This window comes from Emticicia aquatica (assembly GCF_923079645.1).
Taxonomy (GTDB): Bacteria; Bacteroidota; Bacteroidia; order Cytophagales; family Spirosomataceae; genus Emticicia; species Emticicia aquatica.
Window position 1 is genome coordinate 922,744 of record NZ_CAKLPY010000001.1, and the last position, 57,671, is coordinate 980,414.

49 protein-coding genes (2 of these 49 only partly in view) are annotated in these 57,671 nt (G+C 34.0%); 22 read left to right on the forward strand and 27 right to left on the reverse strand.

Features of this window, described 5'->3' with window-relative positions; translation table 11 throughout:
- Window positions 1-145, forward strand: partial view of a dTDP-4-dehydrorhamnose 3,5-epimerase gene (gene rfbC / locus MJQ71_RS04005; protein WP_238804684.1) — the end only. The gene continues 392 nt to the left of window position 1, outside the view; 145 of the gene's 537 nt are visible here — the last part of the coding sequence; its start codon lies off the left edge, out of view; its stop codon occupies window positions 143-145.
- 217 nt (window positions 146-362) lie between these two features.
- Window positions 363-1,136 (forward strand): tyrosine-protein phosphatase, encoded by a 774-nt coding sequence (locus MJQ71_RS04010; RefSeq protein WP_238804687.1) that lies wholly within the window; start codon window positions 363-365, stop codon window positions 1,134-1,136.
- 56 nt (window positions 1,137-1,192) lie between these two features.
- On the opposite strand, the gene MJQ71_RS04015 is transcribed toward MJQ71_RS04010, so the two are convergent.
- Window positions 1,193-1,954 carry a UDP-2,3-diacylglucosamine diphosphatase gene (locus MJQ71_RS04015; RefSeq protein WP_238804689.1) on the reverse strand — a complete coding sequence of 254 codons (762 nt, stop codon included), beginning with the start codon at window positions 1,952-1,954 and terminating at the stop codon, window positions 1,193-1,195.
- Between the two features lie 224 nt (window positions 1,955-2,178).
- Between MJQ71_RS04015 and MJQ71_RS04020 the strand changes: the two genes are divergently transcribed.
- The 3 genes from MJQ71_RS04020 (at window position 2,179) to MJQ71_RS04030 (ending at window position 5,161) form a co-directional block, all read left to right on the forward strand.
- Window positions 2,179-2,547, forward strand: coding sequence for a response regulator (locus MJQ71_RS04020; RefSeq protein WP_238804691.1), 369 nt, complete (start codon window positions 2,179-2,181; stop codon window positions 2,545-2,547).
- Window positions 2,548-2,641: 94 nt separating this feature from the next.
- Window positions 2,642-3,406 (forward strand): MBL fold metallo-hydrolase, encoded by a 765-nt coding sequence (locus tag MJQ71_RS04025; protein ID WP_238804693.1) that lies wholly within the window; start codon window positions 2,642-2,644, stop codon window positions 3,404-3,406.
- A 42-nt stretch (window positions 3,407-3,448) separates the two neighbouring features.
- Window positions 3,449-5,161, forward strand: a complete 1,713-nt coding sequence (locus MJQ71_RS04030) for a VRR-NUC domain-containing protein (RefSeq protein WP_238804695.1) — start codon at window positions 3,449-3,451, stop codon at window positions 5,159-5,161.
- Window positions 5,162-5,215: 54 nt separating this feature from the next.
- Here the strand turns inward: MJQ71_RS04030 and MJQ71_RS04035 are convergent, their stop codons facing one another.
- The 7 genes from MJQ71_RS04035 to MJQ71_RS04065 form a co-directional block, all read right to left on the reverse strand.
- Window positions 5,216-6,451: a hypothetical protein gene (locus tag MJQ71_RS04035; protein ID WP_238804697.1), complete on the reverse strand. Its 1,236-nt coding sequence runs from the start codon at window positions 6,449-6,451 to the stop codon at window positions 5,216-5,218.
- A gap of 31 nt (window positions 6,452-6,482) precedes the next feature.
- On the reverse strand, window positions 6,483-7,814 hold the full coding sequence (locus tag MJQ71_RS04040; protein WP_238804700.1) for an ATP-binding protein: 1,332 nt from the start codon (window positions 7,812-7,814) through the stop codon (window positions 6,483-6,485).
- A gap of 129 nt (window positions 7,815-7,943) precedes the next feature.
- Window positions 7,944-8,705 carry an SDR family NAD(P)-dependent oxidoreductase gene (locus MJQ71_RS04045; RefSeq protein WP_238804702.1) on the reverse strand — a complete coding sequence of 254 codons (762 nt, stop codon included), beginning with the start codon at window positions 8,703-8,705 and terminating at the stop codon, window positions 7,944-7,946.
- A 74-nt stretch (window positions 8,706-8,779) separates the two neighbouring features.
- Window positions 8,780-10,966 carry an FUSC family protein gene (locus tag MJQ71_RS04050; RefSeq protein ID WP_238804703.1) on the reverse strand — a complete coding sequence of 729 codons (2,187 nt, stop codon included), beginning with the start codon at window positions 10,964-10,966 and terminating at the stop codon, window positions 8,780-8,782.
- A gap of 9 nt (window positions 10,967-10,975) precedes the next feature.
- Window positions 10,976-11,605: a PAQR family membrane homeostasis protein TrhA gene (gene trhA, locus MJQ71_RS04055; RefSeq protein ID WP_238804705.1), complete on the reverse strand. Its 630-nt coding sequence runs from the start codon at window positions 11,603-11,605 to the stop codon at window positions 10,976-10,978.
- Window positions 11,606-11,623: 18 nt separating this feature from the next.
- Window positions 11,624-12,781: a hypothetical protein gene (locus tag MJQ71_RS04060; RefSeq protein WP_238804707.1), complete on the reverse strand. Its 1,158-nt coding sequence runs from the start codon at window positions 12,779-12,781 to the stop codon at window positions 11,624-11,626.
- Window positions 12,778-13,746, reverse strand: a complete 969-nt coding sequence (locus MJQ71_RS04065) for a DUF2157 domain-containing protein (RefSeq protein ID WP_238804709.1) — start codon at window positions 13,744-13,746, stop codon at window positions 12,778-12,780. Before MJQ71_RS04065 ends, MJQ71_RS04060 begins: the two co-directional genes overlap by 4 nt.
- A gap of 272 nt (window positions 13,747-14,018) precedes the next feature.
- On the opposite strand from MJQ71_RS04065, the gene MJQ71_RS04070 reads away from it, so the two are divergent.
- Window positions 14,019-15,320: an erythromycin esterase family protein gene (locus MJQ71_RS04070; RefSeq protein ID WP_238804711.1), complete on the forward strand. Its 1,302-nt coding sequence runs from the start codon at window positions 14,019-14,021 to the stop codon at window positions 15,318-15,320.
- Between the two features lie 26 nt (window positions 15,321-15,346).
- On the opposite strand, the gene MJQ71_RS04075 is transcribed toward MJQ71_RS04070, so the two are convergent.
- Window positions 15,347-16,333 (reverse strand): phosphotransferase, encoded by a 987-nt coding sequence (locus MJQ71_RS04075; protein WP_238804713.1) that lies wholly within the window; start codon window positions 16,331-16,333, stop codon window positions 15,347-15,349.
- Window positions 16,334-16,402: 69 nt separating this feature from the next.
- Window positions 16,403-18,382, reverse strand: a complete 1,980-nt coding sequence (locus MJQ71_RS04080; RefSeq protein WP_238804715.1) for an alpha-1,4-glucan--maltose-1-phosphate maltosyltransferase — start codon at window positions 18,380-18,382, stop codon at window positions 16,403-16,405.
- A 215-nt stretch (window positions 18,383-18,597) separates the two neighbouring features.
- On the opposite strand from MJQ71_RS04080, the gene MJQ71_RS04085 reads away from it, so the two are divergent.
- The 3 genes from MJQ71_RS04085 to MJQ71_RS04095 all read left to right on the forward strand — a co-directional run bounded on the left by MJQ71_RS04085 (window position 18,598) and on the right by MJQ71_RS04095 (window position 21,501).
- The gene (locus MJQ71_RS04085) at window positions 18,598-19,149 is read left to right on the forward strand and encodes an SPOR domain-containing protein (protein ID WP_238804716.1); all 552 of its coding nucleotides are present in this window, start codon (window positions 18,598-18,600) and stop codon (window positions 19,147-19,149) included.
- Window positions 19,150-19,290: 141 nt separating this feature from the next.
- Entirely contained in the window at window positions 19,291-20,037 is a 747-nt protein-coding gene (locus MJQ71_RS04090; protein ID WP_238804717.1) for an SPOR domain-containing protein, read from the forward strand.
- 210 nt (window positions 20,038-20,247) lie between these two features.
- A complete protein-coding gene (locus MJQ71_RS04095; RefSeq protein ID WP_238804718.1) occupies window positions 20,248-21,501 on the forward strand; it encodes a T9SS type A sorting domain-containing protein in 1,254 nt (417 codons plus the stop codon).
- Between the two features lie 2 nt (window positions 21,502-21,503).
- Here the strand turns inward: MJQ71_RS04095 and MJQ71_RS04100 are convergent, their stop codons facing one another.
- The 3 genes from MJQ71_RS04100 to MJQ71_RS04110 all read right to left on the reverse strand — a co-directional run bounded on the left by MJQ71_RS04100 (window position 21,504) and on the right by MJQ71_RS04110 (window position 26,507).
- On the reverse strand, window positions 21,504-22,604 hold the full coding sequence (locus MJQ71_RS04100; protein WP_238804719.1) for an acyltransferase family protein: 1,101 nt from the start codon (window positions 22,602-22,604) through the stop codon (window positions 21,504-21,506).
- A 57-nt stretch (window positions 22,605-22,661) separates the two neighbouring features.
- Window positions 22,662-24,206 carry a hypothetical protein gene (locus MJQ71_RS04105; protein ID WP_238804720.1) on the reverse strand — a complete coding sequence of 515 codons (1,545 nt, stop codon included), beginning with the start codon at window positions 24,204-24,206 and terminating at the stop codon, window positions 22,662-22,664.
- A 204-nt stretch (window positions 24,207-24,410) separates the two neighbouring features.
- The gene (locus tag MJQ71_RS04110) at window positions 24,411-26,507 is read right to left on the reverse strand and encodes an OmpA family protein (RefSeq protein WP_238804721.1); all 2,097 of its coding nucleotides are present in this window, start codon (window positions 26,505-26,507) and stop codon (window positions 24,411-24,413) included.
- A 355-nt stretch (window positions 26,508-26,862) separates the two neighbouring features.
- Here MJQ71_RS04110 and MJQ71_RS04115 point away from each other — a divergent pair, with 355 nt between their 5' ends.
- Entirely contained in the window at window positions 26,863-27,183 is a 321-nt protein-coding gene (locus MJQ71_RS04115) for a c-type cytochrome (RefSeq protein WP_238804723.1), read from the forward strand.
- Window positions 27,184-27,244: 61 nt separating this feature from the next.
- Here the strand turns inward: MJQ71_RS04115 and MJQ71_RS04120 are convergent, their stop codons facing one another.
- The 6 genes from MJQ71_RS04120 to MJQ71_RS04145 all read right to left on the reverse strand — a co-directional run bounded on the left by MJQ71_RS04120 (window position 27,245) and on the right by MJQ71_RS04145 (window position 33,241).
- Window positions 27,245-27,571 carry an FtsB family cell division protein gene (locus MJQ71_RS04120; protein WP_238804725.1) on the reverse strand — a complete coding sequence of 109 codons (327 nt, stop codon included), beginning with the start codon at window positions 27,569-27,571 and terminating at the stop codon, window positions 27,245-27,247.
- Window positions 27,572-27,696: 125 nt separating this feature from the next.
- A complete protein-coding gene (gene eno / locus MJQ71_RS04125; protein WP_238804727.1) occupies window positions 27,697-28,974 on the reverse strand; it encodes a phosphopyruvate hydratase in 1,278 nt (425 codons plus the stop codon).
- A 134-nt stretch (window positions 28,975-29,108) separates the two neighbouring features.
- Window positions 29,109-29,993 carry a YicC/YloC family endoribonuclease gene (locus tag MJQ71_RS04130; RefSeq protein ID WP_238804729.1) on the reverse strand — a complete coding sequence of 295 codons (885 nt, stop codon included), beginning with the start codon at window positions 29,991-29,993 and terminating at the stop codon, window positions 29,109-29,111.
- Window positions 29,994-30,256: 263 nt separating this feature from the next.
- Window positions 30,257-31,594: an ABC transporter permease gene (locus tag MJQ71_RS04135; RefSeq protein ID WP_238804731.1), complete on the reverse strand. Its 1,338-nt coding sequence runs from the start codon at window positions 31,592-31,594 to the stop codon at window positions 30,257-30,259.
- 71 nt (window positions 31,595-31,665) lie between these two features.
- Window positions 31,666-32,580 carry an ABC transporter ATP-binding protein gene (locus MJQ71_RS04140; protein WP_238804733.1) on the reverse strand — a complete coding sequence of 305 codons (915 nt, stop codon included), beginning with the start codon at window positions 32,578-32,580 and terminating at the stop codon, window positions 31,666-31,668.
- 232 nt (window positions 32,581-32,812) lie between these two features.
- Window positions 32,813-33,241 (reverse strand): hypothetical protein, encoded by a 429-nt coding sequence (locus MJQ71_RS04145; RefSeq protein WP_238804735.1) that lies wholly within the window; start codon window positions 33,239-33,241, stop codon window positions 32,813-32,815.
- A 295-nt stretch (window positions 33,242-33,536) separates the two neighbouring features.
- Here MJQ71_RS04145 and MJQ71_RS04150 point away from each other — a divergent pair, with 295 nt between their 5' ends.
- Complete coding sequence (locus MJQ71_RS04150) at window positions 33,537-36,119, forward strand: transglycosylase domain-containing protein (protein ID WP_238804737.1); 2,583 nt, start codon at window positions 33,537-33,539, stop codon at window positions 36,117-36,119.
- 195 nt (window positions 36,120-36,314) lie between these two features.
- Window positions 36,315-36,665, forward strand: a complete 351-nt coding sequence (locus MJQ71_RS04155; protein WP_238804738.1) for a LytR/AlgR family response regulator transcription factor — start codon at window positions 36,315-36,317, stop codon at window positions 36,663-36,665.
- Between the two features lie 5 nt (window positions 36,666-36,670).
- On the opposite strand, the gene MJQ71_RS04160 is transcribed toward MJQ71_RS04155, so the two are convergent.
- Complete coding sequence (locus MJQ71_RS04160) at window positions 36,671-37,102, reverse strand: YybH family protein (protein WP_238804740.1); 432 nt, start codon at window positions 37,100-37,102, stop codon at window positions 36,671-36,673.
- 89 nt (window positions 37,103-37,191) lie between these two features.
- On the opposite strand from MJQ71_RS04160, the gene MJQ71_RS04165 reads away from it, so the two are divergent.
- From MJQ71_RS04165 to MJQ71_RS04175, 3 genes are all read left to right on the forward strand, one after another.
- Complete coding sequence (locus MJQ71_RS04165; RefSeq protein ID WP_238804742.1) at window positions 37,192-38,061, forward strand: diacylglycerol/lipid kinase family protein; 870 nt, start codon at window positions 37,192-37,194, stop codon at window positions 38,059-38,061.
- Window positions 38,058-38,396, forward strand: a complete 339-nt coding sequence (locus MJQ71_RS04170) for a translation initiation factor (protein WP_238804745.1) — start codon at window positions 38,058-38,060, stop codon at window positions 38,394-38,396. Before MJQ71_RS04165 ends, MJQ71_RS04170 begins: the two co-directional genes overlap by 4 nt.
- A 68-nt stretch (window positions 38,397-38,464) precedes the next feature.
- Window positions 38,465-39,118: an alpha/beta hydrolase gene (locus tag MJQ71_RS04175; protein ID WP_238804747.1), complete on the forward strand. Its 654-nt coding sequence runs from the start codon at window positions 38,465-38,467 to the stop codon at window positions 39,116-39,118.
- Here MJQ71_RS04175 and MJQ71_RS04180 read toward each other — a convergent pair.
- From MJQ71_RS04180 to MJQ71_RS04210, 7 genes are all read right to left on the reverse strand, one after another.
- Window positions 39,115-39,594: an MOSC domain-containing protein gene (locus MJQ71_RS04180; RefSeq protein WP_238804748.1), complete on the reverse strand. Its 480-nt coding sequence runs from the start codon at window positions 39,592-39,594 to the stop codon at window positions 39,115-39,117. The two genes, MJQ71_RS04175 and MJQ71_RS04180, sit on opposite strands and share 4 nt — an antisense overlap.
- Window positions 39,595-39,602: 8 nt before the next feature.
- Window positions 39,603-40,262 (reverse strand): endonuclease III, encoded by a 660-nt coding sequence (gene nth / locus MJQ71_RS04185; RefSeq protein WP_238804751.1) that lies wholly within the window; start codon window positions 40,260-40,262, stop codon window positions 39,603-39,605.
- A 6-nt stretch (window positions 40,263-40,268) separates the two neighbouring features.
- Window positions 40,269-41,369, reverse strand: a complete 1,101-nt coding sequence (locus MJQ71_RS04190) for a vWA domain-containing protein (protein ID WP_238804753.1) — start codon at window positions 41,367-41,369, stop codon at window positions 40,269-40,271.
- A 146-nt stretch (window positions 41,370-41,515) separates the two neighbouring features.
- Complete coding sequence (gene nirD / locus MJQ71_RS04195; protein ID WP_238804756.1) at window positions 41,516-41,860, reverse strand: nitrite reductase small subunit NirD; 345 nt, start codon at window positions 41,858-41,860, stop codon at window positions 41,516-41,518.
- A gap of 50 nt (window positions 41,861-41,910) precedes the next feature.
- Window positions 41,911-44,445 carry a nitrite reductase large subunit NirB gene (gene nirB, locus MJQ71_RS04200; RefSeq protein ID WP_238804758.1) on the reverse strand — a complete coding sequence of 845 codons (2,535 nt, stop codon included), beginning with the start codon at window positions 44,443-44,445 and terminating at the stop codon, window positions 41,911-41,913.
- Window positions 44,446-44,685: 240 nt separating this feature from the next.
- Window positions 44,686-45,339, reverse strand: a complete 654-nt coding sequence (locus MJQ71_RS04205; RefSeq protein ID WP_238804760.1) for a response regulator — start codon at window positions 45,337-45,339, stop codon at window positions 44,686-44,688.
- A 60-nt stretch (window positions 45,340-45,399) separates the two neighbouring features.
- A complete protein-coding gene (locus tag MJQ71_RS04210) occupies window positions 45,400-46,869 on the reverse strand; it encodes an ATP-binding protein (protein ID WP_238804762.1) in 1,470 nt (489 codons plus the stop codon).
- A gap of 308 nt (window positions 46,870-47,177) precedes the next feature.
- Here MJQ71_RS04210 and cobA point away from each other — a divergent pair, with 308 nt between their 5' ends.
- From cobA to MJQ71_RS04245, 7 genes are all read left to right on the forward strand, one after another.
- Complete coding sequence (cobA, locus tag MJQ71_RS04215; RefSeq protein ID WP_238804764.1) at window positions 47,178-47,930, forward strand: uroporphyrinogen-III C-methyltransferase; 753 nt, start codon at window positions 47,178-47,180, stop codon at window positions 47,928-47,930.
- Between the two features lie 658 nt (window positions 47,931-48,588).
- Window positions 48,589-50,142 (forward strand): alginate export family protein, encoded by a 1,554-nt coding sequence (locus MJQ71_RS04220; RefSeq protein ID WP_238804766.1) that lies wholly within the window; start codon window positions 48,589-48,591, stop codon window positions 50,140-50,142.
- A 69-nt stretch (window positions 50,143-50,211) separates the two neighbouring features.
- The gene (locus MJQ71_RS04225) at window positions 50,212-51,414 is read left to right on the forward strand and encodes a CmpA/NrtA family ABC transporter substrate-binding protein (RefSeq protein ID WP_238804768.1); all 1,203 of its coding nucleotides are present in this window, start codon (window positions 50,212-50,214) and stop codon (window positions 51,412-51,414) included.
- Window positions 51,415-51,480: 66 nt separating this feature from the next.
- A complete protein-coding gene (gene ntrB, locus MJQ71_RS04230; RefSeq protein ID WP_238804770.1) occupies window positions 51,481-52,269 on the forward strand; it encodes a nitrate ABC transporter permease in 789 nt (262 codons plus the stop codon).
- Complete coding sequence (locus MJQ71_RS04235; protein WP_238804772.1) at window positions 52,256-53,107, forward strand: ABC transporter ATP-binding protein; 852 nt, start codon at window positions 52,256-52,258, stop codon at window positions 53,105-53,107. The genes ntrB and MJQ71_RS04235 overlap by 14 nt, the downstream gene beginning before the upstream one ends.
- 47 nt (window positions 53,108-53,154) lie before the next feature.
- Window positions 53,155-56,676, forward strand: a complete 3,522-nt coding sequence (locus MJQ71_RS04240; protein ID WP_238804774.1) for a nitrate reductase — start codon at window positions 53,155-53,157, stop codon at window positions 56,674-56,676.
- Window positions 56,677-56,701: 25 nt separating this feature from the next.
- On the forward strand, window positions 56,702-57,671 hold the 5' portion of the coding sequence (locus MJQ71_RS04245; protein WP_238804776.1) for a rubredoxin domain-containing protein. 503 nt of this gene lie beyond the right edge of the window; only the first 970 of its 1,473 coding nucleotides appear in the window; the start codon lies at window positions 56,702-56,704; its stop codon lies beyond the right edge, outside the window.

Sequence of the window (57,671 nt, forward strand, 5' to 3'; positions counted from 1 at the left end):
ATGTACCAATAATTATAATAAAGCAGCTGAAGGTGGTATCATTTGGAACGATGAAGAGTTAAAAATTGATTGGGGAATTGAAAATCCAAATGTTTCAGAAAAAGATTTAGAATTACCTACTTTCCGTAGTTTATTTGGAAAATAATTCCTTTTCTGGATTGTCATAAATTGTACCAATTTAGATTCTTGTAAGAATTATATTTTTAATCATATTGATAGCAAGCGTTTACTACCGCTTGCTATTTTTTTGTTTAATACTAGGCTGTTTGGCATGGTCTTGGAATAGTAGGCTTTCAAGAAACACTAATTTTTGGTGTTAAATGACTGAATCCTACTATATGACAGTAAACCTAATTTTTTCAATGTTTGACTCAATATTTAAAAAGCGTGTTTCGGAAAGTCCCAAGGTTTTTCCAAATCATTGTTTGTCGGTTGATGTTCATGCACATTTACTTCCACAACTTGATGATGGTCCTGCTGATATCGAAAAAAGCGTTGAGATTATCAAAGAAATGTACGTCATGGGCTATCGCAAAATTATACTTACTCCGCATGTGATGAGTGGGTATTATAATAATGCACCTGAAGATATTTTACAATCGTTGCATGTACTACGAAGTGTTTTAAAAAGACGAAATATTGCCATTGAATTGGAAGCTGCTGCCGAATATTATTTGGAGGAAGAATTATTTAATCTCATTGAAAAAAGAGAAATTCTTACTTTTGGCGGAGAAAAAAAATACTTACTTTTTGAAGCATCTTTTATCACTAGACCTTCATATCTATTAGAATCAGCCATAAGAATCAAACAAGCGGGTTATACCCCAGTTTTGGCTCATCCCGAACGTTATGTAAACCTAAACGATTTAGAAGTTATTAATCGTTTGGCATTCAATGGTGTACTTTTTCAAGTAAATATTGGTTCATTAACGGGCTATTATTCAAAACCAGCCCAAGATTTAGCAGAATTGCTGATTAATAAACAATTAGTAGCATTTTTAGGAACTGATTGTCATAGTTTTGCTCAATTGCATAGTATAAAATCTGCTTTTAAGCTGAATATTTTTAAAGATATTGAAAAACTCAATTTGCTTAATAATTCTCTTTTAGAGAAGAAAAAAAGCATTTTTGCATAAAATAACTAACCAAATTTGGTTTAAAAAAGGTGTAATCGAATAGGATTACACCTTTTTTAGGTATAAGATAGTAGTTCTAATTTTTGGCCATCAAAAACAGCGTAACTATTGTACCAAATCCAGTCTCCAAGATTGATGTATCTTGCCGTTGGTGAAATATCCATATCGACCATTGTATGGCGATGCCCAAAAATATAAAAATCGTGGTGAGTTTTGGCTTCCACTTTTTTGGAATATTGCACCAAATGTTCTTTTTTTTCACCCAAGAATTTTTCAGCAGTACGTTTTTTATACCAACTGTGTTTTGTCCATATTTGCCCAATAAGTAAACCTAAATTGGGGTGCATAATGCGGCCAAAAAGAAATCTTGGTAGTTTACCTTCAAAAATTACTTTCAAAAATTTATAACCAAAATCGTCTGCTCCGAGGCCGTCTCCATGTCCAACGTAGAAAGTTTTATCATTAAAAGTAAAAACTCTTGGTCTGCGAATAGTTTTGATATTCATTTCTTTTTCAAAATAATCGGTCATCCACATATCTCGATTACCTAAAAAGACAATTATTTCAATTCCTGCATCTGATAATTCAGCTAATTTTCCGAAAAATCTAACAAATCCTTTGGGTACTACGTTTTTATATTCGTACCAGAAATCAAATAAATCGCCGACTAAAAAAATAATTTCGGCATCGTGACGAATAGATTCTAGCCAATTAATAATTCGGCGTTCACGGATAAGACTTTGGTCATGGTCGGGAGCACCCAAGTGAAAATCCGAAGCAAAATAAATTTTTTTTCCTGCGGGAATAATTCGATTCATTGAAAAAGGAACAAAACTGAAAAAATAAAATTATAATACGAATGACGTAAAATTTTACGAATATTTTAAAATAAAGTACAAATTTTGTTAAAATAATAACTGTTTTGATACTTATTATGCGTATATTTGAAATAATACAAAATTTTGATTTTGTTGAAAACCTTCTTTCCTTATATTTACGTCAAAATCTTTAAGACCATTTTATTAAACAATATTATTCTCTAATGAAACGAGTATTAATTGCCGAAGATAGCTCTGTAATTCAGAACTTAGCCAAGAAGATTTTGGAATTCCAAAATTTTGAAATTACTGCCGTTAAAAATGGCGAACAAGTGATGCAATTGCTCGACAAAGAAGATTTTGATATCTTGTTGCTTGACATTAATATGCCGATTATGGATGGTATGGAATGTGTGAAGGCAATTCGTGAATTGAAAGACAAAGCAAAAGCAAAATTGCCAGTGGTTGCCATTACTGGAAATGCAAAAAATTATTCTGATACTGATTTCAAAGAAGCGGGCTTCAATGATGCTTTAATGAAACCATTAAATTTTGATAAATTAGTCGAAGTTGTAAAAGGATTAACAGAGTAAGAATTCTCAATGGTTGAATGAGTGAATGATTGAATAGGTAACGATTTTTGAATCATTCTATCATAATATCATTCACTCATACAATCATAACAAAATGCAAGTAACTTTTCTTGGAACAGGTACTTCGGGCGGAATTCCAGTACTGACATGTGGATGTGAAATTTGTAATTCATTAGATTATAGAGATAAACGCCTAAGAGTGTCGGTTTGGATTGAAGTTGATAATATGAGTTTTGTTATTGATACTGGTCCTGATTTTAGGCAGCAAGCTCTCAGAGAACGAATTCCTAGAATTGATGGCGTTCTATACACGCACGAACACAAAGACCATACTGCCGGTCTTGACGATATTCGTCCCTACAATTATCTTCATGGTATTCAGCATTTAGACCTTTACGCACATCCACGAGTTTTAAGCCAACTCAAACGTGAATTTGCCTACGCTTTTGAAGAACAAAAATACCCAGGCGTGCCATTGCTAAATTTGCATAAGATTGATAATCAAGCATTTAATATTGAAAATGTGTTATTCACACCAATCGAAGTGCTACATCATCAACTACCAGTATTTGGGTTCAGAATCAAAGATTTTACTTATATTACGGATGTGAATTTTATTGCTGAATCAGAATTAGAAAAAGTTTATGGTACGAAAATCTTGGTTTTAGGAGCTTTGCAACGCAATAAACATATTTCACATTTTACGCTTGATGAGGCCATTGAAGTTGCTCAAAAAGTAAATGCCGAAATGACATATTTGACACATATTAGCCACAAAATGGGGCTGCACAGTGATGTAGAAAAAGAACTTCCGCCTAATATAAGATTGGCTTATGACGGTCTAAAAATTAAGTTGTAAATTAGTCAAGATAATCTACTTAACTTATCTTCCATTAAATAAGTGGCTCAAAACGACCTTCCTCCAAAATATTATCTCGAATATTTTAATTATGTATTGGATTTTGTTCAAGAAAAATACCGCCATATTTTGAATGAAAAAGAGTGGCGTTTCTTGAGAAAATACTATTGTTTGAGTGAAGATGCTCAATGCCTTTTTATTCGTTTTTCAAATAGAAGAGGACTTTTTTTTAGAGTTAATAAGTTGTCATACAGTGAGTTATCAGATATTCCAGCATTGCTTAATGAATTATTGGAACGAGAGTTTATTGAGGCCATCAACGAAGAAAAACACCAAACTTTTGGAAAAGAAATTTTGAATGTTTTGAATGGAAAAGAAATCGTTGACTTGTTTTCAGGGTTACAAAAAAAAGAAAAAGTTCCATACAAAAAACTCAAAAAAGAAGGATTGGTAGAAGCAATTCTACAAGATTTTAGCTTGAATGAAATTGTTGAAAAACTCAATGACTTTGAACCTATTATCAAGGTTTGTTTTGAGTTTGAGGTGACATTTATGAAGTTTTTGTTTTTCGGGAATCGTTACCTTGACATGACAGAATTTGTGATGCGAGATATGGGTTTAGTACAATTTGAAAATCATGATGATGATAAACTTGTAGCCCGATTTAATACCCGAAAAGATGCAGAAGACAAATGGCTAATTACCGACCAGAATGATTTGTTTCTTCAATTAAAAGATTCCTCTCCGCCGCTCGAAATTTATGATTGGTTCATGAACTTTGCTGATTCGGTTGATGAATTAAGCGAAGTCGCAAAACCTGCTTATGAACGATTAATTATTAAAATTGCTACTTTTCTAGAAAAAAACAGGCAATTAGATGAAGCATTATTGGTGTTTCGTCTAACCGAGCAAGTTCCTTCTCGTGAACGACAAGTGAGAACTTTGCAAAAACTTAATTACATTGATGAGGCTTTTTCGCTTTGTCAACAAATGATTGAATTTCCTAAAAATGCCGATGAAAAATTCTTTGCTATTGATTTCTTAAATAGACTAAGCACTAAAAAGAAAACTAAAAAAAGTACAACATCGTGGCTTCATCAAGCAGAGTCAATTACAATTTCAATCAGTTTTCGTCACCAAGTTGAAATGGGAGTAGTTGATTATTATCACAATGAGGGTAAGTTAGCTGTTTTTGCTGAAAATCATCTTTGGCGAGCTATTTTTGGCTTAGTTTTTTGGGACATTGTTTTTGACCCAAGTTTGGTGGCATTTCATCATCCATTTCAACGTCGTCCTTCAGATTTGTATTTGCCTGATTTTTATGAAAAACGTAAAGATTTGATTATTAGTCATTTAGATGGATTTGCTGATGTTCAAGATTTGCTTATTTACATGGGAGAGCGTTATGAATCCAAATTTGGTATTGCTAATCCATTCGTGGTTTGGTTGGAGGAGATTTGGATGATTGTCAGAAAAGCCGTTGAAGTGGTAGAATTTGAAGCGATGAAAAAAATCCTGCACGAAATGTCGAAAAACTTGGTCGAAAACCTGCGTGGCTTTCCAGACCTTTTTATGTGGGATGATGTAGCTGGTGAATATTGTTTTGTAGAAGTAAAATCTCCAACCGATAATTTGTCTAATCAACAATTATCATGGCTTCAATATTTTGAAGAAATTGGTGTAAATGCAAAGGTTTTGCGGGTTTATTGGCGAGAAGATGATAGTTTAGAAGAAGAAATAGAGGTAACTTCTTGATAAAAATGCAATTTTCTACTCGTTTATTCTAAATAAACGAGTAGAAAAGCTAATTTATCTTGAACGAAAAGCAAAAAACCAAGTTGTTAAAATAGAACCAATTGAGAAAATATCCCAAACGGAATTGAAAAGCTCGATATTTGGGTTTAGATTAACATAGTCAGAAAGCATGATAAGTACAGCGAAAATCCCGCAGACGGGAAGACCAAATCCGATGATTTTTATCCACCAAAGTTTATAATTGCTTTCAGAAGAAGTTAATCCTGCAATAGGAAGTGAGGCAAAAACACCAAATAAACCAATAATTGTTGTAATATCAGGCAAATTGAATAAAAGTCCAACTGTCACTCCAAGAATAGAAATTCCAATTAAAGTTCCTATTATCGTTGCACCAATTCGTTGAAGATTTGTAAGAAGGAATTTGCCATTTTTATAAAATATCAAGATAAAATTAGATAGTGGAGTAATAAGCCAAGATGTTAGAACTATAATCATTACAATTGTGCTGAATGGGGGAGGGAGCGTCCGTTGTGCAAAATACACTCCTAAAATCACCGCCCATTGTACTAAAGATTGCTGTTTGCCAATCCAAAATGAATAATTGAGAAACAAACGATAAATTGGATTTCTCGCTTTTATGGTCTCTTTCATACCTTCTTTGGCATAATCATTATTTGGGTCAATACGTAATGCTTCTTTGAAATGCTCTTCGGCGTCGTTATTTTGATTTTTTTCTAATTTTGACCACCCAACATTTGTATGTGTATAAGAGTTGTACGGATTGGCGTTTAGTGCATCAATGATGCTATCATTCAATTCGTCTTTTCTATCAAGTTTAGTTAAGCAGAGGGTTCGATGATTGAGGCAAAGCGTATTCTCAGGCTCTATTTCTAATCCTTTTTCAGCATATTCGAGGGCTTTTTCCCATTCTTTCTTATCAATGTAGATAGCTGTAAGAAATGCCCAAAAATCAGCATCATAAGGTTCTAAATGAATAGCTTCCCAAATTGCTTCTTCAGCTTCTTTTTCTTTGTCAAACTTATCCAAAATTATGGCATGGTAATAATGAGTCAAGCCAATATTTGGAGTCAATTGTACAAGTTTTTGCCAATAAATATCTGCTTTTTCTGTATCACCAATTTCAATCAAACAAGGTACAATAATATATAAAGCATCTATATTATCAGGGTCAGTTTCTAATAATTTTGTTAGTTCCTCAATGGCTTGTTCTTTTCTATTGATTTGATAGAGGTGTCTGGCTCGTTGAAGTTGCGTGTCAGAATTTTGCATAAAAAATATAGCTGATTAAGGTAAATAATAGTTATTTCAATTTCAAATACTTCAAAATATCATCATAAAGACCACTTTCGTTTGAGTAAAGAGCGTAGTTTTTGGCCGTTGCAAACCATTCTTTTGTGGTAGCTTTATGCTTACTGATGGCATTTTTTAAATCTGAATTTGTAATCGGAATGACTCGCCCTTGTTTGAGTGATTCGGGTAATTTTAATTCAACAGCAATATCGATGGTTGCTTTTAAATCAGCTCCTGAATAATCTTGTGTTTGTTTCGCAATTGATTGAATATCAACATTTTCGACTGGTTTTTCGGCCAATTGTATTTTTAAAATTTCTTCTCGAGCTTTTTGGTCGGGCGGTTGAACAAAAATAATTCTGTCGAATCGTCCTGGCCTACGGAATGCAGCATCCAAATACCAAGGGCAATTGGTTGCTCCCAAAATCAAAACACCTTCATTAGAATATTTTACGCCATCCATTTCGTCTAAAAACTGGTTGATGATAAATCTACCAGCTGCTTGCCTCATATCGCTTCGGCTCGCACCAAGAGCATCAACTTCATCAAAAAACAATACACATGGAGCATTCAATCGAGCTTCTTGGAAAATATTATGCAAGTTTTTTTCTGAACTTCCAATCCACATATCAAGTACATCATTCAAACCAACTGAAATAAAATTAGCATTAATTTCGCCCGCAGTTGCTCTTGCCAACAACGTTTTTCCACAACCTGGAGGTCCATAAAGTAAAATCCCACCACCTATTTTTTTGCCAAATGCCTTATAAATATCTGGATTTGTCATCGGATGAATTACTTTTAGAGCAATCTCTTCTTTTACTGCGTCCATTCCGCCAACATCCTTGAAAGCAATTTTAGGCTTTTCAAGGTCAGTATCAATAAACATTTGTTCAATTTCATCTACCCAATCATTGCTCAAAGCCAAACCTGATTCACGAATTTTCTTATTAAGAATATCTTCAAAATCAGCATCGTATAGATTTGGATTTTCGTCCACAGCATTATCAAAAACTTGTTTTGCTTCTTTTAATTCATTGGTTTCTAATAAAACTTTAGCAAGAATGAGTGCTGCGTGAGCTTGATTGGGTTGATTGTCGAGTATTTCTTCGAGCAAAAATCTGGCAGTTGAGTAGTTTTTCAGGTGAAAAAAAGTATCTGCGAGGGAAATTTTTAACGCTATATTATCAGGTGAAAGTCGAATCGTTTCTTTGTATTCAGGTAAAGCTTCTTCGTAGCGAGCTAAATTAAATAATGAATCCGCAAGGAGTTTTCGTAGTGGTAAATTGTCAGGAGAAAATTTTAATGCCTCTCTAAAAGCATCAATTTGTTGTTGATTCATTTTTTCGTTTTTGGATTTTTTTCAAAGATAAAAAAACGATTCATTAATGATTAGTTTTTTTGAATAAAATAAAGGCGTTCAAAATAAATCATTTATTTTGAACGCCTTTGCAAGAATAACTAAGTGATTCTATAAATTTATTCCGCCAGATACTTCGATTCTTTGGCCGTTTACCCATCGACTTTGGTCAGAACATAAAAATGCAACAACACTTCCAATATCTTCGGCTTTGCCAACCCTTCCCAACGCCGTTACAGAAGCTAAATAACCTTTTAGTTGAGCGTTATTTTTGATTCCTGCATTGTTAAAATCTGTTTCAATTGGGCCTGGAGCAACCACATTGGCTCGAATTCCTCTTGGCCCCAACTCTTTGGCAATGTAACGAGTTAATGTTTCAACTGCACTTTTCATTGAGGCATAAATACTGTATCCAGGGTTTGCAAAACGCGTTGTCCCTGACGAAATATTGACTATCCCTCCACCATCATTCAGTAATGACAGCAGTTTTTGAGTTAGAAAATATACTCCCTTAAAATGTACATTAGTAAAATTATCAAAGTCAGCTTCGGTTGCATTGGCAAAGGAAATTGTAGCTCCCATTCCTGCATTATTGACTAAATAATCAATTTTTCTACCTTCAAATGAGTTTAAAAGTGTTTCTGAAAGAGAGCTAACAAAATCATCAATACTACTAAAAATAGATAAATTTAGTTGAATTGCAACGGCTTTTCGCCCCATTGTTACGATTTGAGCTACCACATCTTCGGCGTCAGAACTATTGTTGTTATAAGTAAGAATAATGTCTTTTCCTTGTTCGGCTAAACGTAAAACCATGTCTTTTCCTAATCCACGACTTCCGCCTGTAACTAATGCAATTTTTGTTATATCCATTGAATGTTTTGTTGAAAAATTTTCTTGGTTGAAATCTTTATCAAGAGAACTACAATAAGTGTCTCTTAGTTTTTTTATAATTTGATTCGTTCAGAAATTTTACAAATATCATACGCTACTTTTTGGATATTCATAAATTGTTCGGGAATAATAATCATATTTTCTTCGCTTTGTTCTTGGTTATTTTTATGCTTCAAAATCTGAATATTTTCTTTTGATATAAATGCACTTTTTTCAATAATTTTAATGCCTTCTTTGAGTAAATTTTCAGTATTCTGTGCTATATCTTGTAAGTTTTCAAAATCTGAAAGTTCTTCAAAATGCTCTCGCGAATACAAAGCAAGTGTAGCAACATAAGAGGATAAAAGGTGATTCAAGACCGAAAATTTGTGTACTTCGTTGATACTTATTTGTTTATGTTTTGGTTCGGAAAACATCCTTTGAAAACTAGAAGCCAAGTTGGCACTTCTCACAAATACTTCTTTCCTAACTATTTTATAGGGAATTCGTTGATAATTTTCACCAAAATACATCTGAGAAACTTGATGATAATAAGCCAAATTTGCCTCCAACATTTCAATTAGCGTTTTTTTAAGTTTTTCATGCTCCCAATTTGGCAACAAAACATAACTACCAATAAATGCAAGAACGCCACCAATTGCGGTGTCGTACACTCGTTCGATTAGCAATGCTCGACTTCCCATCCCCAAAAACTCGAAAAGTATCAGGATAAAAGGGGTCATAAAAACAACGCTTATAAGATACGTTTTTCGTTGAAAACTATATGTTCCGAGCATACAAACCAATAAAATAGCAAATAACAAGCGATTATCGGTCACATAGTTGAGGATAATCATACCGATGAAAGCACCTCCAATTGTGCCAATGAGCCTATCCAGATTGCGTTCTTTGGTGAGGCTGTAAGCGGGTTTCATAATGACCATGATTGTCAAAAGAATCCAGTTACTATGCAGAAGTTGAGTCGATTGAGCAATGATAAAACCAATCAGCATCATGCCAGAAACACGAAGAGCGTGTCTGAAATTTTCGGATTTTAAGTTTAAATTTTCTAAAAAAGTATCTAAATCATATACTTGACTGTTGGTGAAAGCGGTCGTTTTTAAGTCATTTCTTGATAATTTTGCTTGTTCTTTTTCCTTAAAATAGCCATTTATTTTTTTGATTCGGAGAAGAATATTTTCAATATTAAACTCAATATTTTTTAATGCTTGTAAACCAATCACCGAAAAAGTTTCTTTGTTTGAAGGTTCATCATTTTGTTTGGAAAGCGTATCAATACTAAATTTAAGCGTTTGTAGTTTGCGATTTAGAAGAAGGTTGATTTCGGGTTTACTGCCATCTTTGAGTGAAATACTAATGTATTCCATTTGTTCTGCCAAAAGATTAAGGATGTTTTCAAAATCAATCAAAATGCCAGTATGGTCAAATTGTTTATGCAGTTTTTGATAATTAAAAAACGTGGACATGATTTGTTCATACAAATCAACCATATCGACAAAAATAACCAGTAATAATCGTCCTTCCTGCGAATTTTCTTGTACAATTTTTTGATTTTTAAAAAGCTGTTCACGCACCGCATCTAGCTTTTCATTGACAGTTATTTGGGCTTCTATGAGTTTTTTATAATTTTCATCATAATCCATGTTTTCTTTATAAAAGCCCGCTTTTATTCGCATAAAACCTGCAATTTCCATCACTGATTCTGCTAAAGAAAGCCTTGCTAGTCGATACGGCATAATCTGATAAATAGATAAACTCAGCAAAGAATACCAAAAACCACCGAGAAAAATATAAAGTGAATAAAACAAAATCTCATTCACAGGGCGAATATCATCAATGCCAATTATCATCACCAATAAAGCAGCTACCCCCATCGAGGTGGCTCTTGTACCATAGACATAAAACATTGAAAAAATGAAACTTAGCACAACAATCAATGCTCCTAAAAGGTAAATCGAGCCGCTACAAAGACTTGTTAGTAAAGATATAATTGTTACTAAAACCATTGTTAAAAACATGGCATTGCGTCTATGAGTAATTGGCCCTGGCGTATCAGCAATACTCGTACAAACGGCTCCTAAAGACAAAGAAATGCCAATTTTAAGTAAACCAAATTGGGCAAGTACCAAACTTGGGAAAACGACGCCAAAAGTTATCCGTAAGCCATCGCCGAAGTATTGGCTAAGAACGAAATTTTTGATTTCGCTAGGAATCTTTTTTGGAGAAAAATGTAGGTTCATGCGAAATAATTAAATGGCTACCAAAATGCCAAAATAATGAAAAATTGCAGCAAAAAACACAAACAAATGCCAAATAAAATGATTGTATGGGATTTTTTGGTTTTGATAGAAAATAACACCAATCAGATAACTTAAGCCTCCAGCAATAAGAAAATAGATAGATTTATTAGGTAGTTGCGTCCAAAAATCAGAATCGATGAAGAAAACTAAACAGCCAATAAATATATAAATTAAGGTAGATAATAAGCGAAATTTTCCAGTATAAAAAATCTTTTTTAAAACACCCAAAGCTATGAGAGACCATTGTATAATAAAAAACCAAAAGGCCGTATTTGAAGGTGTAAATAAGATAATAAATGGTGCGTATGTGCCACCAATTAAGAAAAAAATGCTGATATGGTCGAAAATTCGTAGCGTTTTTTTTACTAATGGGTTAGCAAATGCATGGTATAATGTTGAAAAAGTAAACATTAAAAGTAATGAAAAACAGTAAAATGCCACCGAAAAAGTAAGAATAGAATCAGATTTTTGCACAACTAATGCAATCAATATAGGTGAGGCAATAATTGTAAATAAAATACCTAAACCGTGAGAAATAGCGTTAGCCAATTCTGTTTTTATTTCCGAAGGTGTGTTCATTTGATTGTTTTTATATTTTTAATACTTGCTTCCTGCACCGCCACCACCAAAATCGCCTTTGCCAAATTGTGTTTTTTCAGAATGATTGGGTTGTTGAATTACTTGATTAATGATAAATGCTTCTAAATTTTGAAACTTGTTTGTATCATTTGGCTCGTAAGTTAGACCAAATTTGGGAAGTTTTAGTATTCTAATTGTTAAAACTGAAAACAAAATAAGTAATGTTCCGCCTATTGACAATGCCCATTCGAGTGGTAAAACTGAAAAATATTGTCGATATGTGAAAATAGAAAAAGCAAATGCTAATATTCCAACGATCAAGAGTTTTCTGTCATGTTTTTGTAAGCCACGTACAATATAAAATAGAGGAATTGCCACCGAAAAAAAATAAAATAAGGGTGCAAAGTCAATTTGTACAGAAACTGATAAACCATTTAACGTCGCATTTCCTTCTCGAACTACCAAATAGTTACCACCTAAATAGAACGTCATTAAAGTCAAAATTTCTATAATGTCTTGACAGTCAGTATAATAAGATGAGTTTGTTCGCTTTCTCCAAATATGTATTAAAACATAACTTCCTATCGAAACAAGCATTATTATAAAGGGGATAATTACTTTGCCAATCGGAAATTTGGTTATGACTGAAAACCATAATGCAACCCAAGTTAAATAAATGGCAATGGCCACTAGTGGGTCGGCATAACGAAGTAAAGATGGTAATAATATGACAAGACTAAAGGCTAGATAAGCCCAAAAAGGCAAATTAAATTCGGTTATTGCTACAAAAAAAGTAATCAACGCACAAAGCATTGCATAAAGTAAGGCATTATCTACTCCAGAGCGATAAAAATTATTTTTTTTGATGAAAAATTCAAGAAAATAAAAGAAAATACCAGAATAAATGAGGCAAATTATTGCAAAATTTTGAGTCGATTCTGAAAAAAAACTTGCAAAAAAAATAGAAACAAAACCTATCCCTGCCGAAGCGACAATGTTTGTAAATAAAAATAATCCAACTTTTATAAAAATATTTGAACGATGAAATTCAACTGGAAAAAGCGTTTGAGCAATCTCAAATTGTTCGTCATTCAACATTTTTTGTTTGTGCCAGTTTTTGATAAATACTTGATTATCAATATTTTCTACCCAAATTTCGTTGTATGCTTTTTTCATTTTTTTAGTCCGATGATTTTTTTGATTTTGATTAAAAATAAAACAACACCAGCTCCTGTCAACATAAAATACAGCATAAACAAGAATGGGTCTAATTGCTCAGGAAGTATTTTGAAAGCAGCATATGTAAATGCAATGTATCCGTAAATAACGCCCATTAGTAGAAAAATATAGGAGTGCATTTGACGAGCGTAAATGATGCTCGCAAAAGTTAAAACTCCGACCGAAATGAAGTAAATGATTTTTAAATCGAATGAAAATAGCCCTGATAAAGCAGCCACAAATGCTAAATTACCACCTAAAAGAAAATAAGTAAAAGAGAAATGTTTTTTCAAATTTCGTTGTTCAGCAATCCAACCAAAAAAAAGGAGAAAAACACCTAATAATAGAGCCGTTACAACTAGGTTTTGACTATTAAAATCGTTTGCTTCCCATAGTTTTACAGGGGTAATGCTGACTCCAACGCCCGATGCTAAGGCCGTAATAGCCATTGAAAGAACGCCTCGGTGGTCGAATCGGTATGCACAGACGAAAAACAAGATAGCTGGTAAAAACGCAGATAAACCATAGCGGTTGCCAAAAATAGAATATTGATATTGAAGATAACCTTCGAGCGTCAGAAACGTAAGGCAACCACCAACCAAAGCAAAATCTTCAAGGTTACTTGTTTCTGCGGCTTCCTGCCAATGAAAGGTCTTTCGGTGTAAAAAAGCATAATAAAAACAACCGAAGCAGACTAACGCAATCAGGCCAATAATAGCATTATGGCCAATTGTGTCAATATTTTTGTAAACCAATACCCCTAAACCAGTACTCAAAAACGTGATTCCCAAGTAAAGTAACGAGCGTAATTCCCAGTGAATGGAAAATAGTTTTGTGGTTTCAGTTGAATCGATCTGAGTAGCTTGTTTTTCTGAAATAATACCTTTTTCGGTCAATAAGCCAAGTAAATTTTGGTAGGTCATAAGTAGTTAAGGTTTTTTTTTCACCCTTGATAAAGATTAATAAATGTACTAAATGTTTGTTCAAACGCAAAATCTTGCCAACTCTAGCAAGCACTTTCGATAGCAACATTCAAAAACTTTTGAGAGTCATACAACCTTTTTTGATAATTTGGCATTAGATTGATAATTACATTTATTGTTGAAAATGTTTTATAAAATCATTGATTAAGACAATTTGAATGCTGCTTTTTTATTAAAAATTTAGTTTTACTTTTATAATAACACACGAAAACATGAAAAATATAACTCTTTTAGTACTCGCAATTTTATTTTTAAATGGCTGTTCAAAAAAAATCGATGAAAACCCAACACCAATTTCGGGTGAAACTTTATTGACACAAAATGCAGCCGAACTCAATAAACTCATCGTTCCGATGCAGCATGAACCCTTAAATTTGAGTGATGCCGAATTAGCTTATTTTGATGATTTGAAATCAGCTCAAATTATTGGATTAGGAGAAGCTACGCATGGTTCAAAGGAGTTTTTTCAGATGAAACACCGACTTTTTAAATATTTTGTTGAGCATTTTAATCATAAAGTTTTTGCCTTTGAAATGGATTTTTCAGAATCATTAATCTTTGATGAATACTTGCAAACTGGCAATGGTGATATTGAAAAGTTGATGAAAGAAAAAATGTATTTTTGGACTTGGAATACCTCTGAAGTGAAAGATTTATTGGTCTGGATGAAAGATTATAACATCGGTAAATCCTCAAAAGAAAGGCTTCATATTTATGGTGTTGATTGCCAGACTTTCAGATATAATGTACCCGAACTGATAAAAAGAGTTTCAGTAATTGATGCAAAAATGGGACAAGAAATTTCAAATTTATTAACTGACTTAAATGTAGATAAATTTGAAGGAAAGAAGGCTAATATATTGTTAGTCAACGAATTAATTAAAAATAATAAGGCTAGTTTGACTCTTAAAAGTTCTTCAACCGAATACGATTTTATTGAGCATATTGCCGATATTATTGTACAAACTGAAACAGATTTAACCAGTAATAACCAAGAAAACAGAGATTTGTTTATGGCTGAAAATACCATTTGGTTAAAAAAACATACAGCATATCCGATGTCAGTTTGGGCTCATAATGCACACATTAAAAACACTGAAAGTTCGAACGCATCAGATAGAATGATGGGCTATCATATCAACAATAAACTACAAGGTGGCTATAGCACGATTGGGTTTTCGTTTGCTGAAGGAAGTGTAACGGCAGTAGATTCTGAAAGTAACAAATTAGGGTATTATAATTTTGGTATAAATTCTTTTACGGGATATTCAAACGAACTTTTATCAAAAGCAAAGACACCTAACTTTTTTTATAAAACAGCTATTGTTTATCGAAATGCTGGTTTGCATACATATTTTGACAATACACCTTTTTATCAAATTGGTGCGGTATTTTACGCAAAACCGATGACACCTGATGTCAAAGTTTACGTTCCATTATTGGAAGTTAATTATAATTATGTGATTCACATTAATAAAACCACAAATTCGGATAATTACTGGCTCAGAAAATGAAGCTAAAACTTATCAATGCTTTTAAATTAACCTAGTTTATTCAATTCAAAATATCTTTTTACGAGCAAATTAATAAATCTTTTTAAGTAAGTTTCGTTAAGAAATGTATTCGACCAATTGTCAAATCTTTGACATTGAATGCCGAGATAAAAGAAATACAAACTAACACCAAGCATCGGAATAATTCGTTTTTCTTCATCGGTTATTTTGGTTATTGATTCGTATCCATTAAGAAAATTCTTGATTTTAGATTGACAAACAGCCTCGTCTTTTTCAGTACTATTTAGCTGCAAAATATAGTAGGCAATGTCCATGCAAAGCAGACCATTTCCGCAAAAATCAAAGTCGAAAATTGTAATTTTATTATCTTTTGTAATGTTGAGATTATCAAACCAAATATCTAAATGAACAGCTCCTTTTCTTACTAAATTAACATCAATTTTCGAAAACTCATCAATTAAATATTGTTGAGTTTTTTTCATGAAATCCATTTCTTCTGAATCATTTGGCAAGAAATTTTCAATGTAATTTAGAGAGTCAATGAGTAGAATTTGTGGAGAATATTGAACTCTTTCAAGATTGAATTGCAAAGTAATTTGGTGAATTTGGGCCATTAATTGACCTACTTTAAAGTGTGTTTCTTCTGAAAAATTAAGAAGTTTTTCACCTTTTGCAAACGAAAACATCAGCCCTAATCTTTCACCTTCAGGGGCGTTTATACTTTGAATATAGTTTTTGTTTTTGTCGAAAATTGGGTGAGAAATCGAAATTTCCTGAGCTTTTAAGGTATTTAAAAGCCTAATTTCTTCTAAAATCTCAACTTCTGTTCGCCAATTTAGGCTATAAACCCTAAATATAAATTTTTCTACACCACTTTGAACTAAATATGTATGGTTGATTCCTGTTTTTAGCAAATTACATTGTGTATTTCCGCTAAAACAATATTTTTCCTTCAGAAATGAAGCAAGATGAACCGTAGAAAGGTTTGAACTGATTACAGGAAAATGAGACATTTTATAAAACAATTCTCCGAATTAGGGTTAATAAATTTAACAATTCGAAGAATTGTTCTACAAAAAAAACTAAATATCTTCAATTCTGAATAAATGGAACGGCAAGATATTAGGGTCGAGTTCAACAAAATTGGTATCACCTTTCCAAATATATGTTGCTCCCGAAATTAAGTCGTGTACACGATAATTTTCCCATTCATTTTTGCCAATTTTCCAAAGTGGAATCTTTACAAAACCGCCTTGTCGATTATAACCATCCAAACTTGTGATACACAAGATACGATTTCCATTACTTGCAGTTTTCAAATAAGCCAACAATTGGTCATTGTCAATTTGGCAAAAATCAATATTATTGGTGCTATGGAAAGCGGTATTTTCCTTACGAATTTTGTTTACTTGCGTAATAATGTATGTTAATTTATTGCGGTGTTCCCAATTCCACCATTTGATTTCGTATTTTTCAGAGAAAGCATATTCTTCTTTGCCAGGATATGGTGCATGGTAGAGGTATTCGTATGTTGGCCCAAAAATTCCGTAATTTCCCACAAGTGTTGCGGCCATAAAATAACGAATCAAAAACAACGGTTCATGCCCAGTTTGGAGCATATAAGGGTCAATGTCATGCGTATTTGGCCAAAAATTTGGTCGAAAATAATCTTTCATTTCTCCCTTTGTCAATTCGGTCATGTACTGCGTTATTTCAGCTTTTGTGGTACGCCAAACGTAATAAGTATAAGATTGCGTATAGCCTAATTTAGCCAATTGTTGCATTACTTTTGGCTTAGTAAATGCTTCAGCCAAGAAAATCATATCAGGATAATCCTTTTTGATTTCGGCAATTACCCATTCCCAAAACACAAAAGATTTGGTATGCGGATTATCAACACGAATGATTTTTACACCCCATTCAGCCCAAGTTGTCATTACTGATTTTAATTCTTGCCAGAGGTTTTTCCAATCTTCAGTTTCAAAATTTACTGGGTAAATATCTTGGTATTTTTTTGGCGGATTTTCCGCATATTTTATTGTACCGTCTGGTAAAATTTTGAACCAATCGGGATGTTCTTTAACCCAAGGATGGTCAGGAGAACACTGGATTGCTAAATCCATGGCAATTTCGATGTCATATTCTTTACAGGCTTCAATCAAATGTTTGAAATCTGCTAAATTGCCTAATTCAGAATGTATAGCTGTGTGCCCGCCTTCTTCCGAACCAATGCCGTAAGGAACGCCAGCATCTCCTTCTTCAGCATTTACTGTATTATTTTTGCCTTTTCTGTGAGTTTTTCCAATTGGATGAACAGGAGGGAGGTAAAGCACATCAAAACCCATTTCGGCGATTCGAGGCAATAATACTTCCACATCTTTAAAAGTACCATGTTTACCAATTTCTCGTGAAGCCGAGCGTGGAAACATAGAATACCATGCAGAAAAACCCGCTTTTTGACGGTCAACATAAAGTTTTAACTCTTGGTAACGAAAAGCCGATTGGCGTTCGGGATATTTAGTAAGCCATTCGAGCATTTGGTCACTCATCGCAATTTGGATGGCTTCTTCGTAGCGGCTGTCATTTGGAAAATAACCAGCTTTCATGGCTTTTGCTGCTTCTTGAATGGCTTTTTTATCATCGCCTTTTGCGAGTTTTGCCATATTATTCAAGAAAATTTCCCCTTGCATAATTTCTACTACAAGTCTTTGTCCATCACGAACTTTTAGTTCAACTTCATGTTGCCAACTTGCAATATGGTCAACCCAAGCTTCTACTGTATAAGTGTAAAAACCTTGTTTTTCGGCAAGAAAACGACCAACCCAACGGTCATTACCCATATCTGACATGATTACTTCACTCCAATTTTTATCAGATTCATGCTTAAAAAGTAACCGAGCTGCTAGATTGTCGTGACCATCAATAATGACGTCTGCTTCAACGGTAATAATTTCATTCACAATTGCTTTTGTAGCGAAGCGACCACCATCAATTTCGGGGCTAACACGCTCAACAATTGCACGACTTTGACCAGAAGTAGGAAAAGGGAAATGATTTTTCATAAATTAAAGTAAAAGTACTAATGAGGTCAGAAATGCCATTTTTAGGTATAAATAACTATATAAATGGTCATTTATAGGCAAAACAAACTTCAATAGTTTCAATGATTCATCAATTAGGTTAAAGAAATATTCCTCAAATTTCTTTTTTTTTCTTCTAAGAAACAAGTTTAGCACGAAGTTTGCAAACACTCAATCATATTCAAATAAAAAAAAACATGAAAAAAGTATTGTTATCTGCAACTCTTACTGCTATTAGTTTAAGTTTTACTTTTGCTAATACTAACAAAGGTAATGTTGTTTCAACGGCAACACCTAAAGAAAAATCCGATAAAATTATCATTATTTCAAAATCCAACAATGAGCAATCTAACAATGTACAAACAAGTAAATCTCGTGTAATGATTGAGGAGATTGAAAACGATGATTTAGGTTTGGGCGGCACTTCAAGTACAAGAGAAATTGAAGTGGTGAGTACAAAATTTAATGATGACAATTTTGTTTACGTGCGAGAGAAAAAAGATTTGATTGGGTACGCTTTGCAATTTGGCTCTTTTTCAGACCTAAAAACTGCCAAAGAATATGCCCTTAAAATTGCACAAAAAGGAGATGCCGAGAAAAAACAACTATTTATTTATACCGTAAATAATTCCGAAAAGGTTTTATACAAAGTATATTTTGGTTTGTTGAAATCAGATGAGTCGGCTCGTGAAAAGCAAAGAACTTTTCTTGCTTTAGGTTATTCACCTTTTGTCAAAGAATTTAGATAAAATATTTGTTTTTTTAATCTAAGAAAACTTACATATTGGTTTATGTGAGTTTTTTTTGTTAATAGAATCTTTTGGCACGCTATTTGAGGAAAGTTATTTAGAATGAAAGAAATTATAAATAACTCATAAAGTAACAATCCTATGAAAGCACATTTTACTCATTTATTTGGAGCCATTTTGACAATTTTGGCTCTTGAAAGTCAGGCACAAGATATTACAGCGAGTTTATCAGATGACCTTGGAATTGGTGAAGTTTCGGCAATGAAAGATTCAAAAACAGCTATATCGTTTAATAAAAAAGTAAAATTAACAAATACGGAAAACGGAAAATCTGTTGTAGTCAGAATCAATGACCGTGTAAAAAGCACAGAAAATAATTCACTCGCAAGCATTACAAAAAGTACGATGGATGAAATTGGAGTTAAGTCCAATAAGACCAAAGTTAAAGTACAAGAGATTCAAGGCGATGATGAAATTGAGCGTTTTTGGGCAACCGCAGATGCTTCAACATCTAAATCAATAACTGCCGCTCCAACAGCATTCAAAAAGATAGTTAAGGAAAAAGAAGTTGAAGTAGAAACAAGTAAATTGGAAGGCTTTGATATTAATCATGTTTATGACCTCAATGGTAAAATAAAAGATTTATCAGGGTTTGGTTTACAAATTGCAGCATTTAGCCAACTGAAAGCTGCTAAAGATTTTGCAACCAAATTGACTAAAAATGGGGAAGCTGAAATTGAGAAAATATTTATTCAGGTAAGTAAATCGGCTGATAAACCAATGGTCTATCGTGTGGTTTACGGATTATTTGAAGATGAAGCCAATGCAAAGGATTCTCAAAAGAAAATGGAGAATCTTGGTTATAATTCATTTGTGAAAGGGTTCTAATCTAAATTTGTCAGGAAAGACGAATTTCACAATGTTTTCTTTTATTGGTTAATTAATTTTAACGGATAATTGAAGACCAATTGAAAAGTCATAAATTGGCGGATTTATGACTTGCTCCCCTCGAAAGAGGGGAGTTTTTTGGTTTATGGTGCAATCTTTTTCTGCCCAACTTCGTCTAATATGTATTTACTATTCAAGTAATATTCACAGATGCGTTTCATTGTAATTATTAGTTTTTATTTAATATTTCAAAATGTGGCATTTTCGCAAGAATCTTTGCCAGGAACTCCTGTTATTTGTCATTTTTCAGAAGAAAATAGTTTTACTCAAATTCTACCCGAAGATTTTACGACAGGAAATGCTCGTTTGACAGCAACATCAAATATTGAAGTTACCTACATTGATTTTCCTGAACAAGCTAAAATAGCCTTTGAAAAAGCAGTTTCAAATTGGGAAAAATATTTAATTTCTTCCCAAACAATTCGTCTTAAAGCTACTTGGTCAACAAATCTTACTTCGACTACATTGGCGTCAACTGGTGCAACTCGAATCTATAAGAATTTCACAAATGCTCCTTATTCAAACGTTTGGTATCCTGTTCCATTAGCTGAAGCTTTGTCTGGGAAAGAACTCAATGCTGGTGAATATGACATAGATTTGTCAATCAATAGTAAAATTAATTGGTATTATGGGGTTGATGCAAAGGCCCAAACTGGTAAATACGACTTGGTTACGGTTTTGATGCACGAAATTGCTCATGGATTAGGATTTTCTTCGTCGATGAGCATTGTCAATAATGATACACAAGGGCAATATGGGCAGTCAGGAAGTGCCTTTGTATTTGATGTTTTTATGCAAGATTCAGGAAAAGTAAAATTAACAAATACTGGTATTTACGGTAATCCCTCATTAGACCTGAAAAAAACTTTAACTAGCAATGCTCTCTACTTTGGAGCCAAAAATCCTAAATTAGCTAATGCTTTACCACGTCTTTATGCACCATCGCCATTTAAAGATGGGTCAAGTTTTTCACATTTTGATGAAAGTACTTATCCAGCAGGCACCGCAAATTCGCTGATGTCACCAAGTATTAGAGCGGCAGAGGTAAACCAAAACCCTGGTGATTTATTACTTAATTGTCTCAATGAAATGGGTTGGCAAATCAATGGATTGAAGGGATATGTTGTAACTGATACAGAAATCATTACAGAAGAAAACTATGATATAAAAGTGTTTCCTAATCCTTTTGAAGGACTTCTCAATATCACAATTCCCGACCAAAATCAACCGAGAGTAGTAAAAGTAGAATTGCTAAATAATTTGGGTCAAATAGTGCAAACAGCTGAAAATCAAGATATTACAGTTGGAACAACAATACTTAATGTAAATGATTTACCAGGTGGAATTTATTTCTTACGGATTTTAGACAATAGTAAAGTGACAGTAAAGAAATTAGTAAAATAAGTTTAATAACTAAATTTATCTTTCCATTTATTGATTGGTTTTTCAATCAAATACCACGAAATACTTGCGACAGCAATCGTAATTAGGTAGAGAAAAATAATTTTTAAAGTCATATTTCCGTCAATCGTAGGTAATTTATTGAGCAATTTAATGACGGGGTTAGAAGGTGAATTATGATAATGATTATAGATAAATTTGTGGTAAATATAAATTCCGTAGCTAATTCGTCCGAGATAAACACTGATATTGTTTTCTAACAAAGTCTTCGTAACGCCACCAAATCCATAAACGGCATTTCCGACCAAAAAAAGTGAGAATAAAGACTCAAAAAGTCGTAGAAAAACTACTGTGATAATATTATGCCCTTCGGGAAATTGTTTTCCCCAAATCACAATTCCAATGTATAATATTAAGCTCAATGCTAGCAAAAATTTATTTGTAATGAATGTTTTTACTTGCTCGTTTTTATTGAAATAGAAATATGCAAGCAAACCTCCCATTCCGAAAGCATCTAAGCAAGTGGGCATTAATACATACGGAGTCATCCATTCTGTACCATTCAAATAGAAAAATAATCGTAATGCAACTGAAAAAATGATAAAACCAATTAATATTTTGGTCAAATAGCGTTTCGGTACAAAGAAAATAATGAAAGGGAAAAACAAGTAAAATTGCTCTTCTACTGCTAATGACCATAGATGGTCGCTCGAACCAAGCCAAGTTTGTTTAATTGCAATATAAATATTGGTAGAATAGGTTAGATACCACCAAATTTTTTCTCGGACAGGCTCAACATTCAAGATAAATAAAACCAGAATAGTCAGGTAATAAATTGGGAAAATTCTGACTGTTCGACGAATAAAAAACTGTTTTAGTGAAAATTTATGTGACCGTTGTAGGTTGGAATCTTTTTCTTTGGCTTGCAATAAAATTCGGGTAATGAGAAACCCACTTAAAACGAAAAACATACAAACACCTAAATAACTTATTGGAAATTGGAGTGCATCGCCTGACCAATGGTCAACTAAAACCATCGAAACGGCAATAAATCGTAGGCCATCCAATTGCCTTAAATAAGAAGTGTTGGGTATGTTTTGTGTCATTATTATTGAAGATTTTCTTCTAAGAATAAAAAATTGAAATATAAAATCTTTCAATTTTTACCAGTTTTGTTGTGTTTTTTCTTTTTTTAAGGCAACAATATCAATAACTTGGTTTGTCCAAGAAATAGTTTTTATGCCATTTTGAACTAATACTTGTCCAATTCGGTATTTACCATCATTGAAATAGAATTTATCGATTTCAGCCGTAAAGTTATCAACTTTAAGTATATTATTAACTAAAAAATTGCGGTCTAAATAAGCTTTTTTTCCTAAACCACTAATTTTTGTTGGACATAAATATACATCTTTTGCAGATTTTAGAATAAAATATAATCCAGCTTCAGGCGAGGTCAGGTTGATTGAAAAATCAGTTTGTTTGTTATAAAGTTGATAGTTTGTTGGTTTATCTTTGATTCGTAAATTTATTTTTAATGTATCAATTGGGCGAGATAAGTCATTAATCAAGTTGTCAAAGAATGTTTTGTGTGGACGTTGTAATTTTGCCATAATACCTTGTGTTGGAAATGATTTCTCGCTCACTTGTTGTACAAATTGCTCGCAAATTCGTTCTTGATTTAAGTATCTAATGTTCTGATAATCAGCAATATAAGTGTAAAAATTAAACAAAATACTTACTAAAACTGATAGAAGAATAAAGTTGTTTCTATATTTTATTGAAAAAGAATTAACCGCTACAAAATAGAAAATAACTAAGGTCAAAATAGAGTATATTTTATATTTACTGGTCAATAAGATACCAATTCCGAACGAAATACGAGCCAATACGATTCCAACACAAGTTACGCCAATAAACATCAAACAAGAGAGTAAGAACAAATCGTTATTTTTTTGTTCAATGTTGTACTTTTTGAATATTACTTGATAAGCAAATAATACAATAAATAAAATCAAAAGTAAGCCTACAGCCATTGATAAATCAAGATGTTTATTCAAATCAATGAACGACGAATCAATGGCACTTCCAAAGGTAGCAAATAAGCCTTTTACCAATAAATTTACATCAGAAACATTCAGGCTTGCCGCTTTATCAGGGTTTTTCTCAAAGCCATAAAAAAAACTAACTAAAAATAAAATAGAACTACCTATCCAAATTAAAAAATGCTTTTTTTGCTTTTGAAATAGCAAAATTACACAGCCTATTAGTGGAATAATGATACCATTACTACTTGTAAATATTCCTAAAAAACAAGAAAAAAGGGCAAAATATAAGTAATAATTATGTTTCTTTTCGATAGAAAAAACGAGGAAATAAAATGTTAGAAAAGCGAAGAAAATTACGCCAAAATTTTGAATTGATGCCATCCCCCAAAACGTATTTTCAAATAAACCAACATTGAAAATAAGGAATGAAATAGGTGTAAAAGCAATAAGAGGAAATTTGTATTTTTTTGATAAATTATAAAAAAGAATATGAATGCCAATTAATGCCAAAATACCCAGCACCATGAGTAATTTCAAATCTAAAGTTCCCTGTATTTGGTAAATAAACCAAGCGGATATCCTGGTTAAGAAAATTCGATGTTCGTTGTGTTGAGCAAATAAAATTTTTAATTTTTCACTCATTGAATCGGTTTGGAACATTTGAGCAAGAGAATTCCGAACCGCAAAATCGTCCCAATGAGGGATATTAACTGCATATTTTTGAAATGATAGCCAGAAAATAAGTATTGGAGTAATAATTAAGCAAAAAGCAAATATATTTTTAAGAGAAAAAAAAAGCCTCAATTTGAGCATAAATTAAATAAATCTGATGATGTAAAAGAATGTTTGTTTGGCTTTTACGGCCTAAAGTTTCAAAATTGTAAACTCTACTCTTCTATTTTTTTTGCGAGTTTCTTCTGTTGCATTACTAGCAATTGGCTTTGATTGTCCCCAACCTTTGGTTTGAATACGTTTGGTATCAATTCCACCTTTTTCAACTAAATATTTTTTTACTTCATTGGCACGGTTTTGTGAAAGCTTCACATTGAGCATAATATTATCATCACTACCATCAGTATGTCCTTCAATAATAACTTCCATTGCAGGATATTCTTGCATTAATTCAATAATTCTATTTAATTCAGGGAAAGAGGCGGGTAAAATATCAAACTTACTTTGATTGAAAAAGAGGTTGTTTAAAATCATTGTTTGCCCTTCTTTGACAGGAATCAAGTTGATATTTTTCTTTATTTCTCTAAATCTTTTTTCTTTGGTTAAGTCTAAAGTTTCGCTAATACTGACAAATCCTTTTTTTGAAGCATTCAAACTATAAGATTTTTTTAGCGGAACTACCATTTTATACTCGCCAGTTTCAGGGTCAAATTCGGCTACAATTTTGTCGTTTGAAATATTTGTACTGTCATTCAATAGTTCCATAATAACATCAGCGGCAATCGGTTTTTTATCAAAAGCATTGACAACAGTTCCAGAAATAATTGCAACAGGTTCGGGTTTTATGGATGGGAAAAGTTTAATTCTAAAAATATCTTCCCATTTTCCACCCAAAGCATTTTCTTCGGAACTTAAATAGGCATATTCACCTGACGCCGAAATAGTAAAATATCCGTCCCACTTGGGTGTATTAATCAAATTACCAAGATTTTCGGGTTCACTCCAGTTTGTCCAAGTGCTATCTAATCGATGACTAAGAAAAATATCATTATCACCATAACCAGGAAAACCGGAAGTCGAAAAATAAATAGTTTTAGAATCAGCAGCAATGAAGGGAGTACTTTCTCTTTCGGCAGTATTGATGGTTGCACCCATACTTTGTGGTTTTGACCAAATATCTCCGTCTTTCAGGAAAGAAACATATAAATCTTTGTCTCCACGAGAATCTTTTCGTTCACAGGCAATTATCATTACTTTTCCGTTCGGGGCTAATGAAAACTCGGTAAAATCACTTCGGTTATAATAATCAGTAATTTTAACTTCTTTAGGAAATTCCCAGCCTAAACGCGTTTTTTTAGATTTAGATAAACCAGGTCGATAAGTCCCGTCTGGATTATAAATATTGAGTATATAAATATTTTTACCATCAGCCGAAATACTCGTTGCTGCATTATTTACATCAGTATTGATAGGCCCAGCAATATTTTCGGCTTCTCCCCAAATGCCATCAGGCTGCAATTTAGAAACCCACACATCTTGCCTTTTTTCTTTGCCAATGTTTAATTCGTGACCTTCTCTAGCAAAAATTAGGGTTTTTCCATCGGGAGTGACAATTGGAGCAACTTCTCTAAATTTAGAGTTTACACCTTTTCCTAAACTTTCTTTTAATATTTCTTTCGGAATATCTTTTACAAGATTGATTTTTGCTTCATAAGGAAGGTCAATTTCTGAAATTCCCAAAGCATCAATTTGATTATAACCAGGTATTTTTGCAGGAGCAAGAACAATTTTTATTGCATAAACTTTATACTGAGTTTGCGGAATGATAATGTTCCACATTCGGCCAATTTCAGTTGGACCATCTTCCTTATTTTCGTGAATGATGTATTCTCGGTCGGTGGAATCATAAGCCAAAACCCTTAAAACAGCCCCTGGGTTGAAGTTTTCAGCGATACAAACCTGCTTTATTCTCACTGGATTTTCAAATCCTACTTTTATATATTCTTCGGCATAAGTATCCGCTCCAGATGATGACCAAGCACATTTACTATCGCCTTTTTGTGGTAGTTTATTTGGGTTACCTAAAATCTGAATAGCTCTATATTGCGGCCCTTGATAGATTGGGTCGGTTCGTTCTGAAGAAAATGCAAGAACTTTGTTTGCCCATTGTACTTTTTGTTGAGCAAAAACATGGACTATAGGAGTGAAAATCAATAAAAATGCACCTAATTGAATCAATAAGGGAATATTGCAAGAGCTGGAAATTGATTTTTTGTGAGTGAAAAACATTTTTTTTAAAAGAATCACTGTTTTTTTCTCTAATTGGGTTTATTTTTTTGAAAGAAAGCGAAAGTATGCAATTTTATTAGACTATCAAAATTAGGCTTATCTCTTATTTAATTTTGGAGCCATTATTTTTATTTTTTATACCTTGACTAATCTATCATGCTTATTAACAACGTTTTGTGAGTCAAATTTGTGCATTTCTAAAATTCAAAAAGTAATATTTACGAGACTTAACTTTTCATTAACAAAATATTCTTTTAAAAATTCAACAAATACTTTCATTCTTACGTTTTGTTTACGAATTTAGCGGAACAATTCGGAATTACGACTTTAATAATTTAATAAAGCTTATAGTAAAATGAAAAAATCACTCCTGACCATTGCGGTTGTACTTGGGATTGCCTCTGTGTCGAAAGCACAAACAAAAATTCCACCAGATATTGAGAAATTACTTCAAAAAAATACTTGTTTGGCTTGCCATAAAGTAGATACTCGTTTGGTAGGGCCAGCTTATATTGAAGTAAATAAAAAGAAAAAATATAAGCCTGAGCAAATTGTAGAGTTGATTTACAAACCAAAACCATCAAACTGGGAAGGTTATCCTCCGATGGCTGCTTTGACAAATGTTCCAAAAGATGAAGCATTGAAAATTGCAAAATGGATTACAACTTTAAAGTAATCATCTTAAACAAAAGACCTCTATTTGATTTTTCAATAGAGGTCTTTTGCCACTTATTATTTTATTCTTCCTCTTTTTCAACCGATTTATTTTCTTCATCAACCACTACAAAAACGGTTTCTCCACTTTTTTTCATTAAGTACTTTTCACGAGCGAATTTCTCCATTGATTCTTGATTGCCCATAACTTCCTTTTCTTCTTCTTTTACTTTTTTGAGTTCTTCAACGTAGTATTCTTGTTGGTTTTCTAAATCGGAGAGCTTTTGCCAAAGTCTAAATTGAGCCACTAGATTGCTGCCATCAAAAAAGGTGACCCAAACCAAAAGGCCAACAAGCGTAAGCACATAAAAACGGTATTTATGTACAATTACAGGAATATGAATTTTCATTGTAGGAAAGTTTTAAAGCACGATTGTACTTCAAAAATAGGTATTTCTGTTAAAAAAACAAAAAGCGTTGAATAATTTTAAAATCATTCAACGCTTTTGTTATCACTCTTGAGAGCGAATAAAATTTAGAACTTCAAGCCAGGAAATGTAGCTGATTGTCCTAATTCTTCTTCGATACGAAGTAATTGGTTGTATTTCGCCATACGGTCAGAACGTGAAGCCGAGCCAGTTTTGATTTGGCCAGTATTCAATGCTACTGCCAAGTCAGCAATTGTTGCGTCTTCAGTTTCACCCGAACGGTGTGACATGATGCTCTTGTATTTGTTTTTGTGAGCTAAGTTTACTGCATTGATGGTTTCTGTCAATGAACCAATTTGGTTTACTTTCACCAAAATAGCATTGGCAATACCTTTATCAATACCTTCTTGTAAACGTTTTACGTTTGTTACGAACAAATCGTCACCAACTAATTGGCATTTGCTACCAATCAAACGAGTTTGTTCTGCCCAACCAGCCCAATCATCTTCAGCCATACCGTCTTCGATTGAGATAATTGGATATTTCTCAACCCAAGTTGCCCAATATGCAGCCATTTCAGCAGAATTTAATTGCTTGCCGTCAGATTTTTTGAAAGTATAAAGACCTGTTTCTGCATTGTAGAATTCAGAAGCAGCGGCATCCATTGCGATAAATACATCTTCACCAGCTTTGAAACCAGCTTTTTCAATTGATTGCAATACGATTTCGATTGCCTCTTCATTTGATTTGATGTTTGGAGCGAAACCACCTTCATCACCTACGTTTGTAGAGTAACCTTTAGATTTCAATACTTTTTTCAAAGTATGGAAAATATCAGTTCCCATTTGTAAAGCGTGAGAGAATGACTCAGCTTTTGCTGGCATTACCATAAATTCTTGAAAATCAATTGAATTATCGGCGTGTGAACCACCATTCAAGATATTCATCATTGGAACTGGTAATGTATTAGCATTTACACCACCCAAATAGCGATACAATGACAAACCTGCTTCAAAAGCGGCTGCTTTAGCAACCGCCAAAGAAACACCTAAGATTGCATTTGCTCCTAAATTACCTTTATTTGGTGTGCCATCAAGGTCAATCATGATTTGGTCAATCAAGTTTTGCTCGAAAACATTTGCTCCTAATAATTCAGAAGCGATTGTTTCGTTTACATTCTTAACTGCTTTCAAAACACCTTTTCCTTGATATACTTTTGAATCATCATCACGTAATTCAACGGCTTCGTGTACGCCAGTAGAAGCACCAGAAGGTACTGCTGCACGTCCTAAATAACCGTTGTCGGTTAAAATATCAACTTCGATAGTAGGGTTTCCTCTTGAATCGAGAATTTGTCTTGCGTGTACTCTAACAATTTGGCTCATTGTAAGTATAAGGTATTTTGGTTATAAAAAATATTGAAATCGTACAAAAGCACGATATTTTCTTTGGTAACTGCCGTAAAATTAGCTATTTTTTTGAGATTAGACAAATTTTGTAAATACTTAGGAATGAATTCCTAAACAATATTCATGGTTTGCTCCTTGATTTTTTCTAACTCATCTTTCATTTGAACAACTAATCTTTGAATAATCGAATCATTTGCTTTCGAGCCAATCGTATTGACTTCACGACCGATTTCTTGGGCAATAAAGTTAAGTTTCTTTCCATTAGAAGCAATTTTTAATTCTTGAATAAAATATTCTAAATGGTTTTTTAAACGAACTTTCTCTTCTGAAATATCAAACTTTTCTACATAATAAATCAATTCTTGTTCAAAACGATTTTTGTCGAATGTTTCACTTGATGACCATTCGCCAACGGCTTTTTCGATGCGTTCACGAACCACTGGAATCCTTTTTGGGTCTTGTTCTTCGACCTGTGCAAGTAAATTACTGATACTTTGAATATATTCTTGAAATTTCAATGAAGTGTTTCCACCTTCTTGCGTACGAAATTCCTTACATTTTTTTATTGCTTGATTAATAGCACTTTTCATCAAATCCCATTCGGCTTTGGCATCAACTTCGCTCAAAGAATCATTATTATAAACATTTGGCATCATGGAAGCCATACGTAATAATTCGGTTGGACTTGGTTCAAAACCCAGTTCGTTGGCCGTGGCTTTTAGGTCTTTAAAATACGCTTTGATGAGTGGGCGATTAACTGTTGTGGAAGCTCCAGATTCATCTTTTGGAGTAACGTTCATCATGAATTCGACTTTACCACGCTCTAATTCTTGGGTAAGTAGATTTCTGATTTCAATTTCTCTTTCAGAATAGGTGCGTGGAATTCGGCAATAAATGTCAAAAAACTTAGAATTTAACGATTTTATTTCGACAGTTACAGAGATTTTAGCATTTTCGACGGTTGCCGAGCCAAAACCAGTCATTGATTGTAGCATGTAATATTATATGAGTGAATAATAGAAATACACAGCTTTTTTGAAATAGAGAAGCTAGTTTTCTAAACAATTAAAACTATGACAAATAACGTCAAAATATAGGATATTTTTGAAAAAATATGAATGAATTTTGAGAAAAGCTTATTTTTATTTGCCATTTGCTAAACAATGATAATCGAATGTTAATAAAACCGAACTATAATAAATAAAAACGGGTACAAATCAGCTTCGATTTGTACCCGTTTTTGTAACAAATAAGATGTTTATCCTTTATAAAATAACCATTTGCCAATTTCTTTGAATGACGGTTTTTTTCCATACATCAAGATTCCAACACGGTAGATTTTAGCGGCTAGCCAAACCATTCCAATGGTGCTAATAACGAGTAACGTCATTGACAGAATTAATTCCCATGGTTCAACACCAAATGGCAAGCGAGCCATCATTGTGATTGGAGCTGTAAATGGAATAATTGATGCCCAAAATAATAATTTATTATCGGCTTGTCCTGCCGTCATCAGACCGATTAAATAACCAGCCAAAAGCGGTAGCATTATCGGAAACATAAATTGTTGGGTGTCGGTCTCGTTGTCAACTGCCGAGCCAATTGCTCCGTAAACTGATGCATAAAATAAGTAACCAAATAAGAAATAAAATAAGAAACAGCCAATTATTAATGGAATATTGAGGCTTTTGGCACTTTTCAAGAAACCCATTACTTTTCCTGCATCGGAAGGAGTTTCAGTTACTTTTTTGGCAATTTTATCTTTGTCTTTTTGTGGCATTTCTGACATTTGTTGTTGTGCCGCTTTCTTGATTTGATTAGCAGGCAATAACGATGAGCTGACGGTCGTTAAGGCAAAGGTTAAGGTTATCCACAGAGCAAATTGGGTAAGTCCAACCATGCCAACGCCTAATATTTTCCCCATCATCAACTGAAAAGGTTTAACCGATGAAATAATTACTTCAATTATTCGATTAGTTTTTTCTTCAATAACACCTCTCATTACTTGTACACCGAAGCCAACAACAGTCGAAAACATCAAAATAACCGTTATTGTGCCTAAAATTGTTGAAGCAAGTGTATTTTGTTCTTTTTGTTCACCTTCTTTACTCACAACTACAACTTTAGATGAAACATTTACATCAGCTTCTTCTAAAATTTTCTGGTCGATACCCGCTTTTGCCAACTTAACATTACGAATTTCGTTTTGAATGATGTTTTCGATTTTGTTTTGGATTTCAAAACCGACCCCTTTTCCAGTATAAATGCGTAAGCTACTAGGGTCATCCATGATATTTTGAGGAATTACCGCTACAATATCTGTTTGCTTTTGATTTAGCCGACTAATGGCCGAATCTAGTGGTAATTTGAGGTATTCAAATTTAACTTTTTCAGAATTTTTAAATTTTTGGGTAAAAGCACCGCTTTCATCAATAATCGAAACCTTTTGCTGTTCTTGTGAATTAAAAACGCCCCAAAAAAGTAAAGCGTAAAAACCTGAAATTAAAATGGGCATCAAGAGTGTCATTACCCAAAAGGATTTTTTCTTGATTCTGACCAAATATTCTCGACGAAGGATAAGTAGTATATTTTTCATGTTTTATTTTTTATTTGTAGAACAAATATTCAACTTTTGCGTAAAGACAATTGAATACTTGATTCATTTAATTAATCAATTGTTTCGTTGACAACCATTTTGAAAATATCATTCATTGAAGGAATGTTTTCTCCAAATGAACGAAGCTCGACTTGGTCTATTAAAAGTCTAACTAATTGATTTACAGGAATATCTGGTTGAATTTTGATGGTTGCAGCAGAGAAGTTGTCTTCAATTTTTTCGGTTTTTACAATTTCAAATCCATTGCCGATTTCGCCTAAGTTTCCTGCATACTCAACATTATAAGTATGTGTTTTAAAACGTTCTTTGATTTCGGATTTTGCTCCATCCAGTACTTTTTCTGATTTATTTATCAAAGCGATATGGTCGCACAATTCCTCAACTGATTCCATGCGGTGAGTTGAGAAAATAATCGTTGAACCTTTTTCTTTGAGTTCAAGGATTTCGTTTTTAATCAAATCAGCATTAATTGGGTCAAATCCCGAAAAAGGTTCATCCAAAATAATCAGTTGTGGTTCGTGAAGAACAGTGGCAACAAACTGAATTTTTTGCTGCATTCCTTTCGATAAATCTTCAACATTTTTTGTCCACCACGTTTTAATATCAAATTTAATGAACCAAGCTTTCAACTTTTCGAGGGCTTCTTTTTCTGAAAGTCCTTTGAGTTGAGCCAAATAAAGTAATTGCTCGCCAACTTTCATTTTCTTGTAAAGTCCACGCTCTTCGGGCAAATACCCAATTTCTTTAATGTGCTGTTGATTTAGTTTTTTACCATCAAACATCACATAACCTTCATCTGGGCCAGTAATTTGATTAATAATACGAATGAGTGACGTTTTGCCAGCACCATTTGGACCTAAAAGTCCGAAAATTACTCCTTTTGGAATATTAAGGCTGACATTGTTGAGGGCTGTGTGTTGCGAATATCGCTTCACAACATTGTGAACTTCTAGAATATTATTCACGGTTGGTTATTGTTTTGGTTTAGTGGCTCAAATATAAGTTACTCGTCAGAATTAATAAAGAAATATATACAAATGGATTTTTTCTTAAATAAAAGGTAGGAAGGAAGGTTTTGTTTAATGTAGTTTTTGATTGTTGTGCTTTTAGAATTGTATTCTTGGAATAAAAATGTGTAGCTAATTTTAGCTAAATATGAGTTTTTTTTTAAAATAGAAGCAGAAATTATGTCAAAGGTTATTTATAAAATTCTCTTACTTGAAACAAAAAAAAGCCACTTATAAGAAATGTAAAAGCTGCATCAATGAAGTGAAAGTGGAGCAAATCACTGATGAAAAACAATATGAAAGCATAATAAGACCAAACCCAACCTGCTCTTTTGCGGTCGATTAATCCTTTGATTGCTATTAAACTACAAATCAAACTAACCATGGTAGTAATCGTCGCAATGCTCCACATTGGATTGAGAGAAATTGTACTAAAAATAGATAAAATGGCAGTTATACCAATTGCAAAAACTGTGAGCGGAACCAAAATTAACATAATTAAAGGACTGATTTTCACGATAAACTCTTTCCATTCGGCAGGTAATTGAAATGGAGCCTTATTTGTAAAAAGAGGTAAAAGTTCTTTTTCGAAAGGTTTGTCAGCTATGATTGTAGCCATTATTGAAATAAGGTTTAAGAGTAGAAGAATAAGTTATTTCTAATAAAAATAGTGCTACTATTCTGAAAATCAAACTATTATGAGAGATTGTTTGGAATATTTTACTAAATGGCAAAGTATTTTTTGAATAATCCTTTTAATTTATTTTGATAATTTTAACTAGAATCATTTCTTTGTCAAAGCATTTTTCAAAACTTTAATGTTTCTTTGTAGTTCAAATGGTAAAATTTATGTTTGTTGGTGGAAAGGTCGTTTGAACCAACTTTCATGTAGATAATTTTTATGTACTCAACCTATGTTAGATAAAATTAAAAATATTTTGACAATTATTCAGCAAGTTTGGTCAAATATTAGTACCAAAGTGAACGCAGTATGGTGGTTGACTTTGGACAAAATATACCTTTTATTGTGTAAAATATTTGGTGAAGAGAAAGTTGAAAAAGCTTTTGCTCTTTTTCACACAAAAAAGGATGAAACCAAAGCCTACCTTAAATCAAAATTTGATACCGAAGGAAACTATTTTCCCGTTATTGAAAAGGTTTATAAATTTACTTTGAAAACTGTGCTTGTCGGATTGGTTTATTTGTTTTGTATTGAGACAAATTTTTTGTGGTTGTGTGGCAGAATGCCAAGTATTGAACAACTGACTAATCCTAAGATTTCTCAATCATCAACAATTTTTACGGCAGATGGAGTAGAAATTGGTAAGTTTTTCACCGAAAATAGAAAAACAATTGACTCTGCCCAAATGTCACCGTGGCTTTTTAAAGCACTAATAGCAACTGAAGATAAACGTTTTTATGAGCATTCGGGTATTGATTTGCAATCAATGGTTGGTGTGGCTGCTGGTATTTTTAAAGGTGGCGAACGTGGAGGTGGAAGTACCGTTTCGCAGCAATTAGCAAAAAATTTATACAGTACGCGTAAAAGTGAAATGAGAGGACTTTTGTACTACATTCCGCTTGTAAAAACACTTGTTTATAAGACCAAGGAGTGGTTGACGGCTATCAGACTTGAAAGAAACTTCACAAAAGGAGAAATCCTAACTATGTATTTGAACACCGTAGATTATGGGAATAATGCTTACGGTATCCGAACAGCTTCACAGACGTATTTCAATAAAGAGCCAAAAATGTTAGCCGTTGAAGAAGCCGCAATTTTGGTGGGATTACAAAAAGGAACAACACTTTATAATCCAATTAGAAACCCCAAAAATGCCCTAAAAAGACGAAATACTGTCTTGCAATTAATGGCTAAAAACGGCGATTTGAAACAAGAAGAAGCTGATAAACTTTGTAAGACCGAAATAAAATTGGAAGTAAATATTGAAGATGCATACGAAGGTCAAGGTAGTTATTTCAAAGTTGCATTGTCGAGATTTGTTGAAAATTGGGCTAAAAAGAATGAAATAGACATTGATTTATACCGTGATGGATTAAAAATTTATACGACAATTGATTCGAGAATGCAAACGCATGCCGAAAATGCTGTTTCGAGCCACATGAAACGTTTACAAAAGATTTTTGACCAAGAATGGAAAGGGAAAAATCCGTGGACGTATGAAAATGGACAAGAAATTCCAGGATTTATTGATACTGTCGCTAAACGAACACCGATTTATAAACGACTCGTAAAAAAATATAAAAACCAACCTGATTCGGTACATTATTATATGTACGAAAAAAAGAAAAATATAAAAGTATTTACTTGGGAAGGAGAAAAAGAAATGTTGTTGAGTCCTGTCGATTCAATTATTCATTATAAGCGTTTTTTGCAAACTGGAATGATGGCAATGGACCCATTCAATGGTTTTATAAAAGCATGGGTTGGTGGAATTGACTACGATTATTTTAAATATGACCACGTAAAACAAGGTCGTCGTCAGCCAGGTTCAACTTTTAAACCAATTCTTTATACTGCCGCGATTGATGGGCCATTAAACTTATCACCTTGTGATAAACGAACAGATGAACCTTTCAAAAAAGAATGGCAAGAAAATGGCGTAACGAAAACATGGGAACCTAAAAATGCTGATGGCGTGTTTACACATGCGAGTATGACGTTACGAAGAGCGATTGCACGCTCTGTTAACTCAGTAGCCGCTCAACTTTCGGATGAGGTAGGTCCACGTACCATTATCAACTATGCTCAAAAAATGGGTATTACCTCACCGCTAGAACCAGTATTATCACTTGGAATTGGTACTTCCGATGTATCGCTTTATGAAATGGTAGCTGCTTATGGAATATTCGTAAATCAAGGAGAATATACAGAACCGATGCTGGTTTTTAAGATAGAAGACTCTAAAGGAAAAGTTTTGTTTGAATTTGAAACAAAAAAACGAGAAGCAATAAAGCCAGAATCTGCATTTTTGATGCAATATATGCTTAGAGGAGGTGTTGAAGAACCTGGTGGAACTTCACAAGGTTTGTTTGAATATTGTAGTGCTTTATTTGGAAATGGCGGACAAGCAGCAGGAAAAACAGGAACAACTTCTAATTATTCTGATTCATGGTACATGGGCTTTACCAAAGACTTAGTGTGTGGTGTTTGGGTTGGGGGAGATGACCGAAGTATTCATTTCCGTTCTCGAATGGGCGAAGGCTCAAGGTCGGCATTACCAATTTTCGGAAAATTTATGCAAAGTGTTTATACCGACTCAAAATTAGGGTATAGTCCAGGAGCGTTTCCAAAACCAAATATTACAATTACAAAAGATTATCAAGGTTGTGTTTCAACAGGTGGTATTGAAGCTGTTTCAGATTCAACTGCTCAAGAATCAGACTCAACAACAAATGGTGAAGCCGAAGAAAACCAACGATTGCCTTCAATTGAACCAATTAAACGAGATACAACAATTAGTAGAGATAATAAATAACCATTAAATAAAATAATTTAAGAGTTATATTACTTCATAATTTGATAAGTGGCTTATTATTAGATAGTTATAGTTTATTCATAACTAGAATATTAATAATAAGCCATTTATTTTTTTGTTATATTACAACCTTTTCATAGGATTTTGAGTCATTAGAAATAAATAACCATATTATTTTTAAACGACTTTCTTATTATGAAATTAACTTTACCCATCCGCACCTCATCAATTAGATTAACTGGTAAGAAGAAAGTAAATCCTGCACAGGTAATTTTTCTGAAGGCAGACATCAACTACACAGAGGTTTTTTTACAAGGAGGCGAAACACTTATCGTTTCCAAAACTTTAAAAGAACTTGAAAAACGCTTTATTCCGTTTGATTTTTTTAGAACCCACAAATCTTTCATGGTAAATCTAAACCACGTAACTGGCTATCAAATTCACGAAGGATTATTGGTCAAACTAGAAGAACAATATCTAGTTAACCTTTCAAGAAGAAGGAAAGAAGACTTTTTGAAGTCTTTCCATAATTTCCCTAAAAATTAATTTTTTTAACTGGTATGGTCTGAAACAATGAGCCATTTACCAGCAATTTTCTTTATTACTAAAGTAAAATAACCACCAATATCGCCTTTTTCTGGGCGAGTCAAATGCCATTTGCCTAAAATCCAACAAGTGGTTTTTGACTGAAAATCGGTTTTTAAAATATCAAATTTTAGCGTACCCATTGTTGCACGGTCTGGATAGCTCTTATAGTATCTATCTAAAGTTGCTTTCCAGCCGTAAACAACACCGTTTTTACCGATAAACATCAATGAATCGGACTTCCAGTAATCTTCCATAAAAGCGTCAATGTTTCCCGAGTTCCAATTTGTATTTTGCCGAGATAATACTTCTAAAACAGCTTCTTTGTCGGTCATTTTTTGAGCCTTGCTGACGAAGCCAAGTGTCAGAAAGAAAACAATAAGTAGATTTTTTTTCATTGATGAAAAGTAATTAAATGTTGGAAATGCTATAAATTCTTTTAAATCGGATTTATCTTTGCACGAAAGCATAAATCTATTAAATTTTCGTGAATAAACAAGCAATTTGGTTTATTGTAAATCCTATTTCTGGAAGTAAAAATAAGTCTAAAAATATCGTTCAACTAATTGATAATCAATTAGATAAAGATAAATATTTGCCAGAAATTTATTATACAAAATACGCTGGACATGCAACCGAGATAGCTGCTGAGGCTGTTAAAAAGAATATCCCGATTGTTGTTGCCATTGGTGGCGATGGTACTGTAAACGAAATAGGAAAAGCTTTGATTAATACAAAAACTGCTTTGGGAATTATTCCAACAGGTTCGGGTAATGGTTTAGCTAGAGAATTGGAAATTCCGATGAAACCTACCAAAGCTATTGAATCCTTAAATACGCCATTAAATAAACAAATTGATGTTTGTTTCATGAATGAAGTGCCGTTTTTTTGTACAGCTGGAATTGGCTTTGATGCCCATTGTGCGGAAATTTTTTCCAAAAAGAAAGGACGTGGTTTAATGAATTATATAAAGGTTGGATTTACCGAATTTTGGAAATTTAAACCATTAAAATGTGTTTTTGGTGGCAATAACTATGATATTTTTAGTATTACTTTTGGTAATGCCAGCCAATTTGGAAATAATGCTTACATCACTCCAACAGCAATCATTGACGATGGACTAATTGATTGTACGATTATCAATCCGCCATCAGCTTTGCAGGCGATTCAGATGATTGCTCAATTATTTAATGGAAATATTCATTCTTCAAATCTTTCCGAAAATTATCGAGGAACAAAATTTATCGTTAAAAATGAACAAAATTTCTTGATACATTATGACGGTGAACCATTACAAACTACAGCTAATGAGCTGATAATCAGTATTTCAGAGAAAAGCTTAAGAGTAATTATATGAAAAATAAAAAACTTCGTGAAGGTGTAGTTTATTCAACTAATCCCGATTTTGAATTTAATTTTGGTCAAGATGAAGAGGTTGAAACACTACCATCGCAACAGCAAAATCTTAAGATTTGGTTGGATAGAAAAGGTGGAAATAAAATTGTTAGTAGGGTAGATGGCTTTGTTGGAAAAGACGAAGATTTACAAATTTTAAGAAAAAAGCTGCAAAATCTTTGCGGTAGTGGAGGAACAGCAAAAGAAGGTGAAATTTTACTTCAAGGCGACCATCGAGACAAAATTTTAGGATTTTTATTGAAAGAGGGTTTCAAAGCAAAAAAAGCAGGAGGATGATTTTTTGTATAGGAAAACATACATTTTTCAGCAATCCAACTTTTATATTTTAATAAGTAAAATTTAGTATGCAAGAGCATCAAATAAAAGTCGAAAGAACCACAAGATATTATACTTTAGGTGAACTGAATGAAAATACCAAAACGATTTGGTTTGTTGTGCATGGTTATGGACAACTTTCACAGTTTTTTATCAAGAAATTTGTGCAAATTGTTGATAATGAGACTTTTATCGTTGCCCCAGAAGCTGTTTCAAGATTTTATTTAGATGAAAAATTTAGTCGAGTTGGTGCATCTTGGATGACACGTGAATTGCGTCAGTCGGAAATTGATGAAAATAATGACTATTTGAATTCGCTTTACAGCAGTTTATTAACTAACTATGATTTATCAAAGGTTGAAATCAATATTTTAGGTTTTTCACAGGGTTGTGCCACCGTTTGCCGTTGGATTGATAGTGGTAAAGTCAAATGTAATCGATTATTATTATGGGCTGGTTTTTTTAGCAATGGTATCAGAGAAGTAATTGCCCCCCAAAAGCTCAAAAATATTGATACATATTATGTTTATGGCGATAAAGATGAGTTTTTGGTGGCTTATCCTGAAGTTTCAGAGAAGTTTAGAGCAGGAATGATGGAAGAAATTGACCTCAAAATTGTTTCTTTTGATGGAAAACATACCGTTGATGAGAAAACACTAAAAGAAATAATTGCCACATTTTAAGCCAATTTTACGGAATCACCTATTTGGATTTTTCCACCTTTAATAACCATACAAGTGATACCTCCGTGGCCTCGCATGGCATTATAGCCGCCAATCCCTAGATTTTGTTCCATTCGACTACATGGATGACAATAACCCGTCATTTTCAAGGTAACTTCTCCAATAGAAAATTCTAAATCATTCAATGCTAATAAATTAATGCCAGAGACGACAATGTTTCTTCGCAAAAGAATTGGGTCGATTTTGTCTTTTTGAAGTAATTTACTCACAGCCTCAATATGCTCGGATTGAATAAGGGTTACTTGACGTTTACGATTTTTTCCATTGTAGCGGTCGCCTACAATTCCATCTTCTTCGGTTAATGTAATTTCATCGGTAACGTTAATTTTTCCTCGAGAACTTGGTCCAGGGCGGTAACTTATCCATTCTACTTTACCTTGATGAGCAAAAGTTTGCATTAATTCTTTTAATTCCATGAATTTTATTATAAGTGAGGCGTGTCAAATTTTTGTTTTTCAAAAGCTAGACAAAATGATTTTAGTTTACATTCATCACATTTTGGGGTTCGTGCAACGCAAACGTAACGTCCGTGTAGAATAAGCCAGTGATGAGCAACCGCAATCTTGTCTTTAGGAATAAATTTAATTAGCTCTTTTTCAACTAAAAGAGGTGTTTTAGCCGTTTTTGGAACTAATCCCAGGCGATGCGAAGTACGAAAAACGTGTGTATCAACCGCCATGGCTGGCTGATTAAATATGACTGAAACGATAACATTTGCAGTTTTTCGACCAACACCAGGCATTTTTTGCAAATCTTCAATTGTATTTGGTACTTCCGAATTAAAATCATTCACCAAAATACGAGCCATTCCGACCAAGTGTTTGGCTTTATTATTTGGATAACTCACACTTCTGATATACTCAAAAACTTCGTCAGCAGTGGCATTTGCTAAACTTTCAGGTGTTGGAAAACGAGGAAATAGTTTTTGTGTAACAATATTTACTCGTTTATCTGTACATTGGGCTGAAAGAATAACTGCAACCAACAGTTCATAAGGATTGGTATAAACTAACTCAGTTTCAGCTTCTGGATAATTTTCGCTAAAATATTCTACTAAGGCTTTATAGCGGTCTTTTTTTTGCATTTTATTTTACTTAACATTTTTTCTGCGATTGCGTTGAAAGTCTTCCAAAACGAAACCTCCCAAACCGTTCAATCCACTGTAATAAGCTCTACCATTATTTACTTGGGTGAATTGCTGCACAAATTGCTTTAAATACGAATCTGTTGCAATCATAAAGGTAGTTATCGGAATTTCTAATCGGCGGGCTTGTGCTGCAATTGTGAGCGTTTTATTGACAATTTTTCGGTCAAGTCCAAAGCTATTTTTATAGTAATTGATTCCTTCTTTCAAGCACGTTGGCTTTCCATCTGTAATCATAAAAATTTGCTTATTTTTGGTTTTTCTTCTACGTAATAAATCCATTGCTAACTCCAAACCTGCCACGGTGTTGGTATGATATGGACCAACCTCTAAATATGGAATGTCTTTTAACTGAATTTGCCACGCATCATTACCAAAAACCAAAATATCGAGTGTGTCTTTTGGGTACTTAGTCCGAATCAATTCGGCCAAAGCTAATGCTACTTTTTTGGCTGGTGTAATTCTATCTTCTCCGTAAAGAATCATTGAGTGTGAAATATCAATCATTAAAACGGTTGAAGTTTGGATTTTCGATTCTCGGTCAACTACTTCCAAATCGCTTTCTAAAAGCATAAAGTCATCAATTCCACCATTTATTTGGGCATTTTTTAATGATTCCGTCATAGATATTTGGTCAAGCGTATCTCCAAATTGAAAAGCACGAATATCACTGCTAAGTTCGTCGCCCGTTCCTGTATAAGGTGTGTGATGACTGCCACTTGATTTGGTTCTTTTGAGTTTTCCAAAGATTTCATCGAGCGATTGTTTCCTGATGCTTTGCTCACTTTTGGCAGTCATTTTGAATTCGCCTTCTTGATTTTCTTCGGTTATATAGCCTTTTTTCTTTAAATCATCAATAAAATTCGCCATTCCATACGCATCATTGGTGAGTTGGTATTGGCGGTCGAGATCGCTCATGTAAGCGAGAGCTTGACTCACATCACCTGCTGTGATGAGTAACAATTGTTGAAAAATATTAAGTAATTGCTCAAATTTATTTTCACCCTTCATTTCGGGTTTGAACGCTGAAAATCGGAAACCTTTCATATAATTTTCTGAATGAATAAACGAGTGAATAAAGCTGCTTTTTTGATAACGATATTTGATGCTTTAAAGTTTTCAAAAAAAGTCAAACATAAAAAAAGACTCTTTGAATTACAAAGAGTCTTTCCGAATATTTTTATTGATAATTGTTAAATGCTTATAAATACCATTTCATCTTCAATTTTTATTGGGTAAGTCTTGATTTCATAATCGTCTCCGCTGAGGCATTTGCCATTTTCGAGCGAGAAAGTTTTTTTATGAAATGGACAAGCTACTTTTGGTTCATCACCCGAAGAGCCAATCATTCCTCTCGAAAGCACCATTTGCTGTTTGTGCGGACAAAGATTTTGAGTTGCAAACCATTCGCCTCTGCGAGTAAAATTGAAAATAGCGATTTGCTGGTCATTTATTAGGACACATGCTCCGCCATTTTCGGGTATTTGCGTGGTAGAACACGCCAAAATCCATGTTTCGGTTGTAGTTTGTATTGTCATAATGTCTCTTCCCCCAAAGAGAATATTTATTAAATTTGCTATTTATTTAGTTATTTGCTCCATTCTAATGCTCTTTTTTGCTCTCTCAAAGGACTAAAAGTGACGCTTGGGTCTTTGACTTCGGGAGCGTTTACGAAATGTGTAAATCTTTGACGGATATTATCATTTTCAATGGCTTCTTTCCATTCACACTTGTAGTTATTTATTAAACCAGCCATTTCTTGCTCTAATTCTTCAGCAATTCCTAAACTGTTGTTAACAACTACATCCTTTAAATAGGCAATTCCACCATCCATTTTATTGAGCCAAGTAGCAGTTCGAGTGAGTGGTTCGGCCGTTTTTATATAAAACATTAAAAATCTATCGAGGTATTTCACGCAATCCTCTTTTGAAATATCACCAGCAATTAATTGGGCATGTTGTGGTTTTGCACCGCCATTGCCACAAACGTACAGATTCCAACCTTTTTCAGTAGCAATAATACCAAAATCTTTTGCTTGTGCTTCGGCACACTCACGCACGCAACCAGATACGCCGCCTTTGAATTTATGTGGAGCTCTAATACCTTTATAGCGGTTTTCTATTTCAACTGCAAAAGTGACAGAATCGTGCAAACCAAAACGACACCAAGTTGAACCTACGCATGATTTAACAGTACGAAGTGCTTTTCCATAAGCGTGGCCAGATTCAAAACCAGCTTCGATTAATTCTTCCCAAATGGCTGGTAAATCGTTAAGGTGAGCCCCAAACATATCGATTCTTTGTCCGCCTGTGATTTTGGTATAAAGACCATATTTTTGAGCAACTGTGCCTATTACTATCAATTTTTCAGGAGTAATTTCGCCGCCAGCAATTCTTGGAACGACTGAATAGGTTCCGCCTTTTTGGATATTTGCTAAGAATCTATCATTTGAATCTTGGGCGATGTCGTTGCCTTTGGCAAGAATCATTTCGTTCCATAAACTAGCTAAAATTGATGAAACGGCAGGTTTGCATACTTCACAGCCATCACCGTGACCAAATTTGTCTAATACACCCTCATAGCTTTTGATTTCATTGATTTTTACTAAATCGAAAAGTTCTTGGCGAGTGTAATCAAAATGTTCACAAACAATATTTCTGACATAAATTCCTTGGGCTTTCATTGTACCAAGCATTAAATCCTTCACCATGGGCACGCAACCACCGCAACCAGTACCAGCTTTTGTACATTTTTTTAAGTCATCAACAGTATGTATTTTGTTTTCTGAAACTTCATGGCAAATTTGTCCTTTTGTAACAGATTCACATGAACAAATCAGAGCATCATCAGGTAAACTTAAAACGCCTACACCGTTATCTTCGGCACCACCTCTGGCCCCTAAAATTAAATTTTCTGGGTCTTTTGGTAATACTATTTTATTATTAACGGTTTGTAACAACATATTATACTGCTCGGCATCTCCTACCAATATCCCACCCAAAAGAAATTGGCCATCGTTTGAAATATTAATGCGTTTATAAATACCTTTAGACTTGTTTTCATACACAATTGTTTGACAGTCAGGCTCTTCAATAAAAGCATTACCGAAACTTGCAACGTCAACGCCAATCAATTTTAGTTTGGTTGACATATCGAAGGCCTTAAATTCTTTGGTTCCATTACACAAATTAGTTGCTACAATATCAGCCATTTCATAACCTGGTGCAACCAAACCATAAATCATGTGGTCATGTAAAGCACATTCGCCAATTGCAAAAATATTTGGGTCGGAGGTTTGGAGTTTATCATTGACAATAATTCCGCCGCGAGAACCAACCTCTAGGCCCGAAAGTCGTGCAATTTCGTCACGAGGTTTAATTCCTGCCGAAATAACCAACATATCGACATCCAATTTTGAACCATCTACGAAATGCATAGCGTTAATGATTCCTTCGCCTGCTATTTCTTGTGTATTTTTATTGAGATGTATTTTTAAACCAAGGGTTTCTAGTTTTGCTTTTAAAATATCAGAACCAGCTTGGTCAATTTGGCGAGGCATGAGCCTTGGTGCAAACTCAACAACGTGTGTTTCTTCTAAACCTAAATCCAAAAGTGCTTTTGCTGCTTCTAATCCAAGTAAACCACCACCAATTACTGCTCCTTTTTTTGCTTTTTTTGCATGAGATTGCATCAAATCAAGGTCTTCGATAGTGCGATATACAAACACTCCATCTTTTTCAACACCAGGAATAGGAGGAACAAATGCAGATGAACCCGTGGCTAAAACCAAATAGTCATAAGAAATTGTAAGCCCATGATGAGATGAAACCGTTTTGTTTGCTCGGTTAATGTTGGTGATTGGGTCGGAGAGATAAATTTTGATGCCGTTATTGAAGTACCAGTCTAGTGGTGCAATTGTGAGGTCGTCGGCAGTTTTTCCAGCGAAATATTCGCTCAAATGAACTCGGTCATAGGCTGGGCGAGATTCTTCGCCAAAAACTATAATTTCGAAGTTTTCCTTAGCTTTAGCTATGAGTTTTTCGCAAAACTTATAGCCAACCATACCGTTGCCCACCACAACGACACGGCTTGCGGGCTGTTGCCCGATAGTTCCGTTTTCCATTTTGAATAATGATTTTCCTACGTTTGCAGTATTGATTAGGCCAGTACGTTTCCCCCATTCTGGTCTAAAAAATACTTGAATTTGATTATTTGAAATAAGTATAAATACTCATTTTCATTCAAATGTATGTTTTGTTTTTTTGATTTGCAAGTTTTTATTTGGTAAAAACCAATATTTGTAGTTTATATTTTGGTAAATAGTACTTTTTACAGAATAAATATAAAAGAACAGATTTTGAGTTTACTCAACTGCCAAACGTACCAACTCGGCCGTATTTTTTACATTGGTTTTTCTCAGAATATTTGCTCTATGATTAGAAACAGTTCGAACACTCAATGAAAGTTTTTCGGCAACTTCTTGACTACTTAAACCTTCGGTGATGTATTTTAAGATTTCTCTTTCTTTCTTTGAGATTTTTGCAAATACGCTTGTATTTTTGAGTTTAGGCGTTGTTTTTTGTTTTCTTTGTGCCAAAAGTCCGTCGATAATCATGGCAGAAACAGTTGGAGGAAAATATTTATTTCCAGCAGAAACACTGTCTAATGCTTTCAAAATTTCTTCTTTACTGGTATCCTTTAACAAATAACCCATTGCACCGTTTTCAACCGAAGTAACCATATATTCGGGGTTATTGTGCATTGAAAAAATGAGAGATTTTATTGAAGGATATTTTTCAGAAATAAACTTTGCTACTTCAAAACCTGACATTTGAGGCATAGTAAGGTCGAGCAAAACAATATTTGGTTTCAAGAGTTTTATCTTTTCTAGAGCTTCTAAACCGTCGGATGCTTCTCCCACTATTTCAATATTTGGCTCATCTTCGAGCAAGTTTTGAATGCCTTTTCGCACTACGGCGTGGTCATCCACAATGAGTAACTTAATTTTATTTGTCATTTTAATACATGTTTTATTTAGTGTTGATGTTATCGATTAAAGAATTGGAAATTTTAAAACTTATTCATTACGTCGATTAGTTCGTAAATCGTCAATAGCAAGCGGAATTTTAACAAATATACTTGTTCCTTTGTTCATTTCTGAGTCAATTTTAATAGTTCCATTTAGCAACCTTACTCGTGTTTGTAAATTGCCCAAACCATTGCCATTTATTTTATTTTTTCTCGGTTTTTTCAAATCAAATCCTTTGCCGTCATCTATGATTGAAAGTGTAATAAATCTATTTTTATCATTAGCCAAATTTATTGATACTTTTTGGGCTTTAGCGTGTTTTACAATATTATTGAGAGCTTCTTGCGTAATGCGGTAAAGATTGTTCTCGATTTTGTTTGGAATATTAATATTATCTGTAAAATCGTTGAATATTGCTTGAATATTTACACCTTTTGCAGTTCGTTCGGTTAAAAGCCTGATGGCTGATGCCAAACCAAAATCGGTCAAAACTGAAGGCATTAAATTGAATGAAACTGTTCGAGTGGCTTCAATAGTTTCATCAATCAGTTTTTGATGTTCTTCAAATGACTTTCGCTGTTTTTCATTAATAAAAGGCAAACTTTTGAGTTGTTCACTATCAAGTTTTAGTCCAGTAAGCATTTGTCCGATACCATCATGTAGCTCACGAGCCAATCTTTTTCTTTCTTCTTCTTGTCCTTCTATAAGCGATGTTGAGCGTACATTATCTTCTTGTCGGAGTAAAGCATATTTTTCTTCTGTTGTTTTTAGTAAATCTTTTTGTGTAGAAACGAGTTGTTCATTTGTTTCATTAAGTTGTTGGTTTTTCGATTGTAGTTCTGCTTCTGATTCTGTAATTCTAAGAATAATTTCTTTGACATATCTAACCAAAGGAGTAAAAATCAATAAAGCTTCGAGAATCAAAATAAAAATGGTTAGTCCAAATAAAATCAATTCGATTCGTTTCACGTTACTAACTCTATCTTGGGCTTCGGTGTCATATTGAGAAACAATTTTATCCATTAATTTTAAAAACTGTCTTTCATTTACGAGCATATTTTTTAAAAGCATTCGCCCATCATTTTGTTGCTTTTCTTGGCCAATAATACTGGCATTGGCACTGATTATTTCAAAGGCAGGTTCTATTTCATTGAATATTTGTTGAATTTTGGCACTATTTTTTACGATATAAGTTTTATCTAAAACAAGCTTTCCATTTTTCAAACCAAAATGACATTTAACCCATAATTTCAGCACTTCGACAAAATCCTGTTGGTAGAAAGTAGCCTCTTCTGCAAACTGTTTTTGGTTGGTCAAAATAATGGCCATTTTGCATAATCTTTGGCTTAACATTCGTTGACGACCAGCTAAGTTGACTACGTGAGCATCATCACTAGATTCGTTAAGTGACCTTTGAATCAGTAATTGCCCAAATAGCGATAACAGTGCCACAACCGTAAGAGCCGCCAAGTAAAGGCGGGTTAATCGCTGAGAAACTTGTTTGTCTAAATTTTGCATTCTGAAAAATTAAAGCATTTTTTTTGAACTAACAAATAGCCATTTAAAGTTCTTTATTATATTAAAGTTTTTGTTTCTTTTGTACTATTTGTTAATTGAGTAATTTTACTCAATTTGCATTTTGTTAATAAATATTTGTTCAAAATAAATTATTTTAAAATTTTCTTTGGTAAATTTATTGTTTAGGCAAATAATGAGTTTATTTTTATGTCTTAATATTATTCGGTAAAAACAAGTAATATTTTATTTTAGGGTTTACATCTACTGAATCCACCCTTTTATAAGCTAAACATTAATACTCAAATCTTATGTACTCCAAGCTAACACTCGTGGGAGCAGGTCCGGGCGACAGCGAACTCATCACATTAAAAGGTATCAGAGCATTGCAAATTGCAGATGTGGTATTATATGATGCCTTGGCGAATGATTCTTTGCTTGATTATGCACCCCAAAATGCGGTAAAAATGAATGTTGGGAAAAGAAAAGGTCAACATTCTTTTAAGCAAGAAGAAATTAATGATTTGATTGTATCGGCTGCTTTAGAATATGGTCATGTGGTACGCCTAAAGGGTGGAGACCCATTCGTGTTTGGTCGGGGTTATGAAGAATTGGAGTATGCAAAAACATTTGGCATCGAGACTGAAGTTATTCCTGGTGTATCAAGTTCGATTGGTGTAGCTGCTGCTGTTCAGATTCCAATTACACACCGAGATATTGCCCGAAGTTTTTGGGTTGTAACGGGGCATACGAGTGAAGGAACTTTGCCTAAAGACCTAGAGTTGGCCGCTCAATCGTCGGCAACGGTGGTGATATTAATGGGGATGAGTAAATTAGAAGAAATTGCTGCAATTTTTACAAAATATGGAAAATCGGAAATACCCATTGCAATTATTCAAAGTGGTACAACTGGAAATCAGAAATCTGTTTTTGGACAAGTACAAGATATTGTGCTTAAAGTGAATGAATCAAAAGTGACAAATCCAGCGGTTATTATCATTGGTGAAGTTGTGCGTTTACATCCTGAATATATTGAAGCGTATGTTGCCGAAATGAAGTTTTAAGAAAAATACCTAGTTGATATGTTTTGCCATACTTTATATAATTTATAATGTATGGCATTTTTTATGTTTGGTGGTCAACAAAATTTTGAAGTTTACGCAAACTGATGATAAAATTTTTATTTGGAAATAACGGAATTTGGAGAAAGATGTAAATGAGTGTTTATAATTATATTTTTCAAAGAATAGAATTGTTGTAAGTGGTTTTTGAAATTTAACAAAAATGAAAATATAGGTTTCAAAAAATGGGTTTTTAGAAAAATAAAATTGTATTTTTCTAAAAACAAGTTTCAGATTTAAAAGAATTTTCAATAAAAATGACAAAAATGACTAAAATAAGTTGGAAACCATTTTGAGTATAAAATATTATTTTTTACATTTGAATAAGCAAAGAAATTAAAGAAATAATAAGTACAAATAACCAAAGAAAATTTCGATAGTGGGGGCTATCGGAAAATTAATTAAAAGTCTCAATTATTGTATTTTTTCTAAAAACTATAAAGTATGATAAGAAAATAACATTAAAAAGCTTAAAAATCGGAGATAGTCGGAGTGGGGGCTTCGCCTTGAACCAAACAAAAACCGACTTGACATGGGGGTGTCAAAGTCGGCTAACGAATCGCAGAACGTAGGTATTTATTCACAATTCAATTCAAAACAAATGAAAAAAAATCTATTTAGCAAGTTTGTACTTGCAATTTTCTTCACAATCGCTTTTTTTCAAGCATCATTTTCACAATTTTCATTACTAGGACAAGTCAGAACTCGCACAGAAGTACGTGATGGTTTGGCTAATCTCGCACCACTCGGAACGAAGTATTCGGCTTTTACTTCACAGCGTACACGACTTACATTTGGCTACAAGTGGGATAGAGTAACATTTGGTATGTCGGTTCAAGATGTAAGAGTTTGGGGGCAAGATGCTTCATCAATTTCAAATGCTGATGGTGGAAAATTTGGAGTACATGAAGCTTGGGCAGAAATTGTTTTGGCCAATTCGGCTGATACAACGGTAAAATTTAAGCCGATTCAAAATCTTTCATTAAAAATTGGTCGTCAAGAGCTTGTTTATGACGATGTTCGTTTACTCGGAAACCTTGATTGGTTGCAACAAGGCCGCCGCTTTGATGCCGCAATTTTCAAGGCACAACATTTAGGTTGGGCATTAGATTTTGGCGGTGGTTTCAATCAAAATGCTGATGCTTTTGGTACAAACGGAACATACTATGTTGGTGGAAATGCTCCAGTTTCAGCACTTTCAAATAAAAACGTTACACTGGCGATTCCAACTGGATTTTTGCCAACAGCTACGAAAGGAGGAACGCCTGTTTTAGCAAATGCCGCTAGCACAAATGGCCAAAACCAAATGTTTAAGTCTTTCCAAATGGCTTATTTGAGTCATAAATTTAAACAGACTAAGTTGGCTGTTTTATTTTTCAAAGACGATTTCTCAAAGTTTCGTATAGATAGTATCGGTAATGCATCTGCTGGCTACGTATATGGAAGACGTTACGACCAAACGGGAGTTAATTCTCGCTTAACTTATGGAGCAATGCTTACTGGGCAATTTGGAAATGCGTCGTCTAAATTAGGTAAAATTCAGTGGCAAGCATTCGGATATGCACAATCTGGCAAAGATCGTGATGGTTTGAGCATTAGCAAAGCGTATCATTATGGAGCTAATTTTATGGTTCAAAAAGGTTTACTCAGTTTTGGCCCAGGTTACGAAGTATTATCTGGTAATGATGGATTTAATTTAAAAACAGGTGAAACCCATCGTTTTGACCCACTTTATGGCACTCCGCACAAACATTGGGGTTATATGGACTATTTTTATGTGGGGACTGGTTCGCCAGCAGGAGGCTTGCAAGATGCTTTCTTCAAAGTAAAACACGCGGCAAGTCGCCTGACAACTACATTTGATGTACACTATTTTGCATTGGCAGCTGCTACGCCAAATAAAACAAAAGATGCACCCGCAAATGCTAAAATATCACCAAAATTAGGCATGGAATACGATTTAGTTTTGAATTATTCCCTAAATAAATTTACTGCTGTTGAGTTAGGGTATTCTGTAATGAAAGGCAATAATAGCCTCGAATACGTCAAACAAAATTCGATGGATAAAACACGCAAAACTGGCCAATGGTGCTATTTAATGCTCAATATTCGTCCAGACTTTTTCTATGCAAAACCTGTGGCAATCAAGCAATAATCAATTAGAAATTAAGCAATAAAAAGGCTTTTATAAAGATTAATAGGACTTTACCATTCCAAAGAAAATATGAAAAACATAAGAAAAAATTTACTACTCGTATCAGCTATTTTATTTATGGCTACAATTTCAGCATTCAAATATCCTGCTGCCGAAGTTATAAAATTAGGATTTATCCCATTGACAGACTGTGCTCCATTGGTAGCTGCAAAAGAGTTGGGTTTATTTGCCAAATATGGAGTAAATGTAGAATTAAGCAAAGAGGCATCTTGGGCAAATATCCGTGATAAAGTACTAAATGGAGAATTGGACGGTGCCCATTGTTTGTATTCAATGCCTATGTCGGTTTACACGGGAATCGGCGGAAAGGCAGGTTCAGAAATGAAAATTGCCATGACTTTGAACAATAATGGGCAAGCGATAACACTTTCTAAAGATTTTTGTGGATTGGTTGGTTTCAAAGATTTGAAAAAAGTAAACGGAGCAATTGCAGAAATCAAGAAACGTAAAGAAGTAACATTTGCCATGACTTTCCCAGGAGGAACGCATGATATTTGGTTGAGAAATTGGATGGCAGCATCTGGTGTAAATCAAAAATCGGTTGGTATCATCACGATTCCACCACCGCAAATGGTTGCCAATATGAAAGTTGACAATATGGAAGGTTTTTGCGTGGGCGAGCCTTGGAATGGAGTAGCAGTTGCTCAAAATGTTGGTTTTACCCACATTGCAAGTCAAGATATTTGGAAAAACCATCCCGAAAAAGCATTGGTTGTAAACAAAGATTTTGCGACAAATAAGAAAGAAGATTTGAAGAAAGTAATGAAAGCCATCATTGAAGCACAAAGATGGTTAGATAATATGAGTAACCGAAAAAAGGCAGCAGCTTGGTTATCAAAGCCATATTATGTCAATGCTCCAGTATCTGTTTTGGAAGCTCGTTTGTTAGGTTCTAATGATTTAGGTTGCGATTTAGGTGTTCAGAAATACAAAGATGACTACATGACATTTTACAATAATGGAATCGTAGCAACGCCCAAAAAATCTTATGTTATGTGGTTTTTAGCTCAATATGTTCGTTTTGGGATGTTAAAATCAGCTCCTGATTATAAAGGAATTTCCGAAAAATTAGTCTTAGATGATTTGTTTGCTGAAGTGGCAAAAGAAATGAGCGTACCAGTTCAGCCTGATATGCAAGCATTTAAAACAACACTTGATGTAAACTTTGACCCTAATAATATTGCAGGATATTTATCGACAACAAAGAAGTAATATCATACAGTTTCCCCCGCTTTTTGCAGCTGGGGAAATGAAATTTGAACTTTAAATAGATTAAAAATGAAAAATATTCTTTCAAAATATTCTCCAGCAGGGACATTATACTTCATCGGAAGTATGCTAATCCTCTTAGCGATTTGGCAACTGGTCACTTTCGTTACAAAAGCTGAAATTCCAGGCCCATTAGCAACTTGGGCAGTTTTTTCGGAAATGCTTGCCGACCCATTTTATGATTATGGCCCAAATGATAAAGGAATTGGGATTCAACTTTGGAGTTCATTGAAGCGAGTTTTTATTGGTTTCTCACTAGGAAGTTTAGTCGCAATTCCTTTAGGATTAATCATGGGTTCATCAAAAATTGGCATGAAATTATTGAATCCAATCGTTCAAATTTTGCGTCCTGTTTCTCCATTAGCTTGGTTTCCATTAGGTTTATTGGCCTTCAAAGCTTCCGACCAAGCAACGATTTTTATCATCATGATTACTTCACTTTGGCCAACCTTAATCAACACCGCATTTGGCGTTTCAACGATTCCTGCTGACCATAAAAACGTAGGAAAAGCATTTGGTTTTTCTCGATGGAAATACATTACTAAAATCCTGATTCCGTTTTCATTACCACATATCATAACTGGACTTCGTTTGTCGATTGGTATTGCTTGGGTAGTAATTGTGGCTGGTGAAATGCTTTCTGGCGGTGTTGGAATTGGTTTTTTTGTTTGGGATTCTTGGAATGGTTTAAGTCTTGAAAAAATACTTTCTGCCATCCTGATTATTGGAATCGTAGGATTATTGTTTGACAAAATTTTTAATGTACTTCAAAAAACATTCAGCTATGAAAGCAAATAATGAACTTCTAATTGATGATTCGTCATCATTTCATAAAATAGTTACTGAGAAAAGTATCGACATCAAGAATGTAACAGTTTCATTCAAATCAAAAGGAAAGGGTGTTTTTACAGCTGTAAAAGATATTAATCTTGAAATTGGAAAAGGCGAAATTGTTAGCATTATTGGTCACTCTGGTTGTGGAAAATCAACGTTGATGAATACAATTTCAGGAATGGTTTCACCGTCATCGGGCGAAGTAATTGCTAACAATAAAGTCGTTACAGGACCAGGCCCCGACCGTGGAATTGTTTTTCAAAATTACTCTTTACTGCCTTGGTTAACGGTTTATAAAAATGTTTTTGAGGCGGTTGATTCTGTTTTACCACATTTGAGCAAAGCTGAAAAAATCGAATTGGTTGAGAAAAATCTCAATATGGTAAATTTGTGGGAGCATAAAGATAAGCTTCCGAGCCAATTATCAGGCGGTATGAAACAACGAGTTGCTATCGCACGTGCCTTTTCAATTAATCCAAGTATTTTATTGTTAGATGAACCCTTTGGTGCTTTAGACGCACTCACAAAAGGCTCAATGCACATCGAATTGCTCAAACTTTGGAATTTGGACAACAGAAACAAAACCATCGTAATGGTTACACATGACATCGAAGAAGCAATTTTCTTATCAGATAGAGTGGTTGTCATGAATAACGGTCCAGCGGCAACAATCAAAGAAATTGTTGATATTCCGTTGGCTCGCCCTCGAAATAAAAAAGACATAATTCATTTGCCAGAATACATCGAAGTTCACGACAGATTATTGAATTTATTATTTGATAAATTCTCAATTGAAGATTAATCGTGTCAACACTTGAAAACCTGTGCTTCTCCAAGCCTAAAAATTAAATGAAAGAGGCAAAAAAATATAAAACCACTTGTTGCTATTGTGGCGTTGGGTGCGGAATTGTAGCAACGGATTTAGGAAATGGGAAAATCCATGTGGAAGGAGACAAAGAGCATCCTGTAAACAAGGGGATGCTCTGCTCGAAAGGGATGAATTTGCATTATACTGTCAATGATAAATCTGACCGTTTATTATATCCACAGATGCGAATGAATCGAAGTATGCCTATGCAACGTAGCACTTGGGATGAGACTTTGGATCGAACTGCCGCTATTTTCAAGACATTTATCAATAAATATGGACCCGATTCAGTTGGCTTTTATGTATCAGGACAATGTCTTACCGAGGAATATTATCTTTGGAATAAATTGATGAAAGGCTTCATTGGCTCAAATAATATTGATACCAATTCTCGTTTGTGCATGTCTTCGGCAGTAGTTGGGTACAAGCTTTCTTTAGGCGAGGATTCAGTGCCAGTTTGCTATGATGATATCGAAGAATCGGATTGTATTTTGGTAGAAGGAGCAAACCCCGCTTGGTGTCATCCAATTATTTGGCGAAGAGTAGAAGCCCACAAAGCAGCTAGTCCGAATGTTAAAATAATTACAGTTGACCCACGTCGTACGCAAACAGCGAGTGCATCAGACGTACATCTGCAAATAAATCCTGGCTCAGATGTTACACTCAACCATGCCATTGGGCGAATTTTAATCGAAAATGATTGGCTTGACAATGATTTCCTGAAAAATCATACTGATGGTTTTGAAGAATATCGCACAAAAGTTTTTGAAAAAACACTGACAGAATCGGCAGAAATATGTGGTGTTGATGAAAAATCAATTTTGAAAACTGCAAAGTTAATTGCAAATGCAAAAGGTTTTCTATCAATGTGGACGATGGGTCTCAACCAATCTGTGATTGGTGTAAACAAAAATCTTTCACTCATCAATCTTAGTTTGATTACAGGGAAAATTGGAAAAGCTGGAAATGGACCTTTTTCACTCACTGGCCAACCCAATGCAATGGGTGGGCGTGAAGTTGGCGGTTTGGCAAATATGTTGGCATCTCATCGAGAAATTGCGAATCCACAGCACAGAACCGAAATGGAAGAATTTTGGGGAGGAAACAAAATCTCTGATAAAATAGGTTTAACTGCAACCGAAATGTTTAAAAGTTTGGAAGAAGGAAAACTCAAAGCGATTTGGATTGTTTGTACCAATCCGATGGTGAGCTTGCCCGATTCTCGAATGGCTGAGTTGGCTATGAAAAATGCTAAATTTGTTGTCGTACAGGATATTTCTAATCGTGCTGACACAATAAAATTTGCTGATGTAGTACTTCCTGCCGCTGCTTGGGCAGAAAAAGAAGGCACCATGACCAATGCTGAAAGACGAATTTCATACTTAAATAAAATCGTTGATGCTCCAGGAGAAGCTCTTCCAGATGCTGAAATTATTTGTCGATTTGCCAAAAAAATGGGTTGGGGAGCAAAATTTACTTATGAAAATTTTAGCGAAATCTATCATGAGTTTACTCAAACTACCAAAGGTACAAACATTGATATTACAGGCGTTAGCTACGAATTGTTGAAAGAAAAAACCATTCAATGGCCGTATACAAATGCTGAAGAGAAAGTTAAGTCGAGTATCGGTACTAAGCGTCTTTTCCAGAATGGCGAGTTTTATACGCCCAACAAACGAGCTAAAATTCATGCTGTTCCTGACGAAAATCTTTCTGAAAAATTGAGTCAAGATTTTCCATTAATTTTGCTTACTGGGCGAATTCGTGACCAATGGCACACAATGACAAAAACGGCACGAGTCAACAAATTGAATCAACATTTGCCGATTCCGTATGTAGAAATTCATCCGAATGACGCTAAAAAACGCAATATTTTAGAAGAAGAAATTGTTGAAATTAAAGGAAAAAGAGGCGATGTAAAGGTAAAAGCAAAAATTACTGATGAAGTAAAACAAGGAACTTGTTTTTTGCCGATGCACTGGGGTAGAGTTTTGGGAAATGATTTTGGAAGAGCCAACAATCTAACGAGTAATTTAGTGGATGCTCGTTCAAAAGAACCAGATTTTAAATTTTCAGCGGTAGAAGTTACAAAATATGTCAAGTCAAAAGAGAAAATCATTGTTATCGGGGCTGGTTCTGCTGGCTTGGGTTTTATTTCTGCATATAGAAAGCTCAATCAAACCGATGATATAGAAGTTTTTTCAAAAGAAATTTATCCTTTCTATAACCGTGTTATGCTGCCCGATTATATCAGTGGTACGCAATCGTGGGAGCAATTAGTAAAACTTCGTGAAGACCAGTTTATCGAAAATAATATTAGAGTTCACAAAGCCATTTGTATAAATCATATCGACAGAAAAAATAAAGTTGTAGTAGATGATTTGGGCAACGAACACAGGTACGATAAGCTTTTTTTAGGTATGGGAAGTCAAGCTTTTATGCCAAAAAATTTCCCTAAAATGGCTGGAATTTTTAATATGCGTAGCAGATTAGATGCGGATACTTTACAGCCTTTTTTGAAAAAAAATAGAAATGTAGTCATTGTAGGTGGTGGTCTTTTAGGGCTTGAAATGGCGGCTTCATTGCGAGAAATTAATATAAATGTAACTGTTGTACAACGAATCGGTCGATTTATGGATAGACAACTCGACCCACTTGGTAGCGATATTTTGCACGAAGAAATAGTGGCTCGTGGCATAGAAGTTTATTTCAATGATGAAGTTGAACAGTTCTATGGAACAGAAAAAATAACAGGCGTTCGTCTTAAGTCTGGTCAAAAACTAGATTGTGATGCCATAATTGTTGCAGCTGGGACTGTACCAACAATTCAATTGGCTCGTGATGCTGGCTTAGCTTGTAATCGAGGAGTGGAAGTAAACAATTATTTGCAAACTTCAGACCCAGATATTTTTGCTTGTGGCGAAATTGCCGAATGGAAAAAGCAAATGTGGGGCATTACGGCCGCGGCCGAGCAACAAGCGGAAATTGTAGCAAAATTCTTGGCTGGCGATTTATCTACACCTTATAAAGGAAGTCTTTCAATGAACCTTCTGAAAATGCACGGACTCAATCTTTGTTCATTAGGAATCATCGAAATTCCTGCTGGAAGTGCTGATTATGAGGAAGTTACATTTATTGATAAAGCTAAGCATTACTATAAAAAATGTATTATTTATAACGACAGACTCGTTGGTGCAATCCTTATTGGTGATAAATCAGAGTTTTTAGAATTTAGAGATTTGATTGCTAACGGTATCGAATTATCCGAAAAACGCTTGGCATTATTGCGTTCGGGAAAAATTTCAGAACCAGTTTTAGGTAAATTAGTTTGTTCATGCAACAATGTTGGGAAAGGAAATTTGGAAAAAGCCATTAAAGAGGGTTGTACAGATTTTGCTCAAATTTGCCTAAAAACAGGGGCGGGAACAGGTTGCGGAAGTTGCCGACCCGAAGTTAGAATGATTTTGGAAAACATTGGAAAGGATACTTTGGTGGCGGTTTAGATATTATCATTAAAAAAATGAGAACATGAAAGATTTTTACACCATTCGAGTAAATTTCAAGGGCGGTATTGCCTCGCCTGGTGAATTAAAAAATATTTTGTTAGCGGCTCAAGAATCACAAGTTCATGAAGTTCGTTTTGGGCTTCGTCAACAGTTAATTCTACATTTACTGCATCCTTTTGCCCGAACTTTCGAGCAAAAAATGATTTTGCAAAGTATTGATTTTCAATCAGATAGTAACGAATTTCCAAACATTATTAGTTCGTATGTTGCAGAGGAGGTTTTTCAAAAAGGCAACTGGCTTACAGAAGGTATTTATAAAGATATTCTTGATTTATTCGACTATAAATCTTTGCTAAAAATTAATCTTTCAGATAATCAACAGAGTTTTACACCTTATTTTTCAGGACACCTCAACTTTATAGCTTCAGAAAATCCAAATTTTTGGTATTTATATATCAGGTTACCAAAAACTAACAAAGTCTTTAGTTTTGACAAGCTTATTTTTTCAAATGAAATACCGAAGCTTTGCAAGCAACTCGAAGAACGGATTTTAAGCAATGAAAATCCGTATTTGGAAGACATCGAACAGTTGTTTTTAACAGTTCCAACATTAATTTCATTACCCAAAGAAAACGAACTCGAACCTGCCAATTTTACGTTGCCTTATTACGAAGGTTTTAATCGTTACGGTAAAAAAACTTGGCTCGGAATTTATCGTAGAAATGAGTTTTTTTCTGTGAAATTTTTGATAAAACTATGTGAATTATGTCAAGAAACTAAAATTGGTGAAATTTGTCTAACACCTTTTAAATCATTGATAATCAAAGGTATTGATGAAGTAAATAGAGGAAAGTGGAGCAACATTTTGTCCGAATTCAATATCAATGTACGTCACGCTGCCAATGAATTAAACTGGCAAGTTGAAGATGATTCTGATGAAGCCTTACAACTAAAACTAAGCTTAGTTGAAGCTTTTGACAAACAAGATTTAC

Coding starts and splice junctions, on each gene's coding strand:
- MJQ71_RS04105 (WP_238804720.1), bottom strand. CDS start 24,206: ATGTTCCAAACCGATTCAATGAGTGAAAAATTAAAAATTTTATTTGCT.
- nirD (WP_238804756.1), bottom strand. CDS start 41,860: ATGACAATACAAACTACAACCGAAACATGGATTTTGGCGTGTTCTACC.
- MJQ71_RS04115 (WP_238804723.1), top strand. CDS start 26,863: ATGAAAAAATCACTCCTGACCATTGCGGTTGTACTTGGGATTGCCTCT.
- eno (WP_238804727.1), bottom strand. CDS start 28,974: ATGAGCCAAATTGTTAGAGTACACGCAAGACAAATTCTCGATTCAAGA.
- MJQ71_RS04065 (WP_238804709.1), bottom strand. CDS start 13,746: ATGACCTACCAAAATTTACTTGGCTTATTGACCGAAAAAGGTATTATT.
- MJQ71_RS04145 (WP_238804735.1), bottom strand. CDS start 33,241: ATGGCTACAATCATAGCTGACAAACCTTTCGAAAAAGAACTTTTACCT.
- MJQ71_RS04040 (WP_238804700.1), bottom strand. CDS start 7,814: ATGAATCAACAACAAATTGATGCTTTTAGAGAGGCATTAAAATTTTCT.
- MJQ71_RS04135 (WP_238804731.1), bottom strand. CDS start 31,594: ATGAAAAATATACTACTTATCCTTCGTCGAGAATATTTGGTCAGAATC.
- MJQ71_RS04155 (WP_238804738.1), top strand. CDS start 36,315: ATGAAATTAACTTTACCCATCCGCACCTCATCAATTAGATTAACTGGT.
- MJQ71_RS04085 (WP_238804716.1), top strand. CDS start 18,598: ATGAAAAAAGTATTGTTATCTGCAACTCTTACTGCTATTAGTTTAAGT.
- MJQ71_RS04020 (WP_238804691.1), top strand. CDS start 2,179: ATGAAACGAGTATTAATTGCCGAAGATAGCTCTGTAATTCAGAACTTA.
- nirB (WP_238804758.1), bottom strand. CDS start 44,445: ATGGAAAACGGAACTATCGGGCAACAGCCCGCAAGCCGTGTCGTTGTG.
- MJQ71_RS04170 (WP_238804745.1), top strand. CDS start 38,058: ATGAAAAATAAAAAACTTCGTGAAGGTGTAGTTTATTCAACTAATCCC.
- MJQ71_RS04075 (WP_238804713.1), bottom strand. CDS start 16,333: ATGTCTCATTTTCCTGTAATCAGTTCAAACCTTTCTACGGTTCATCTT.
- MJQ71_RS04080 (WP_238804715.1), bottom strand. CDS start 18,382: ATGAAAAATCATTTCCCTTTTCCTACTTCTGGTCAAAGTCGTGCAATT.
- MJQ71_RS04050 (WP_238804703.1), bottom strand. CDS start 10,966: ATGAACCTACATTTTTCTCCAAAAAAGATTCCTAGCGAAATCAAAAAT.
- ntrB (WP_238804770.1), top strand. CDS start 51,481: ATGAAAAATATTCTTTCAAAATATTCTCCAGCAGGGACATTATACTTC.
- cobA (WP_238804764.1), top strand. CDS start 47,178: ATGTACTCCAAGCTAACACTCGTGGGAGCAGGTCCGGGCGACAGCGAA.
- MJQ71_RS04240 (WP_238804774.1), top strand. CDS start 53,155: ATGAAAGAGGCAAAAAAATATAAAACCACTTGTTGCTATTGTGGCGTT.
- MJQ71_RS04150 (WP_238804737.1), top strand. CDS start 33,537: ATGTTAGATAAAATTAAAAATATTTTGACAATTATTCAGCAAGTTTGG.
- MJQ71_RS04220 (WP_238804766.1), top strand. CDS start 48,589: ATGAAAAAAAATCTATTTAGCAAGTTTGTACTTGCAATTTTCTTCACA.
- MJQ71_RS04025 (WP_238804693.1), top strand. CDS start 2,642: ATGCAAGTAACTTTTCTTGGAACAGGTACTTCGGGCGGAATTCCAGTA.
- MJQ71_RS04095 (WP_238804718.1), top strand. CDS start 20,248: ATGCGTTTCATTGTAATTATTAGTTTTTATTTAATATTTCAAAATGTG.
- MJQ71_RS04130 (WP_238804729.1), bottom strand. CDS start 29,993: ATGCTACAATCAATGACTGGTTTTGGCTCGGCAACCGTCGAAAATGCT.
- MJQ71_RS04205 (WP_238804760.1), bottom strand. CDS start 45,339: ATGACAAATAAAATTAAGTTACTCATTGTGGATGACCACGCCGTAGTG.
- trhA (WP_238804705.1), bottom strand. CDS start 11,605: ATGAACACACCTTCGGAAATAAAAACAGAATTGGCTAACGCTATTTCT.
- MJQ71_RS04210 (WP_238804762.1), bottom strand. CDS start 46,869: ATGCAAAATTTAGACAAACAAGTTTCTCAGCGATTAACCCGCCTTTAC.
- MJQ71_RS04100 (WP_238804719.1), bottom strand. CDS start 22,604: ATGACACAAAACATACCCAACACTTCTTATTTAAGGCAATTGGATGGC.
- MJQ71_RS04070 (WP_238804711.1), top strand. CDS start 14,019: ATGAAAAATATAACTCTTTTAGTACTCGCAATTTTATTTTTAAATGGC.
- MJQ71_RS04120 (WP_238804725.1), bottom strand. CDS start 27,571: ATGAAAATTCATATTCCTGTAATTGTACATAAATACCGTTTTTATGTG.
- MJQ71_RS04035 (WP_238804697.1), bottom strand. CDS start 6,451: ATGCAAAATTCTGACACGCAACTTCAACGAGCCAGACACCTCTATCAA.
- MJQ71_RS04190 (WP_238804753.1), bottom strand. CDS start 41,369: ATGAAAGGTTTCCGATTTTCAGCGTTCAAACCCGAAATGAAGGGTGAA.
- MJQ71_RS04010 (WP_238804687.1), top strand. CDS start 363: ATGTTTGACTCAATATTTAAAAAGCGTGTTTCGGAAAGTCCCAAGGTT.
- MJQ71_RS04180 (WP_238804748.1), bottom strand. CDS start 39,594: ATGGAATTAAAAGAATTAATGCAAACTTTTGCTCATCAAGGTAAAGTA.
- MJQ71_RS04225 (WP_238804768.1), top strand. CDS start 50,212: ATGAAAAACATAAGAAAAAATTTACTACTCGTATCAGCTATTTTATTT.
- MJQ71_RS04090 (WP_238804717.1), top strand. CDS start 19,291: ATGAAAGCACATTTTACTCATTTATTTGGAGCCATTTTGACAATTTTG.
- MJQ71_RS04235 (WP_238804772.1), top strand. CDS start 52,256: ATGAAAGCAAATAATGAACTTCTAATTGATGATTCGTCATCATTTCAT.
- MJQ71_RS04045 (WP_238804702.1), bottom strand. CDS start 8,705: ATGGATATAACAAAAATTGCATTAGTTACAGGCGGAAGTCGTGGATTA.
- MJQ71_RS04015 (WP_238804689.1), bottom strand. CDS start 1,954: ATGAATCGAATTATTCCCGCAGGAAAAAAAATTTATTTTGCTTCGGAT.
- MJQ71_RS04175 (WP_238804747.1), top strand. CDS start 38,465: ATGCAAGAGCATCAAATAAAAGTCGAAAGAACCACAAGATATTATACT.
- MJQ71_RS04060 (WP_238804707.1), bottom strand. CDS start 12,781: ATGAAAAAAGCATACAACGAAATTTGGGTAGAAAATATTGATAATCAA.
- MJQ71_RS04110 (WP_238804721.1), bottom strand. CDS start 26,507: ATGTTTTTCACTCACAAAAAATCAATTTCCAGCTCTTGCAATATTCCC.
- nth (WP_238804751.1), bottom strand. CDS start 40,262: ATGCAAAAAAAAGACCGCTATAAAGCCTTAGTAGAATATTTTAGCGAA.
- MJQ71_RS04160 (WP_238804740.1), bottom strand. CDS start 37,102: ATGAAAAAAAATCTACTTATTGTTTTCTTTCTGACACTTGGCTTCGTC.